The sequence below is a fragment of the Thiobacillus thioparus DSM 505 genome (genome assembly GCF_000373385.1).
Classification (GTDB): Bacteria; Pseudomonadota; Gammaproteobacteria; order Burkholderiales; family Thiobacillaceae; genus Thiobacillus; species Thiobacillus thioparus.
On record NZ_KB891316.1, the window covers coordinates 1 to 57671 of the forward strand.

57 protein-coding genes, 2 tRNA genes and 1 rRNA gene (1 of these 60 running past the window's edge) are annotated in these 57671 nt (G+C 58.5%); 14 read left to right on the top strand and 46 right to left on the bottom strand.

From position 1 onward, the window contains the following. Window positions 1-112: ribosomal RNA gene (locus B058_RS0100005) — 16S ribosomal RNA — on the bottom strand; the annotation flags it as partial. A gap of 265 nt (window positions 113-377) precedes the next feature. Further along, window positions 378-454: transfer RNA gene (locus B058_RS0100010), tRNA-Met, on the bottom strand. Window positions 455-730: 276 nt separating this feature from the next. Between B058_RS0100010 and B058_RS0100015 the strand changes: the two genes are divergently transcribed. The 4 genes from B058_RS0100015 (at window position 731) to B058_RS0100030 (ending at window position 3791) form a co-directional block, all read left to right on the top strand. Beyond that, entirely contained in the window at window positions 731-1918 is a 1188-nt protein-coding gene (locus B058_RS0100015; RefSeq protein WP_026240497.1) for an iron-containing alcohol dehydrogenase, read from the top strand. 64 nt (window positions 1919-1982) lie between these two features. Further along, window positions 1983-2555, top strand: a complete 573-nt coding sequence (locus B058_RS0100020) for a LemA family protein (RefSeq protein ID WP_018506402.1) — start codon at window positions 1983-1985, stop codon at window positions 2553-2555. After that, window positions 2555-3463 carry an EF-hand domain-containing protein gene (locus B058_RS0100025; RefSeq protein ID WP_018506403.1) on the top strand — a complete coding sequence of 303 codons (909 nt, stop codon included), beginning with the start codon at window positions 2555-2557 and terminating at the stop codon, window positions 3461-3463. The genes B058_RS0100020 and B058_RS0100025 overlap by 1 nt, the downstream gene beginning before the upstream one ends. Window positions 3464-3515: 52 nt before the next feature. Beyond that, on the top strand, window positions 3516-3791 hold the full coding sequence (locus B058_RS0100030; RefSeq protein WP_018506404.1) for a hypothetical protein: 276 nt from the start codon (window positions 3516-3518) through the stop codon (window positions 3789-3791). Here the strand turns inward: B058_RS0100030 and B058_RS0100035 are convergent. Both B058_RS0100035 and B058_RS0100040 read right to left on the bottom strand, forming a co-directional pair. Next, a complete protein-coding gene (locus B058_RS0100035) occupies window positions 3773-4222 on the bottom strand; it encodes a hypothetical protein (RefSeq protein WP_018506405.1) in 450 nt (149 codons plus the stop codon). The two genes, B058_RS0100030 and B058_RS0100035, sit on opposite strands and share 19 nt — an antisense overlap. After that, window positions 4223-5683, bottom strand: coding sequence for a 2Fe-2S iron-sulfur cluster-binding protein (locus B058_RS0100040; protein WP_040723028.1), 1461 nt, complete (start codon window positions 5681-5683; stop codon window positions 4223-4225). Window positions 5684-5785: 102 nt separating this feature from the next. On the opposite strand from B058_RS0100040, the gene recJ reads away from it, so the two are divergent. Both recJ and B058_RS0100050 read left to right on the top strand, forming a co-directional pair. Beyond that, window positions 5786-7477 (top strand): single-stranded-DNA-specific exonuclease RecJ, encoded by a 1692-nt coding sequence (gene recJ, locus B058_RS0100045; protein ID WP_018506407.1) that lies wholly within the window; start codon window positions 5786-5788, stop codon window positions 7475-7477. Between the two features lie 9 nt (window positions 7478-7486). After that, window positions 7487-8101, top strand: coding sequence for a rhomboid family intramembrane serine protease (locus B058_RS0100050; protein WP_245539222.1), 615 nt, complete (start codon window positions 7487-7489; stop codon window positions 8099-8101). An 88-nt stretch (window positions 8102-8189) separates the two neighbouring features. Here the strand turns inward: B058_RS0100050 and galE are convergent, their stop codons facing one another. The 32 genes from galE to B058_RS0100210 form a co-directional block, all read right to left on the bottom strand. Beyond that, window positions 8190-9200 (bottom strand): UDP-glucose 4-epimerase GalE, encoded by a 1011-nt coding sequence (galE, locus tag B058_RS0100055; protein WP_018506409.1) that lies wholly within the window; start codon window positions 9198-9200, stop codon window positions 8190-8192. 22 nt (window positions 9201-9222) lie between these two features. Next, on the bottom strand, window positions 9223-10110 hold the full coding sequence (rfbD, locus tag B058_RS0100060; protein ID WP_018506410.1) for a dTDP-4-dehydrorhamnose reductase: 888 nt from the start codon (window positions 10108-10110) through the stop codon (window positions 9223-9225). Beyond that, window positions 10107-10649, bottom strand: a complete 543-nt coding sequence (gene rfbC, locus B058_RS0100065; RefSeq protein WP_026240498.1) for a dTDP-4-dehydrorhamnose 3,5-epimerase — start codon at window positions 10647-10649, stop codon at window positions 10107-10109. Before rfbC ends, rfbD begins: the two co-directional genes overlap by 4 nt. Window positions 10650-10721: 72 nt before the next feature. Next, window positions 10722-11603, bottom strand: coding sequence for a glucose-1-phosphate thymidylyltransferase RfbA (rfbA, locus tag B058_RS0100070; RefSeq protein WP_018506412.1), 882 nt, complete (start codon window positions 11601-11603; stop codon window positions 10722-10724). Beyond that, the gene (rfbB, locus tag B058_RS0100075; RefSeq protein ID WP_018506413.1) at window positions 11600-12667 is read right to left on the bottom strand and encodes a dTDP-glucose 4,6-dehydratase; all 1068 of its coding nucleotides are present in this window, start codon (window positions 12665-12667) and stop codon (window positions 11600-11602) included. The genes rfbA and rfbB overlap by 4 nt, the downstream gene beginning before the upstream one ends. A gap of 20 nt (window positions 12668-12687) precedes the next feature. After that, window positions 12688-13971 (bottom strand): nucleotide sugar dehydrogenase, encoded by a 1284-nt coding sequence (locus tag B058_RS0100080; RefSeq protein ID WP_018506414.1) that lies wholly within the window; start codon window positions 13969-13971, stop codon window positions 12688-12690. Between the two features lie 72 nt (window positions 13972-14043). Next, a complete protein-coding gene (locus tag B058_RS0100085) occupies window positions 14044-14793 on the bottom strand; it encodes a WecB/TagA/CpsF family glycosyltransferase (protein ID WP_018506415.1) in 750 nt (249 codons plus the stop codon). 3 nt (window positions 14794-14796) lie between these two features. Continuing rightward, on the bottom strand, window positions 14797-15894 hold the full coding sequence (gene wecB / locus B058_RS0100090; RefSeq protein WP_018506416.1) for a non-hydrolyzing UDP-N-acetylglucosamine 2-epimerase: 1098 nt from the start codon (window positions 15892-15894) through the stop codon (window positions 14797-14799). Continuing rightward, window positions 15891-16997: a glycosyltransferase family 4 protein gene (locus B058_RS0100095; RefSeq protein WP_169335068.1), complete on the bottom strand. Its 1107-nt coding sequence runs from the start codon at window positions 16995-16997 to the stop codon at window positions 15891-15893. The genes wecB and B058_RS0100095 overlap by 4 nt, the downstream gene beginning before the upstream one ends. Before the next feature lie 25 nt (window positions 16998-17022). Next, a complete protein-coding gene (locus B058_RS0100100; RefSeq protein ID WP_018506418.1) occupies window positions 17023-18201 on the bottom strand; it encodes a glycosyltransferase in 1179 nt (392 codons plus the stop codon). Window positions 18202-18203: 2 nt separating this feature from the next. Further along, window positions 18204-18902, bottom strand: a complete 699-nt coding sequence (locus tag B058_RS0100105; protein ID WP_081616688.1) for a class I SAM-dependent methyltransferase — start codon at window positions 18900-18902, stop codon at window positions 18204-18206. Continuing rightward, window positions 18889-20124, bottom strand: coding sequence for a glycosyltransferase family 4 protein (locus B058_RS17355; protein WP_081616689.1), 1236 nt, complete (start codon window positions 20122-20124; stop codon window positions 18889-18891). Before B058_RS17355 ends, B058_RS0100105 begins: the two co-directional genes overlap by 14 nt. Window positions 20125-20149: 25 nt before the next feature. Then, complete coding sequence (locus B058_RS0100115) at window positions 20150-20779, bottom strand: class I SAM-dependent methyltransferase (protein ID WP_018506421.1); 630 nt, start codon at window positions 20777-20779, stop codon at window positions 20150-20152. A gap of 43 nt (window positions 20780-20822) precedes the next feature. Beyond that, window positions 20823-21932 (bottom strand): glycosyltransferase family 4 protein, encoded by a 1110-nt coding sequence (locus B058_RS0100120; protein ID WP_018506422.1) that lies wholly within the window; start codon window positions 21930-21932, stop codon window positions 20823-20825. A gap of 2 nt (window positions 21933-21934) precedes the next feature. Continuing rightward, the gene (locus B058_RS0100125) at window positions 21935-23269 is read right to left on the bottom strand and encodes a BNR-4 repeat-containing protein (RefSeq protein WP_081616691.1); all 1335 of its coding nucleotides are present in this window, start codon (window positions 23267-23269) and stop codon (window positions 21935-21937) included. Continuing rightward, complete coding sequence (locus B058_RS0100130; RefSeq protein ID WP_018506424.1) at window positions 23266-24630, bottom strand: O-antigen ligase family protein; 1365 nt, start codon at window positions 24628-24630, stop codon at window positions 23266-23268. The genes B058_RS0100125 and B058_RS0100130 overlap by 4 nt, the downstream gene beginning before the upstream one ends. Further along, window positions 24618-25874 (bottom strand): MATE family efflux transporter, encoded by a 1257-nt coding sequence (locus tag B058_RS0100135; RefSeq protein WP_018506425.1) that lies wholly within the window; start codon window positions 25872-25874, stop codon window positions 24618-24620. The genes B058_RS0100130 and B058_RS0100135 overlap by 13 nt, the downstream gene beginning before the upstream one ends. 59 nt (window positions 25875-25933) lie before the next feature. Beyond that, on the bottom strand, window positions 25934-26911 hold the full coding sequence (locus B058_RS0100140) for a GDP-L-fucose synthase family protein (protein ID WP_018506426.1): 978 nt from the start codon (window positions 26909-26911) through the stop codon (window positions 25934-25936). Window positions 26912-26915: 4 nt separating this feature from the next. Beyond that, complete coding sequence (gene gmd / locus B058_RS0100145; protein WP_018506427.1) at window positions 26916-28001, bottom strand: GDP-mannose 4,6-dehydratase; 1086 nt, start codon at window positions 27999-28001, stop codon at window positions 26916-26918. Window positions 28002-28050: 49 nt separating this feature from the next. Further along, on the bottom strand, window positions 28051-28746 hold the full coding sequence (epsI, locus tag B058_RS0100150; RefSeq protein WP_018506428.1) for an exosortase-associated protein EpsI, B-type: 696 nt from the start codon (window positions 28744-28746) through the stop codon (window positions 28051-28053). A gap of 15 nt (window positions 28747-28761) precedes the next feature. Continuing rightward, window positions 28762-29664: an exosortase B gene (gene xrtB / locus B058_RS0100155; protein ID WP_018506429.1), complete on the bottom strand. Its 903-nt coding sequence runs from the start codon at window positions 29662-29664 to the stop codon at window positions 28762-28764. Window positions 29665-29668: 4 nt separating this feature from the next. Continuing rightward, window positions 29669-30559, bottom strand: coding sequence for a chain length determinant protein tyrosine kinase EpsG (gene epsG, locus B058_RS0100160; protein ID WP_018506430.1), 891 nt, complete (start codon window positions 30557-30559; stop codon window positions 29669-29671). Between the two features lie 37 nt (window positions 30560-30596). Beyond that, entirely contained in the window at window positions 30597-31985 is a 1389-nt protein-coding gene (gene epsF, locus B058_RS0100165; protein WP_018506431.1) for a chain length determinant protein EpsF, read from the bottom strand. A 10-nt stretch (window positions 31986-31995) separates the two neighbouring features. Next, window positions 31996-32790 (bottom strand): polysaccharide export protein EpsE, encoded by a 795-nt coding sequence (gene epsE / locus B058_RS0100170; protein ID WP_026240500.1) that lies wholly within the window; start codon window positions 32788-32790, stop codon window positions 31996-31998. A 219-nt stretch (window positions 32791-33009) separates the two neighbouring features. Further along, window positions 33010-34356, bottom strand: coding sequence for an XrtB/PEP-CTERM-associated polysaccharide biosynthesis outer membrane protein EpsL (epsL, locus tag B058_RS0100175; protein ID WP_245539223.1), 1347 nt, complete (start codon window positions 34354-34356; stop codon window positions 33010-33012). Beyond that, complete coding sequence (locus B058_RS0100180; protein WP_018506434.1) at window positions 34272-34931, bottom strand: CAAX prenyl protease-related protein; 660 nt, start codon at window positions 34929-34931, stop codon at window positions 34272-34274. Before B058_RS0100180 ends, epsL begins: the two co-directional genes overlap by 85 nt. A 102-nt stretch (window positions 34932-35033) precedes the next feature. Continuing rightward, window positions 35034-35996, bottom strand: coding sequence for an EpsD family peptidyl-prolyl cis-trans isomerase (locus B058_RS0100185; RefSeq protein ID WP_018506435.1), 963 nt, complete (start codon window positions 35994-35996; stop codon window positions 35034-35036). A gap of 248 nt (window positions 35997-36244) precedes the next feature. Continuing rightward, complete coding sequence (locus tag B058_RS0100190; RefSeq protein ID WP_018506436.1) at window positions 36245-38188, bottom strand: outer membrane protein transport protein; 1944 nt, start codon at window positions 38186-38188, stop codon at window positions 36245-36247. 237 nt (window positions 38189-38425) lie between these two features. Beyond that, window positions 38426-39127: a PEP-CTERM sorting domain-containing protein gene (locus tag B058_RS18075; protein WP_026240502.1), complete on the bottom strand. Its 702-nt coding sequence runs from the start codon at window positions 39125-39127 to the stop codon at window positions 38426-38428. Window positions 39128-39843: 716 nt separating this feature from the next. Further along, a complete protein-coding gene (locus B058_RS0100200) occupies window positions 39844-41226 on the bottom strand; it encodes an undecaprenyl-phosphate glucose phosphotransferase (protein WP_018506438.1) in 1383 nt (460 codons plus the stop codon). A 242-nt stretch (window positions 41227-41468) separates the two neighbouring features. Next, the gene (gene pepA, locus B058_RS0100205) at window positions 41469-42281 is read right to left on the bottom strand and encodes a flocculation-associated PEP-CTERM protein PepA (protein WP_040723319.1); all 813 of its coding nucleotides are present in this window, start codon (window positions 42279-42281) and stop codon (window positions 41469-41471) included. Between the two features lie 343 nt (window positions 42282-42624). Further along, complete coding sequence (locus B058_RS0100210; RefSeq protein ID WP_018506440.1) at window positions 42625-43347, bottom strand: PEP-CTERM sorting domain-containing protein; 723 nt, start codon at window positions 43345-43347, stop codon at window positions 42625-42627. Window positions 43348-43883: 536 nt separating this feature from the next. Between B058_RS0100210 and B058_RS0100215 the strand changes: the two genes are divergently transcribed. Genes B058_RS0100215 through B058_RS0100225 form a run of 3 tightly spaced genes read left to right on the top strand, consistent with a single transcriptional unit; the run spans window position 43884 to window position 47007 of the window. After that, window positions 43884-44108, top strand: coding sequence for a PP0621 family protein (locus B058_RS0100215; RefSeq protein WP_018506441.1), 225 nt, complete (start codon window positions 43884-43886; stop codon window positions 44106-44108). Then, window positions 44105-45685, top strand: coding sequence for a two-component system sensor histidine kinase NtrB (locus tag B058_RS0100220; protein WP_245539224.1), 1581 nt, complete (start codon window positions 44105-44107; stop codon window positions 45683-45685). The genes B058_RS0100215 and B058_RS0100220 overlap by 4 nt, the downstream gene beginning before the upstream one ends. A gap of 2 nt (window positions 45686-45687) precedes the next feature. Further along, entirely contained in the window at window positions 45688-47007 is a 1320-nt protein-coding gene (locus B058_RS0100225; protein ID WP_157265445.1) for a sigma-54-dependent transcriptional regulator, read from the top strand. Between the two features lie 70 nt (window positions 47008-47077). Here B058_RS0100225 and B058_RS0100230 read toward each other — a convergent pair. The 6 genes from B058_RS0100230 to petA all read right to left on the bottom strand — a co-directional run bounded on the left by B058_RS0100230 (window position 47078) and on the right by petA (window position 50894). Then, window positions 47078-47153 (bottom strand) — tRNA-Thr (locus B058_RS0100230). A gap of 39 nt (window positions 47154-47192) precedes the next feature. Next, entirely contained in the window at window positions 47193-47597 is a 405-nt protein-coding gene (locus B058_RS0100235) for a ClpXP protease specificity-enhancing factor (protein WP_018506444.1), read from the bottom strand. A 27-nt stretch (window positions 47598-47624) separates the two neighbouring features. Continuing rightward, on the bottom strand, window positions 47625-48224 hold the full coding sequence (locus tag B058_RS0100240) for a glutathione S-transferase N-terminal domain-containing protein (protein WP_018506445.1): 600 nt from the start codon (window positions 48222-48224) through the stop codon (window positions 47625-47627). A 101-nt stretch (window positions 48225-48325) separates the two neighbouring features. Next, on the bottom strand, window positions 48326-49051 hold the full coding sequence (locus B058_RS0100245; RefSeq protein ID WP_018506446.1) for a cytochrome c1: 726 nt from the start codon (window positions 49049-49051) through the stop codon (window positions 48326-48328). Beyond that, window positions 49052-50284: a cytochrome b gene (locus B058_RS0100250; protein WP_018506447.1), complete on the bottom strand. Its 1233-nt coding sequence runs from the start codon at window positions 50282-50284 to the stop codon at window positions 49052-49054. Between the two features lie 4 nt (window positions 50285-50288). Beyond that, a complete protein-coding gene (petA, locus tag B058_RS0100255) occupies window positions 50289-50894 on the bottom strand; it encodes a ubiquinol-cytochrome c reductase iron-sulfur subunit (RefSeq protein WP_018506448.1) in 606 nt (201 codons plus the stop codon). 155 nt (window positions 50895-51049) lie between these two features. On the opposite strand from petA, the gene B058_RS0100260 reads away from it, so the two are divergent. After that, entirely contained in the window at window positions 51050-52240 is a 1191-nt protein-coding gene (locus tag B058_RS0100260) for a Do family serine endopeptidase (RefSeq protein ID WP_018506449.1), read from the top strand. On the opposite strand, the gene B058_RS0100265 is transcribed toward B058_RS0100260, so the two are convergent. From B058_RS0100265 to B058_RS0100275, 3 genes are read right to left on the bottom strand one after another with little or no spacing between them, the layout of a single operon-like run. Next, the gene (locus tag B058_RS0100265) at window positions 52237-54039 is read right to left on the bottom strand and encodes a thioredoxin domain-containing protein (protein WP_018506450.1); all 1803 of its coding nucleotides are present in this window, start codon (window positions 54037-54039) and stop codon (window positions 52237-52239) included. The two genes, B058_RS0100260 and B058_RS0100265, sit on opposite strands and share 4 nt — an antisense overlap. Further along, window positions 54026-54754: a hypothetical protein gene (locus tag B058_RS0100270; protein ID WP_018506451.1), complete on the bottom strand. Its 729-nt coding sequence runs from the start codon at window positions 54752-54754 to the stop codon at window positions 54026-54028. Before B058_RS0100270 ends, B058_RS0100265 begins: the two co-directional genes overlap by 14 nt. Further along, window positions 54751-55299 carry an RNA polymerase sigma factor gene (locus B058_RS0100275; protein ID WP_051082016.1) on the bottom strand — a complete coding sequence of 183 codons (549 nt, stop codon included), beginning with the start codon at window positions 55297-55299 and terminating at the stop codon, window positions 54751-54753. The genes B058_RS0100270 and B058_RS0100275 overlap by 4 nt, the downstream gene beginning before the upstream one ends. A 145-nt stretch (window positions 55300-55444) precedes the next feature. Here B058_RS0100275 and B058_RS0100280 point away from each other — a divergent pair, with 145 nt between their 5' ends. Next, window positions 55445-55897 (top strand): DsrE family protein, encoded by a 453-nt coding sequence (locus B058_RS0100280; RefSeq protein WP_018506453.1) that lies wholly within the window; start codon window positions 55445-55447, stop codon window positions 55895-55897. 116 nt (window positions 55898-56013) lie between these two features. Here B058_RS0100280 and orn read toward each other — a convergent pair whose 3' ends face one another. Next, entirely contained in the window at window positions 56014-56562 is a 549-nt protein-coding gene (orn, locus tag B058_RS0100285; protein ID WP_018506454.1) for an oligoribonuclease, read from the bottom strand. A 110-nt stretch (window positions 56563-56672) separates the two neighbouring features. Here orn and B058_RS0100290 point away from each other — a divergent pair, with 110 nt between their 5' ends. The 3 genes from B058_RS0100290 to B058_RS0100300 all read left to right on the top strand — a co-directional run. After that, window positions 56673-56981 carry a hypothetical protein gene (locus tag B058_RS0100290; protein ID WP_018506455.1) on the top strand — a complete coding sequence of 103 codons (309 nt, stop codon included), beginning with the start codon at window positions 56673-56675 and terminating at the stop codon, window positions 56979-56981. Window positions 56982-56992: 11 nt separating this feature from the next. Continuing rightward, window positions 56993-57334 carry a 4a-hydroxytetrahydrobiopterin dehydratase gene (locus B058_RS0100295; RefSeq protein ID WP_018506456.1) on the top strand — a complete coding sequence of 114 codons (342 nt, stop codon included), beginning with the start codon at window positions 56993-56995 and terminating at the stop codon, window positions 57332-57334. 221 nt (window positions 57335-57555) lie between these two features. Continuing rightward, window positions 57556-57671 carry the 5' portion of a hypothetical protein gene (locus B058_RS0100300; protein WP_026240504.1) on the top strand. The gene runs 103 nt beyond the window's last position, so 116 of the gene's 219 nt are visible here — the first part of the coding sequence; it begins with the start codon at window positions 57556-57558; its stop codon lies beyond the right edge, outside the window.

Genomic DNA, 57671 nt, shown 5'->3' on the forward strand with positions numbered 1-57671 from the left:
TCACCCGTTCGCCACTCGCCACCAGGAGCAAGCTCCCGTGCTGCCGTTCGACTTGCATGTGTAAAGCATTCCGCCAGCGTTCAATCTGAGCCAGGATCAAACTCTTCAGTTCAATCTCTGCAATTACTACTAATACTTCAGTCGCTCAACTCAAACTCGCGACGCTAAATTAATAACGACGCTTCATTCAAGTGTGAGCATTTATGCTAGTTGTCAGACCAACCAAAGTCAGCCCAACTACCGCAACAACACCCACACCTATCGGCTGTAAATTGTTAAAGATCAATCTCTTACTGACTTCGCTTTCGCTGCGTTGCTGTTTCGAGAGGTGCGCATTCTACGTAGATCACATAAAACGTCAACACTTATTTTCGAAATGGTTGCGGGGGCAGGATTTGAACCTACGACCTTCGGGTTATGAGCCCGACGAGCTGCCAGACTGCTCCACCCCGCGCCTGTCGCAAATGAAACCGCGTCAATCGAGAAGCGGAACTATAGCAAAGCGAGCTTGGCGCCGTCAACACTTGCGGGCTCTATAGCAAAGCTCATCGAACTTCATTAGCAACATCTCCAATGTTTTCAATCGATTGAATGAATCCTGCCATCCCGGCCAAAATGGCGATAACGGCGGACAGCGCGAAACAGCCGGAAATCATGCACACTTATTGAGCAGACAATGCGTCGGGAAACTCGCTACCATTCAACGTCGCTGCCGATAGAAAGTCCGCTTGTGCACATTTCCGCTTTTTCCCTGTCGCGCCTGCCGCGCATCGAGTTCGGTCCCGGCGTGCTCGGCAAGTTGCCGGCCATTGCCCGCACCTACGGCACACGTGCTTTACTGGTGACCGGCGCGGGTTCGCTGAAGAACTCGCCATTCTGGGCAACCGTGACGGACGGGCTAAAGGCACAAGGGGTTTCCTGGTTGCATCTGGCTGTTCCGGGCGAACCTTCTCCGCTGATGGTGGATGAGGCCGTGCGCGCCTTACGCCCGGAATCCATTGACGTGGTCATCGGCCTCGGCGGCGGCAGCGCGCTGGATGCGGCCAAGGCGATTGCCGGTCTGCTCAAGCCCGGCAACTCGGTGATGGACCATCTGGAAGGCGTGGGGCCCGAACTCGCGTACGCCGGTCCGGCCACACCGTTCATTGCCGTACCGACCACCGCTGGCACTGGCTCGGAGGCGACCAAGAACGCCGTATTAAGCGTGCAGGGCGCGGATGGTTTCAAGAAATCCTTCCGCGACGAAAAACTAGTGGCCGAAGTCGCACTGGTCGACCCCGATCTCCTCGCCACCTGCCCTTCCTCCGTGATTGCGGCGAACGGGATGGATGCCTTCACCCAGTTGCTGGAGTCCTATGTTTCCTGCCGCGCCGCGCCCTTGACCGATTCGCTTGCCTGGGGCGGCATGAAGGCCGCCCGCGACGGCTTGCTGGCCTTGTATGCCGATGCCGGCGATGCGGCGGCGCGCAATCGCATGGCCTACGCGGCGCTGGTGTCGGGCATCACGCTGGCGCAGGTCGGCCTCGGCTCGGTGCACGGGCTGGCCGCGCCATTGGGAGCATTCTTTCCGATTCCGCACGGCGTCGCGTGCGGCACACTGGTAGCGCAGGCCACACGCGTCAATATCGACGCGCTGCAGGCACGCGAAGCGGATCACGCTGTACTGGAAAAATATGCACAGGTAGGGCGCCTGCTGGGCAAGCAGGGCCAACTGAACCAGACTGCGTCGCACACCGCCCTGATCGATACGCTCGACGCCTGGACACGCGAACTTCAGCTTCCATCCCTGGCGCAGTACGGAGTGACGCCCGCCGATATTCCGCGCATCGTGGCCAACAGCCGCGGCAGCAGCATGAAAACCAATCCGATTGCGCTCACCGACGCTGAGATCGCGGGCATTCTCGCCGCACGCATCTGACGCCCGCTCAAGTTAAACGGTTGTCGTCCGCTATTTCTGCGACCCCGTCATCTGGAACGCAACCATGCCCGGCCTCCTGCTTTTCTTCATCGTACTCGCACTTCCGGCAGTCTATGGCGTGTTCATCTTCAACCAGCTTGTCACGCTGAAGCATAACGTCGGCAAGGCCTGGTCGAATATCGACATCCTGCTCAAGCAGCGCCATGATGAATTGCCGAAGCTGGTCGAAACCTGCGAGCAATACATGCAATTCGAACAGGAGACGCTTGAAAAAGTGATGCACGCGCGCAGCCAGGTTGCGAGCGCACGGGAATCGCAGAACATCCCCGCATTGGGCCAGGCCGAAGGCGCATTGCGCGTGGGACTCGGCAATCTGTTCGCGGTCGCCGAGGCCTATCCCGATCTGAAGACCAACGAAACCTTCCTGCATCTGCAGGCGCGTATTACCGGGCTGGAAAACGCGATTGCCGACCGCCGCGAGTTCTACAACGATTCAGTCAACGTCAACAACGTGCGGGTGGAGCAGTTTCCCGACACCCTCGTGGCGCGTCTGTTCGCCTTCCGTCAGTTTCCGCTGCTGCGCTTTGCTGCCGAGGAAAAGAAAGACGTCGACCTGAAGCAGCTCTTCGACCGCTGATGCTCCCGGTACGCTGGACGGCCGAATGGCGGCATGACTACGCCAATTTCGCGCTGGGCGGCGGTAATCTGGCCATTCTGCTGCTTGGCTTCCAGCTGCATTCACATCTAGGCTGGCAAATCAGTTTTGCGTTGGTCGGGCTGACCAGTTTCTGGGCGTGGTTTGCCAACCTCAAGCGCTATCGCACCGTGGCGGATACGCCAACCTCGCGCATCGCCTCGGCCCCGCAAGGCTACATCGAACTCGTCGGACGCGGCAGCCAGCCGCCGGGCGACAACCTGATCAGCCCGGTCAACGGCCTGCCCTGCCTGTGGTACCGCTACCGCATCGAGCGCAAAAACGGCGACCGCTGGGAATACGTCGAATCCGCGATATCGCATGACACATTCGGCGTGAACGACGGCAGCGGCAGCATACTGATCGATCCCGACGGCGCGGAAATTCTTACTTCGCGCAAACAGGTCTCGACCTCGGGCGATTATCGCAAAACAGAATGGACGCTGATCGAAGGTGACACCATTTACGTGATCGGCGACCACGTAACCCTGGGCGGCCCCAATGCCGTGCTCGACAAGAAGGCCGATCTCGCTACGCTGCTGGCCGAATGGAAGGCCGACAAGACCGCCTTGCTGGCGCGTTTCGACGCCGACCGCGACGGCGAAATCAGCCTCGACGAGTGGGAGCGTGCGCGCCAGACCGCATCCGACGAAGTCGACCGGGCTCATCTCGATATCCGCTTGAAAGACGGCATTCATCTTGTGCGCAAACCGCCGCATGGCCGCCCCTTCCTGATCGCCAACCGCGAGGTCACCGCGCTGGTGCGGCATTTTCGGCTATGGAGCTGGCTGCACCTGGTGCTGACGATGGCCGCCCTGATCGGCCTGGCACTGCTCGGGCGCGCAGTCTGACGCTTGCCCTGCCCGGCTTCCCGCCCTATAGTCAAGGCACGGAGGACGCATCATGAAACCTGCCATACCCGAGACCCCTGCTGAATACGACCACACCCGCATCATCGAGCGGCCAGATGGGTGCTACTGGATCGATGCCATGACCGGCGAGGAATACGGTCCCTTCGCCAGCCTGCTGGAAGCCATACAGGATATGGAATACAACGCCGACAGCGACTACGAGCCTGGCGAAACGGTAGAAGAGGCCGAAGAAGAGATCGGCATTTCCGACTGGATCGACCCCGACACCGGCGACCCAGGCGAAGCGTCTCACCGCCCCGTCGACTGATTCCCGGCCAGCCGGGATTGCCCCGATACGCCCCGGTCTGCGGCTTCCGCTATCTGCGCCTCGCGCTCGAACGGATTGTCGCGATAGGGGTTGCCGCCGCGCAACCACGCAAGCAACCCTGCCAGCGGATACAGCACCAGCAGCAAAACACCCCAACGTTCAAATTGCCTGACATGCGCACGCTCGTGCACACGCGTCGCAGCCAGGGCACTCGATGACACGCCCAGCACGACGTGTCCCAACGTGATTGCCGCGACCGGTCCGCTGAACGGAAAGCCGCGCCGCAACACCCATGCCGGCCAGCCGCCCGCGGTTTCCAGCACACCCTCCACCTGCCGCATGGCGCCTCCACTACTCCGAGCGGCGAGCGCAATCAGCACGCCCAACAGAGTGACCGGAAACGGCCACAGATAGCGCAGGGAGCGGCGCATTCAGGTATCCAGCACGCCAGAAAACCAACGCGCCTCGTGCAAACCTTCCGCCACGAAATGCCGGTGCGCCTGTTCGAGCTGCGTCGCGGTCCCCGCTGCATACACGTCGAAGCGATGCAGATCCGGGTAATCCGTCACAATGCGTTGCAGCACGGCCTCCAGGTCGTCGGTCGGCGCATGCGGCAGATAGTTGAAATTATCCAGCGCATCGGTCCAGGCGCGGCACAGGTTGTCCTGATAATGCCCGGCCTCGTCGGCCAGCCAGTGCAGATCCATCGACTCGGCCAGTTCCAGCGACATGGCATGCTGGATCAGGCTCTTGATCGGCGCGAAGCCCGCGCCGAAAGCGAGGAAAATCACCGGACGCGGCGAGTCCTCGTCCAGCACGAATTCGCCGAAGGGCCCTTCCACCTTCACCACGTCATTGGCCTTCAAGCTGCCAAACACGCTCTCGACAAACGCATCGTCCGCCCTGCGCGGGATCTGGATCTCGATGTGACGATCCTCGCACGGGCAACTGGCAATGGCATAGCGCCCCTTCACCCCGTCGATCGACACGTCGACGCTCTGGCCGCCGAGATAGCGCAGGCGCTGGCTGCGCGGTGCGAGAATATGCAGCGCGGCCATGTGCGGATTGAACACCTCGATCGACTTCACCTTGGCGGTCAGTTGCTGCACCGGAATATCGCGCGCGCCCGCCACATTGGCTTCGATCACCACATCGTTGACCGGCGCATAGGCGCACAGCAGGATCATTCCGGCATCTTTTTCGGCTTCTCTCAGGACATAGTCGTGCGCATGGACCTTCGTCACCTCGCCCGACAGCACACGCGCCTTGCAGTCGCCGCAATTGCCGTTGCTGCAGCCGTAATTCAGCGACACGCCATTGCGCAGTGCAGCTTCCAACAGGGTATCGTTGCCCTCCACGTCGAATTCGTGGCCGCTGGGCTGGATGGTCACATGGGCTGACATGATTTTGAATATCCTTTCCTGCGCAATCGTCGCCTGCGCCTGCACCGCATCCGGCGGAACCTCGGCCAGATTGCGCAGCAGAAATGCGCGCACGGTATGCAGGGCGTGGCGCGTTTCCGCGCTTTGGTCTTCTTCGATTTCGTCGATTTTCTCGTCGAGCCAGGTCATCACGTTGCCATAATGCAGCAGCAAGGCCTTGGCTGCCGCATAGTCGTTGCCCAGCGCGTTCAGACGCGCCACCAGCACATCCTTGTCGGGCAGCGCACGCTCCAGCACCCGCTTGGCAAACGCCTTGTCCTTGATTTCCTGGACCCGGCGAAATTCGGCATCGTCGTCCCACTTCACCTCGGGAAACACGCGCAGCAACTCGTCGAGCTCGACCATGCCGTCAAAGGTCGCCAGCACACCGCCGCGAATCATCTCCTGCAGCGCATGACGCGGCTGGCCAACCAGCTTGGCCACACGGGAAAGCGGAAGTAAATGGCTCATGGCACGATGGTACTCCGTGTCCGCGGCGGACAGAATCGGCACTTCACCAGATTCTGAATCCCTGATTCGCCCGGCCACCCCGTCTGACAATACAATCCCGTCATGCCTTCCATCACCATCCGTTCGTGTCCCGCCGACGCCCGCGCCGCCCTCGAGCAGGCCGGGCTCGCGCCCGCCTGGGCGCGGTTGTATGCCGCCCGCGGCGTCAACCATCCAGACGAAGTCGCGCACCGCCTGCCGCAGCTGCTGCCGCCGGCCGGCCTGCTGCACATCGACCGCGCGGCTGCGCTGCTGGCCGACGCCATTCGCGACCACAAGCGCCTGCTCATCATCGCCGACTACGACGCCGACGGCGCCACAGCCTGCGCGGTCGGGGTGCGCGGCCTGCGCCTGCTCGGCGCGCAGGTCGATTTCATCGTGCCCAATCGGCTCGAACACGGCTACGGCCTCACCCCTGACATTGTGAAGCTCGCCGCCGCACGACAGCCCGACCTGCTGGTGACGGTGGACAACGGCATTGCCGCGGTCGACGGCGTGGCGGCGGCGAACGCGCTTGGCATCCCGGTGCTGGTCACCGACCATCACCTGCCCGGCGACGCGCTGCCGGACGCCGCCTGCATCGTCAACCCCAACCAGCCGGGCTGCGGCTTCGCGTCGAAGAATCTGGCCGGGGTCGGCGTGATGTTCTACGTGCTGCTGGCGCTGCGTGCCGAACTGCGCCAGCGCGGCGTCTACGTCGACACGCCCGAACCGGATCTGCGCACCCTGCTCGACCTGGTCGCGCTCGGCACGATTGCCGACGTCGTCAAGCTCGACGCCAACAACCGCACCCTGGTCGCCCAGGGGCTCGCGCGGGTGCGCGCGGGCAAGGCCAACGCCGGCGTCAACGCGTTGTTCCGCGCCGCCGGGCGCGAGCCTGCGCGCGCCACCGTGTTCGACCTCGGCTTCATGCTCGGTCCGCGGCTGAACGCCGCCGGCCGCATCGACGACATGGCGCTCGGCATCGAATGCCTGCTGGCCGACGACCCCACCCCCGCGCAGCGGCTGGCGCAGCAGCTCGACACGCTCAACCGCGCGCGGCGCGACGTCGAGGCCGACATGCTGGAGGAGGCGCTCGCCATTCTCGCCACCTTCAATCCCGACGACAGCCACAGCCTCACCGCGTATCAGCCCGACTGGCACGTCGGCGTGATAGGCATCCTGGCGTCGCGCCTGAAGGACAAGTTCCACCGCCCCACCATCGTCTTCGCGTCTAGCGACAGCGGCGAACTCAAGGGCTCGGGCCGCTCCATCCCCGGCCTGCATCTGCGCGACGCGCTCGACCTGGTCTACAAGCGCCACCCCGGCCTGATCGTCAAATTCGGCGGCCACGCCATGGCCGCCGGGCTCAGCATTCCCGCCGGGCGCCACACAGAATTCGGCAAGGCGTTCGAAGCCGTGGTGCGCGAACTGATCGACCCGGCGGATCTGGAAGGCATGATCGAAACCGACGGCGAACTGGACATCGCCGAGCACCGCTACGAGCTCGCCGAACAGTTCGACCATGCGGTCTGGGGGCAAGGCTTCCCCGCGCCGCTGTTCACCGCCACCTTCGATGTCGTGGCGCAGCGCGTCGTCGGCGAGAAACACCTGAAACTCAAGCTGGCGTGCGGGGAGACCTCGTTCGACGCCATGCGGTTCTTCCAGGCCGACCCGCTGCCCGACCGCATCCGCGCCGTCTACGCACTCATGCCGAACGAATTCAATGGCCAGCAGTCATTGCAACTCAAACTGCAACACTGGGAGCCTGTCTGATGATTTCCCTTGCAACTTGAAACTGCGCTCATGCCGCCGATCACACTTGCCCTCATCCTGCTGAATGTTCTCGTCTATGTGCTCGAACTCGTCACCGGGCCCGAGATCATCCGCATCTTCGGCCTGTGGCCGCCGGGTTCGGGCGGCGCGTTCCATCTGTGGCAACTGGTCACCTACAGCTTCCTGCACGGCTCGCTTACGCATCTGGGATTCAACATGTTCGCCGTGTGGATGTTCGGCGCCGAACTGGAAAGGCGCTGGAACGACCTGCGCTACCTGCTGACCTATCTGCTCAGCGTCGTCGTGGCCGCGATGACGCAGATCGCCGTCTCCGGCTACTTCCTGCACAGCAGCAGCCCCGTCATCGGCGCCTCGGGCGGCGTGTTCGGCCTCCTGCTGGCCTATGCGATGTACTTCCCCCGCAACGTCATCACCCTTATTTTCCTGCCCTTCATCCGCATTCCCGCGCGCACGTTCGTGCTGGGCTATGGAATCGTCGAGCTTGTTCTCGGCCTCACCAGCACCGATGCGGGCGTCGCCCACTTCGCCCACCTCGGCGGGTTGTTCGGCGGTTGGCTTGGGGTGCAGTATTTCCGCGGACGCGGGGTGTTCGGCAAGCGCTGATCCGGCTCGAGTTACAAGACTCAAGGCGGCCGTGGCTTGGCGGAAGGCCGCTCACTCCTCTTGAATCTTGCAACTTGCGTCCTGCACCTCAGGCATAGCCCTCGGGATTGCCCGCTTGCCAGCGCCAGGCATCGGCACACATACGCGACAGATCGTATTCGGCCCGCCAGCCCAGCTCGCGCGCCGCGCGGGCCGGATCGGCCCAGCATTGCGCCACGTCACCGGCACGGCGCGCCACGATCCGGTACGGCACCGGTTTGCCGCTGGCCGCCTCGAACGCACGCACCATGTCGAGCACGCTCACCCCGCGACCGGTGCCCAGGTTCCAGGTCTGCACCCCGCCCAGTTGCAGCAATTTGTTCAGCGCCGCCACATGCCCGCGCGCCAGGTCGACCACATGGATATAGTCGCGCACGCCGGTGCCGTCCGGCGTCGGATAGTCGCCACCGAACACGTTGAGATGCGGGCGCCGTCCTACCGCCACCTGCGCAACAAAGGGCATCAGGTTGTTGGGAATGCCGCGCGGGTCTTCGCCGATCAATCCCGATTCATGCGCGCCCACCGGATTGAAATAGCGCAGCAGCGCAACGTTCCAGCCCGGATCACTCAGCGCGATATCGCGCAGCATCTCTTCGATGACCAGCTTGGAGCGGCCGTAGGGGTTGGTCGCCGACAGCGGAAAATCCTCGGTAATCGGCACCGTCGCCGGATCGCCGTACACCGTGGCGGACGACGAGAACACCACCGCCTTCACGCCGGCCGCTGCCATTTCCTCGAACAGCGCGATGCTGCCAGCGATGTTGTTGTCGTAATACAGGAGCGGTTTTTCCACCGACTCGCCCACCGCTTTCAGTCCAGCGAAATGCACCACCGCATCGATGTGGTGCCCGGCGAACAGCGCGCGCAGCGCTGCACGGTCGCGGATGTCGCCCTGCACAAATGTCACCGGCCGGTCGGCGATCTGCGCCACCCGTTCCAGCGATTTCACGCTGCTGTTCGACAGATTGTCGAACACCGTCACCTCATGTCCTGCCGCCAGGCATTCCACTGCGGTATGCGAGCCGATATAGCCCGCACCGCCGGTCAACAACACATTCACACGCGCCTCCCTCGTAGCCTTATCACTTGCTGTCAGCCTCCAGACACAGCGCCAGCGCCGCATGCCAGTCCTGAAGGCTTATACCGAATGTCTGTTTCAGTTTATCGTTGTTCAATCGCGAATTGAGCGGTCGTCTCGCCGGGGTCGGATAGTCGCTACTGGGGATGGGAAGCAAGCGGGCACCCGCGTCATCGTGCGTCTGGATCGCCTTGGCGAACCCGTGCCACGAGGTCTCGCCGGCATTGGTCATGTGATACACCCCCCAGGGGGCTCCTTCATCGAACCTGCTTGCCGGGGCTGCGACCTGACTCAAGACCAAGGCCGTGGCCTCGGCCAGATCGCGGCACCAGGTCGGCGCGCCAATCTGGTCGGCGACGATCTTCAGTTCCGGTCGCTCGCGCATCAGGCGGCGCATGGTCAGCAGAAAGTTGCTGCCACGCGCACCGTACACCCAGGATGTGCGGAAAATGAGATGGCGACAGCCAGTGGCCTGAATGGCGCGTTCGCCTGCCAGCTTGGTCGCGCCATACACATTGAGAGGATCGCAGGCGCCGTCCTCTTTCCAGGGCGTGCTGCCGCTGCCGTTGAACACATAGTCGGTGGAGTAATGCACCAGCAGCGCACCCAGCCTGGCCGCCTCCTCAGCCAAAACGCCCGGCGCAACGGCGTTCACCGCATGCGCTAGTTCCGGCTCGCTCTCGGCCTTGTCCACGGCGGTATAGGCAGCCGGGTTGACGATGATGTTCGGTGCCATTTCGCGTACCGTCTGGCGTACCGCATCGGCATCGGCCAGATTCATGGACCGGGAGTCCAGTGCAACCACCTCGCCCAGGCAACTCAGCGTGCGCCGCAGTTCCCAGCCGACCTGGCCACGAGCCCCTGTCAGCAGGATGCGTCGAACGGTGGTCATGCGTAGACCTCCGCATCCTTGAGCAAAGGTTGAACCCGGTCCTTGGCGGACAGCACAGGCGTCCCTTCGAGCGGCCATGCCACCCCGATCTGTGGATCGTCCCAGCGGATGCCTCGATCCCACTGCGGGGCGTAGTACGTGGTGGTCTTGTAGAGGAAATCTGCGCTATCGGACAACACCAGGAAACCATGTGCGAACCCTGGCGGGATCCACATCATGCGCTGGTTTTCAGCCGAGAGCTCGTAGCCGACCCATTGTCCGAAATGCGGCGAGGATTTGCGCAGATCCACTGCCACGTCGAAGACCGAGCCACTCACCACGCGTACCAGTTTTCCCTGCGGCTCGTTGACCTGGTAATGCAATCCGCGCAATACGCCCCTGGCTGAACGCGAATGGTTGTCCTGCACGAAATCCGCTTCGAGGCCGCATTTCGCAAACGTCTGTTTGTTCCAGCTTTCCAGGAAGAAGCCACGCGCATCGCCGAACACCTTGGGTTCAAGGATAAGGACACCGGGGAGGGAAGTTTCGATTACGTTCATTTTTGGAGGGGGCGGTGAGTGGTGAGTGGTGAGCGATTTCAGCTTACTGCTCACCGCTCCCTACTCACCATTTCAAAAAATCCGTTCATTCAACATATTCAGCAAATATTGCCCATACCCATTCTTCCGCATGGGCGCGGCCAATTTCTCCACTTGCTCGGCCGTGATATATCCCTGTCGATAGGCAATTTCTTCCGGACAGGCGATCTTCAGGCCCTGGCGTTTCTCGATCGTCTCGATGAACAGAGAAGCCTCGAGCATCGATTCGTGGGTGCCCGTATCGAGCCAGGCATGACCACGCCCCATGATCGACACTTCGAGCTCGCCCGCGTCAAGATAGTGCCGGTTGACGTCGGTGATCTCCAGTTCGCCGCGCGGCGAGGGCTTCAGGTTGCGGGCAATGTCGACCACCTGCTTGTCATAGAAATAAAGCCCGGTGACTGCGTAATGCGATTTGGGCCGAGCGGGTTTTTCTTCCAGACTGACCGCTTTTCCTGTGGCATCGAAGTCCACAACGCCATAACGTTCCGGGTCGTGCACGCGATAAGCAAACACCGTAGCGCCGGTTTCCCGCTCGCTCGCCGCGCACAGGTCTTTCGCCATGTCATGGCCATAAAAAATATTGTCGCCCAGTACCAGCGCGCTGGGGCTATTCCCCACAAAATCCGCACCGATGATGAACGCCTGGGCAAGTCCTTCCGGATTAGGCTGTACCGCATACTGCAAATTGACTCCCCACTGGCTGCCGTCGCCCAGCAACTGCTCGAAGCGAGGCGTATCCTGAGGCGTCGAAATGACCAGGATGTCCCGAATCCCTGCCTGCATCAGCGTAGTGAGCGGGTAATAGATCATCGGCTTGTCGTAAATCGGCAGCAGCTGCTTGGACACGGCCAGCGTCGCCGGATACAGACGGGTGCCGGAGCCACCGGCGAGGATGATTCCTTTGCGATTCATTGAGCGCTTCTTTCTGCGTAGTTGGTATCGACCCATTTGCGGTATTCGCCGCTCGCCACATGCTCCACCCACGCCATGTTGTCCAGATACCAGCGTACTGTCTTGCGGATGCCCGTCTCGAAGGTCTCGGCCGGCTTCCAGCCCAGTTCGCGATGGATCTTGCTGGCGTCGATGGCGTAGCGCCGGTCATGGCCGGGGCGGTCCTTCACATAGGTGAGCAGGCGTGAATAGGGCCCGGCCGGGTCGGGACGCATTTCGTCGAGCAGCGCGCACACCGTTTTCACGATCTCGATGTTCGGCATCTCGTTCCAGCCGCCCACGTTGTAGGTCTCGCCCGTCTTGCCTTGCGCCAGCACGGTGCGGATCGCCGAACAGTGGTCGGTGACGTACAGCCAGTCGCGCACATTCATGCCGTCGCCGTAGATCGGCAACGGCTTGCCGTGCGTGGCATTGAGGATCATCAGCGGGATCAGCTTTTCAGGGAACTGATAGGGGCCGTAATTGTTCGAACAATTGGTCGTCAGCACCGGCAAGCCATAGGTGTGGTGATACGCCCGCACCAGATGGTCGGACGACGCCTTGCTGGCCGAATACGGGCTGTTGGGCGCAAACGGCGTCGTCTCGGTGAACGGCGCATCGTCCGGCCCCAGCGAACCGTAGACCTCGTCGGTGGATACGTGCAGGAAGCGGAACGCAACCTTTTCATCTTCCGGCAGCCCCATCCAGTGAGCGCGCGCCTCTTCCAGCAAATGGAAGGTGCCCACCACGTTGGTCTGAATGAAATCCTCCGGCCCGTGGATCGAGCGGTCGACGTGCGACTCGGCAGCGAAGTTGACGATCGCGCGCGGGCGATGGCTGGCAAGCAGTTGGCCGACCAGCGCGCGATCACCGATGTCGCCCTGCACGAAGACATGGCGCGGATCGCCTTTCAGGCTGGCCAGATTCTCTAGATTGCCCGCATACGTGAGCTTGTCGAGATTGACGACCGGCTCATCGTTGACCCGCAGCCAGTCCAGAATGAAGTTCGCACCGATGAAGCCGGCACCGCCTGTAACCAAGATCACATTAATTTCCCAATAACAGTCTACAAACGCCAGACATTAAACCCGGCCGCCTTGATGGCTGCCTGATCATAGGCTGACTTTACATCGGTAAAAATCCCACCCTTGCGCAGCCCGGAAGTCAGATCAGCCAAGGGCATGGCCAAATACTCCGCGTGCGACACTGCGGCAACGATGGCATCGGCATTGCCGGGCAATTGCTCCCAGGGGGTCAGGCGGATGCCATATTCATGCTCGGCCTCCTGCGATTCGGCAATGGGGTCGTGAACGGCAACGTCACAGCCGAAATCCTTTAATTCCTTTACCAGATCGGCCACCTTGGAATTGCGCAGATCGGGACAATTTTCCTTGAAGGTGAGCCCTAGCACGATGACTTTTGCGCCCTTCACCGTGCCGCCGTTGTTGATCATGCCTTTGACGGTCTGCTGCGCCACATAGGCTGCCATGCCATCGTTGATCTTGCGGCCGGCAAGAATCACTTGCGGATGGTAGCCCAGCATCTCGGCCTTGTGGGTCAGGTAATAAGGATCGACGCCGATGCAATGACCTCCGACCAGCCCGGGGCGGAACGGCAGGAAATTCCATTTGGTACCCGCCGCTTGCAGAACCTCCAGGGTATCGATGCCAAGGCGGTCGAAAATCAGCGCAAGCTCGTTCATCAGGGCGATATTGAGGTCGCGCTGGGTATTCTCGATCACCTTGGCAGCCTCGGCGACCTTGATCGAACTGGCGCGATGCACACCGGCGGTAATGACCGAGGCATACAGTTCGGCGACCGCTTGGGAGGTGGGACCGTCATCGCCGGAGACGACCTTCACGATCTTGGTGATGGTGCGTTCCCTGTCGCCCGGATTGACCCGCTCGGGCGAATAGCCGACATGGAAGTCCTGCTTCCATGTCATGCCCGAGTGCTTTTCCAGCAACGGGATGCAGACTTCTTCGGTCGCGCCAGGATAGACCGTGGATTCATAGACCACGGTAGCGCCCTTCTTCATGTGCTTGCCGACCGTTGTGGAAGAGCCGACCAGCGGAGAGAAATCGGGAATGTGGGCTTCGTCGACCGGCGTGGGTACGGCGATGATGATGAAGTCGGCCCTGGAAATCGTGCTGGGGTCGGTGCTGACGCTCAAGTGGGTTGCCGCCTTCAGGTCTTCCGTGCTGACTTCCCCGGTGGGGTCGCAATAGTTCTTGTAGCTGGCGATTTTTGACTCCGACAGATCGAAACCGATCGTCTCGATTTTCTTGCCGAATTCGACCGCCAAAGGCAAGCCGACGTAACCCAGGCCGACAACAGCAACAACCGTCATGATCGCTCCCCAATACAATTGTTAGAACTTGCGTCAGGCTCCCTGTCCCGGCACATGCCCTGAATACTGAACTCACTTCCTCAATAGCTGCTGCGCCGCGCCCAGGATGAACAAGGTATTCGTCACCAGATAACGTTTCCACAATCGCCTCGGCTCCGATACCAGACGGTGCAGCCATTCCAGACCGTTGTCGCGCATCCATGCCGGGGCGCGCTGCACCGTACCGGCATGGAAATCAAAGGCTGCCCCTACCCCGATCATCACCGCATTGACGCGCCCCCGATGCTCGGCCATCCAACGTTCCTGCTTGGGGCAGCCGAGCCCGACGAACACGATGCCTGCGCCGCTGTCATTGATCCGGGCTACTGCTGCGGCATCCTCTTCCGTCGTCAGTGCGCGAAACGGCGGCGATTCCATCGTCATCTGCAAATCGGGAAATGCCGCCGGCAAGCGCCCTTTCAGCAACCCCAACGTTGCCTCGGTGCTGCCGTAGCAATAGATCGGCACGCCTTCATTCGCCGCGCGCTCGCACAATACCCACATCAGATCCGGTCCGCTGATGCGCGACTGCCCGGCAAATCCCTGTTGCCTCAGCATCCACGCCACAGGGGCGCCGTCAGGCGTCGCCATGTCCGATCCGTTGATCACCTCACGGTAGGTCGCATCACGCCATGCGCTCACCACCACATGCACATTGCAGATCGTCACATAGCGACTTTCGCGCGCATGCGCCCAGCCGAGCAGGCGACTAATCGCTACGTCCCACGTCAGCGCGTCAATCTGGGCGCCGAGCACAGAGCCGACAGTTCGCTTGAACAACATTTCTTAAACCTTCGACAGATCAGTTGCGAGGATCGCCACGATCCGCTCGGCCGCCCTGCCGTCCCACAGTTCCGGTCGACGTCCCGTTTTCGCCTCACCGAGGCCCGCAAATGCAGCCAGGATATTCTCGGGCCGCGTGCCTACCAGCACATTGGTCCCTTCTTCGACCGTCACCGGCCGCTCGGTATTTTCGCGCAGGGTGAAGCAAGGCACGCCCAAAGCGGTGGTTTCCTCCTGCAACCCCCCGCTGTCGGTCATCACCACCTCCGCGTCCTTCCACAGATGGAGAAATTCCATATAGGCCAACGGGCCGGTCAGCGTCACGCGGTCGCCCAGGTCAATGCCGAATTTGTCCAGATTGGCACGGGTGCGGGGGTGTACCGGGAAGATCAACGGCAGGGTCTCGCTGATCTCACGTAGCGACTGGCCGATACCAGTGAACGTCTCCGCATGGTCGACATTGGACGGCCGGTGCAAGGTCACTACGCCATAACGCGGCTGTCCCGCCTTGTAGCCTGCCGTAGGAAATACACTCATATCCACCTGCTGAAGCTTGTCATGCTGGTAGAGAAGGTTATCCACCATCACATGGCCCACGAAATGGATCTTCTCCCTGGCCTTGCCTTCGCGCAGTAGGTTGTCCACCCCGGCAGGTTCGGTGACGAAGAACCAGTCCGAGATCGAATCGGTGACGATGCGGTTGATCTCTTCCGGCATCGCCATGTCGCCGCTGCGCAGGCCCGCTTCCACATGCGCCACCGGAATGTGCATCTTCTTCGCCACGATCGAACAGGCGATAGTCGAATTCACATCGCCCACCACCAGCACTGCATCCGGTCGCTCGGCCAGACACAATTGCTCGAAGCCCAGCATGATCTTCGCCGTCTGCTCCGCGTGCGAGCCGCCGCCCGCCCCCATGAACACATCCGGTGCCGGAATACCCAATTCCTCGAAGAACACTTCGTTCATCTCGCGGTCGTAGTGCTGGCCGGTATGGATGATCTTGTATCGCAGGCCGCCGTGGGATTCCAGCGCTCGCACGATCGGCGCGATCTTCATGAAATTGGGTCGTGCACCCGCCACCAGGTAGAGCGTTTTCATTGGGCCAGCCTCGCCAGTTCAGTCACAATGCGGTTGATAAATTCACGGAAGGCGAACTTGCCGGTAATCATTTCGCGCGAGCGTTCGCCCATGCGGGCGGCCAATTCCGGCGAATCCAGAATCGTTGCCATTTTCTCTGCCAGTTCTTCGGGCGTGTCCTCACGCAGACGAAAACCGTTTTCTCCGTCCACCACCAAGTCGTCCGCGCTGCCATCGGCAAACCCCGACACGATCGGCAGGCGATGCGCCATCGCCTCATTGATCCCCAGCCCGCCGGTACCCGGCAGCACATAGAGTTCGGCCGCATCGAAATACGGCCCCACGCCTTCCACAATCGACCCCGTCAGCACCACATCGTCGCGCCCCGCACATAAGTGTCGGATCACAGGCAGATGCTCGCCATCGCCCACCAGCACCAGCACCGCATCCTTGCGCTGCATCCGGTCGAGCGCCTGCAAGATCACCTCGATACGCTTTTCCGCCAGCACCGCGCCCACAAACAAGATGATCTTGCGGTCGCCGATTTCGGGATGCTTGCCGACCACTAATGCGCGTGCCTCGGTCTTGGGCAGGGTTGTAATCTTTTCCTCGTTAATCGTGTTATGCATCACCGTCACCTGATCCGCACGCGCGCCGTGGCTCATGGCGTAATCGCGTGCGTTGGAGTGGTAAGCGAGGTGATAGTCGTAGCGTGGAATAAAACGATCGAGCAAAAAACTTTTCAGTTTGCCGGGGTGGAACTCGTAGCCACACAACCAGGACACCAATTTGAAGCCCAGCTGATCTTTCTGCGCACTAATCTTCCAGTGCGACCAGTTTCCCGAATGGGCTGCATTGATCACAACATCCGGCCTGATCTCGGCAATTTTTTTAACAACATCGAAATAGCGGCGAAAGGTATAGGTGCCAAACCGGTATTCTCGGAAATCGTACTTGGCCTCGTTCAACACCACAGGCTCCTTGATTCCGACCCGCCCCACTGCGCGTCTGGCATCCTGCCCTGACAACAACCAAAGCTCGATGTCCTGTGCCTGCAACTGCTTTTCCAGCGCCTTGTAGGTTTCCTTCTGGTAGTGCATCACCCGATCGGTGATGAAAAGCACCCGCTTCATGTTGCGTCCCTGTTCATTATGCGTTGTCAGGTTCATCTGCCGTCGCTTCTGCCATGGCATCGCGATAAATAGCCCGCAATATTTCCAGGTTCCGCCGTGGCGTGTATTTTGATTCGTATTCCTTGCGCGCTGCCTCGCCCATACCACGAATCGCATCCGGATGCGCCCGCGCCCAGGCCAGTTTTTCTGCCAAGTCGCTCGCATCGCCTGGGTTGAACAACAAGCCGGTTTCACCATCCCGTATCAATGCAGCCATCGCCCCCAGCCGACTGGCAATAACAGGTAGCCCACAGGCAAACGCCTCAACCAGGGTGCGCGGAAAATTCTCATACCACAGACTGGGCATCACCAAAGCCAAGCTGGATTTCATCCGCTCGACAATATAGGGGCCTTGCTGCCAGCCTGCCATTTTTACGTTCGCCAGCGAATCGATCGCCCCCTCTTCAGGACCTGTCCCGATCACCTCACACTGCACGTCAGGCAAAGTGGCCAGCGCAGCGGCCAACGTGGCGATGCCTTTCTCGGCAGACAAGCGCCCGACATATAAAAACCCCGCGCGCGCAGTTGAATCCAAACCCGGGTCCGCTACGAAATTCGGTTTGACGCGCAGGCGGCCGGCAGGCAATCCCCCACGCACGAACACGTCACGGCAAAAATCGTTCAGCGCAATGTAGCACGTCACCTTGCTTGTATAAGTCCCCATCCCGCGATGCAACATAAGCATTGAGGCCAGCGCGGCCGATTGCGGCAACGACCCCCGATAACAGCCCCGCGCCGCACCGCGCCAGGGCACCTTTCCCACGCAGTCCTCGCACACCTTGCCCTCGCGTAAAAGCATCGCCTGCGGACAAAGCAGGCGGAAATTATGCAAGGTCTGCACGACAGGCACATGACGTCTGGCCGCTGCCCAGTAAAGCGAAGGCGAAATCAGCGGAAAAGTATTGTGGCTGTGGACCACATCCGGTCGAAATCGGCTCAGGACGGCCTCGACGTCACGCATGGTTCGTGCAGACCACAAGGTATCCCGTGCCACCGCCAGCTTGCCCATGGATTCGATGTCATGGTTTTCGCGCCGGTACAGTTCCACCTCATATCCGTGGTCGCGCAACAGCTGGATCTCGTCGTCCACCACCGAGTCTTCGCCACCCCGCTGCTGGTAGGCGTTGTGGACAAACAAAATGCGCAACGCTTCCATTCCTACGCGGGCTTCTTCGCCACCCACTGTACTCCGCCACTCGTCAACGAAGGCTTCAGGTTATGGAAAACACCAAAGCGACCAAACCCCATCGGGCGAACCATCTGGAATCCGGCGCGCTCCAGCACCAGGCGCAACGAACGATAAGTGAAATAGTGCAGATGACCGCCATCGAACAGCACATCGCTCCCCAGTCCCTCATTGGGCTGTGACGTGGAAGGAAATCTGCCCAGCGCCAGAACCAGTCGCTTCTTGATGAACGCAATGTTGGGCGTGTTGATGACCAGCCACCCGCCTGGCTTCAAGACGCGAAACATCTCATGCGAGGCGGCATAGACATCTGGGATGTGCTCGATCACATCCGCCGTGATGATGCGATCCACACTGTTGTCAACCAGCTGAGACATGTCTTCAGCCGAGCCTTGCACAGGCGTGAACTTCAACGCTGCCAAGTTTGCCTCGGCCTGGCGCAAACGCTCGGCCGAATACTCCAGGCCAATCAGATGGCTATAGCGGTTGCGGAATTGGTAAAGCAGGCTGCCGTCGCCACAGCCAATATCCATGATTGATTCTCCTGTCCCTTCCACCGCGACTATCGCCTCCACACGATTACGCGGCCACTTCAGGATTGGGTAGTCGTTGATCCTCTGCGCTTGACCATCGGTTCTATAAAATTGATCGTATTTATCAGATAGTGCCACTTGTCACCCCCTTGTTTTCCAGAAGCTGAAAAACCCCCTTCACGCGACCTTCCCAGGTCATGGTTTCGTCGACGCTTGCTAGCGCACGCTGACACATCAAATTTCTACGTCCTTCATTGGCGGCCATTTGTCCAAGAGCGTCCGCAAGTAGATTGACAAGTTCAACCTCATCAAGACCTTGAGTGGGGACAATTATGGCCGTTTCGTCGGACACCAATGTAACCGGTCCACCTATATCAAGACATATCACAGGTAGGCCGTTTGCTTGTGCCTCCAGCACTACGTTTCCACTTGAATCATGTAGGCTTGGAAATAAGAAACAATGCATCTGTCGATATAGAGGAAATAATTCTTTTTGGGGGATGTAGCTCACCCAATGAATTCGATCTAATATTCCGACTACTTTGGCGACACGTTTTAATTCATCCTCGTAAGGACCCCTGCCTACCAGCGTGAAGTCTATAGCCACACCGCGACTCAAAGCTTCGGCGACAGCGCGTATAGCCAAATGGGCCCCCTTCCAACCAAGCAGGCGCCCAACAAACAGAACTCGCAGTGGTTCATCGCCCTGTCGGACAGTCGGAATAATGCCCCGTATAGGATCAATCCCGATTTCTGCGTAGACAATGGCACGTTTGCGAAATGGCCATGGCAAAGCTTGGCGGGTGTCCTCTGTCTTAACCAAAATCAGTGTTGCTTTCGCATAGGCCACCCAAAGAAAAGGGTCTAACAAAACCACTTTGTTAATAAGCGTGCGTAAATATTCCTTCAACTTCTCACGCCCAAGAATTGAGCGCTTAAGCTTAAGTGGAGCATCTTCTCCCCCACCCAGTGGGCCAAAAATGAATGGGATACCGAGATACCCCAAAAAAGAAGGATGGCGAAATACACCGTAAGTTAGATGCATTGCCAAATCAAAATGTTGTGAACGATGTAGATTTCTTGCAAATGGAAGCAAAGCAAACTGCCAAGCAGAGTAGAGTAGTTGCGCAGTAGTTGAATTCAGTGGAATCGAACAGAGCCACCAAGGCCGAAAATAAACGACCCGCAAATTTGGTTGCGGATTTTGTTCCAACTCATCTTCAATCGCACCACGCCTAGTAACATCAGTGACCATCACCACTTCATGTGCGCGGCACAATTCAATTGCCCAGCGCCAGCCTACGCCACCTTCACTGCCTGAGTTGGGTACACAACCAAACGCTGATAACAAAATCTTCATACATTAACCATATCTAGCGCATAGCTCATTTCTTATCCGCAATTGCAAGGTAGCTTCCGTATATGGATAACATCGGAAAGCGCATCCCAAGATAGCGACTGACTTTTCCGCTGCCGTAAATCTTGACATTACTAAATCCACTCATCCTCAGCTTGATTCTCAATGTGTCCGGGAAATGTTGCGAAACATGAGCGCCTCCAAGAATCGAATGCCCGCGCCATTTTCTCTTTAAGTCATACGGATTAGGTGTAGTCAGCATTAAGCGACCACCAATTTTCAGGACTCTAAAAATTTCCCCCAAAGTCTGATCGATATCCGTCTGATAGAGATGTTCGATGAATTCCCCTGCCACCACCGCGTCATAGGTACCGTCCTCGTTCGGGATCTTGGTGGAATAGCCATGCACGCCTTGCTCGTAAACATCTTTAGGCAGGCGATCCAGTCGATCACGGACGGCATCTAAGCCATAAATAAGAAGGTTGTTATCTAGATCCTTAAGCACACTGCCCCCTCTGCCCGTGTTGCAACCGATATCGAGCACGCTGCGTGTACCTGTGGGTAGAAATTTGTAAAACTGGCGGTAGCGATCTTCCGTGAAAGGATCGTGTTCGCTTTCCGGCTGAGTCAGATTCAGCGCCTCGTAATTTTTTTCCATCCCATCTCCCAATCAGTTGGTACCAGCAGGACCGGCCCTGCCGTCAAATTATTTGTTCCATGTAATGCGGTATGAGCGTACGAACTGTTTTTTCCCATGAATATGAGTCCGCGAAATTCCGGATTGCGTCTCGACTGTATTCCAAACGTGACGTATAAAATCTTTCAAGTGCCTCTGCGAGCGCTTCTGGTGACTTTCCAGCCACAAGAAACCCAGCATACGGTGGCAGGTATTCCTTGAACGCACCCACATCGAAAGCAACAACGGGCACACCAAATCGGTATGCCGTGAACAACACACCGCTTTGGTCGATGTGCCTGTATGGAAGTACGACAACATCGGCAGACTCGAAGTAGCCTTGGACATCGTCCTCTGGAACAAAGCCTTGAACCCATTCGACACGGTGAGGCAGGGAAACTTTGTCAATCAAGCCTCTGATTTCTTTTGCGTACTGTGCATTCCTTGATTCACCGACAATCTTGGCGACAATGGGGAAAGCACTGCAGTGGACCAACGCTTTCAGAAAAATGTCGACGCCTTTGTATGGCAATACCCCACCAAATATCAAAACTCTAAGCGCGACTTCGGGCTCGGGGGCGCTGACGATTTTGGGTATCTCGTCTACCCCATGGTGCATGACCACAACTCGCTCGGGCGCCACTTCGTATTCTTCTATGAGCGCGCGTTTCATTTTCTCAGTATGGACAACGAGCTTGTGCGGCACAGCATAGAGTCTTTTCAATTCCGCCTTTTTTTCCTCTGATTCGTTATCGTGCGGAAGAAGATTATGAACGGTTAGGAAAAATTTTCTGGCAACCAGTTTGTAGATATGACACTCTATTAGGGCGGCCCACCCCGTACCCCCAAGCAACATGCCATTGAGGTGCACAACCTGAGCCTTGCTCAATAACAGATGGCGTCCCAGCTTCACCAGGTAGCTCAGAAGATTCTGGACTTTCTTAAGCTTGGATCGGTTTGGGTTTTGGCTGCGGCGCAGGTTGAATACTTTCACCGAGCTATCGATATCCGAAACAGGCGTGCGATCTGAACCAATTAGTTCTACTTCAAGGCCGTTCCGAGCCAAACCATTGGCGAACCCTTTTTCGTAGCTGGGCTGGAAACCGTGCGGCACCAGTAATACCGAGTGTCCCATCGTCAATCCAGCTGGAATCGATACACCACAGCCTGGCTCCGATCGGGGCAGGTTTTGGCGAGGATGTAGAAGCTGTTCTCTGCTTCCGAATATACCGGCCTGGGATCGCATAGCCCCTGACCGATGCGAAAAGGCCGCGACCAATCGCCGCCCGGTATACGTTTGAATATATTCAAACCGGAAGCAAACAGCCATTCGTTACCATCGTGATCCACCAGGATCTTTGAAGCGCTGTTGGGAGTGTCGGCCGGTACGCTCCAACGACCCGTCACATGATCTCTGCGGATGAGTTTGCGGTTTTGGCCCTGCGGTTCCAGGATAGCGAGCACATCGCCATTGGCCGCAATGGCGATGGATTTGGCAGTGTCGAACCGCGTACCGGGAGACCAGCCTGGGATGTGATTGGTGGATGCACTGGCAACTGGAATCGGTCGCGACGTATCGGCAACCTTGCGGTAGCTGGGCAATACATTCACCGCTCCAGTTTGCCCGCTGTGTTTGTCCCACCAGGTCCAAATGGCGTGCATGGCATTGTCGCCGTCAAACGCCAGGGTAACGAGATAAGGCACATAATCCTCGTCATAGGCGAAGGCGGTGGCGACCGAGGCCCCCGGCCCATAAGGCATGACATCGCCACTTTTCAAGCCTACCAACCCGCCTACAGATGCCCAAGTTCGGGTTACGGTATCGTACCGGGCAATGCCTTCGGCTCTGGAACGCGCATCCCAATTCCGAGCCGGGCGTATGGCATAACGATAGCTGACGAACAAATCGCCCGCCCGGTCTTTGAAAAAAGCAGGATAAGTAATCTGGTTACCGGGGATCAGCGCCCGGCCCATGTCGGGATAATGGGTCTTGTTTTCCAGACGCAAGGCGTCGAGTTCGCGTTTGCTCACAGTCTGTCCATGAAACACAAACCCGCCGACACTGTAAGGCTGCTCGGAGATGGCGTATTGCCAAGGCAAATTATGCATGTTGTAGGCTACATGGATGTAGCCATTGCGATCGAAAGCCAGCGAAGGCTGAGTGTGATAGGGGTCGAGCAGCGTGTTGGTATCCAGCGTTGTGCTTTTCCATTGCCAGACGTTATCAATTTTCTTGCCCTCTCTCACCACGGTGTTGAGATAACCTGGGGTGGTTTTGACATCGGCATCGGTCACAAAGGCAACAGCAATCCGACCATTTTGCACGTCGATGGGCGTGGCAAACACGCTCAAATCACCCTGCGAAGAGATGGCAACAGGTTGCATGACGAGTTCAACGTCTCCGCCACGTGCAGCTGAACTAAACACCATACACATGCACACCAGCAGGATCACGGCTCGGCTGAATTTCATGGACGTATTGCGGCTTTCGGATCGACGGTCACAGTGGATTGCTTCGTGACAACTTCCCTCTGCCACAGGTGCACATGCGCGCCAATGATTGAGGTGGTCAGGATGATCCACCACAAATGCGTCGTTCTCATGAAGTTGGTCTCGGACGCGTTCAGCAACAAGGCTGCTACAAGAATGGCCAGATGAAATACCGCCATAAGTCCTTCGCCGCGCTGATTCATCCGGTAGATATTGCGCAGATGTGCTCCCAGCACTATCAACAGGAGTGCCAGGCCCACGTAGCCCATTTCGTTCACGATATCGATATATCCATTGTGGGCCTGCCCCGGACGCCAACTGAACATCCGGACGATGGTAAAAGAGGGGCCTTCAAGGCCCATCCAAAATCCGCCATAGCCCGCCCCCAGCCAGGGATGACGGGCAATTTCGTAGCCCATCATGTGCCACAACTCGGTTCGACCAGTGAGGGTGACGTCCTTGCCCACCGAGCCCAGACTGACTTCCAACAAAGCCTCAAGAGGCAGGTTCCCTTGCAAAAGGAAATAGCCGAACATAGTGGTCACACCCACGATCGAAGTGGCTAGTGCGACTATCTGAAGCTTGTTGCCATAGCGTTTTGAAGCATACCAGAGCAGCACGATGGAAACCGATGCAACGTAGATGCTGATTGTTGTGGCGCTACGAGTAGCAAACAACGAGATGGATGCAAACGCAAACAGCCACCAATTCAGTCGTGGCTTGTTTTTGCTAAGTGCCAGAAACATATAGACCATCGCCATGAGCAGAGCGAACTGGCCCCACACGTTCTTCGTAAAGGTGAAGCCTTTGTAATTGCCATCCGGATCGAAAGATAGGTTGTGTGAAGCAATGGCAAGTACCCCCAGCAACAGGAAAAACAGGCCCGGCCAGGCAAACAAGCCAAAAGCATTACCCTCTCGGCGATGCCGTACTAGTGCAAGCGCAACAAAGAGCACGCCCAAAAGCTGAACTGCACGCTTGGCAGAGACAAGCGGCTCTGCCGACCACATGACTGACACCAGCGCATAAGCCAGCAACAACAGGTAAGGCACCGGCACCCAACTCCACGGTACGGTAAATTTGCCTCGGCTACGCAAGGCAAACAAAAGCGCAACCATAAAAGCCGAGCCCCAACCAATCTGCCTGAACAAGCTCCCTTCAGACGCGCCTGCGAGATCCCCGCCGCCAAATGGAACCAGGTCAAGGAACAACACGGCAAACACCACCAGCCAGCGAGCTGGCTGGGTAACCAACAGCAGAAACGGAATCCCGATACCAAGCGCCAGTGCGACGGCAACATAGGGCCCCAATCCCGCAACATAGGCATAGATTAATTGCAGCATGGCGATATGCCCTCAGCCTGTGGCCTTGCCCAGTATTGTCTGGCTTTGGTGATAACCATCAGTACTTGAAGCAATTCGACGGCACATAGGACACCTACAACCCAAAGCGCGCCATAGTGCGAAAGCAGGATGAAACCTGGCAGCGACAAAGCCAGTGCCAGCCAAGTGATATGGTGAAGAAGCTTGTAGCCGTTTGCATCGACCATGAGCGTGGCCATATAGATATTTCTGGAAAAGCCGATCGCAAAGAAAAGCAGCCACATGAGCACCAATGGCCTCAAGCCCTGATACTGCGCCCCCAAAAAATGCTCAAGCAGTGGGTAGGTGACAAACAGGAAAACGGCCAGCGTCGCCATGAGGACGAACCCGGCAAGTAGACTCTTATAAGTGATGCGTCTGATCGCAGCGATGTCGCCAGCTGCAAACCAACGGCTGATCCTGGGTCGGTACCAATTGGCCCAGGCTGTCATCAGCAGTCCTATCGGCATAAGGAAAAGTCTTGCTGCGCCAATGTCTGCCACCATTGCAAGGCCCAGCGACTTTCCTGCAAAGTAGGGATACGAACTGAGATTGACCCAAGTAACGATAACTGAAGGCAGCGCCCAGCGGCCGCACGACCAAAACTGTCTGAGGGGGGCGACATGGGTCTGCAGGCCCTCGAACTGTGTGAGCTTGGCGAGTAAGGGCACAAGTCCGGCAATGCCGGTCAGCAGCAATACAATGCCTGCGGACAAACTGGAACCTGCCATCGCCAAACCGATGCCTGTCAGAAGAACCACGCCATAGACAAGATCGCCCGCAAAAGCGCGGATTCCCTGCCCTTGTACATAAGCAAAAGAACGCTGTGATTCACGTGCGATAGTCCCAATGATGGCTAGCGTGAAGCCCACCATGAGCAACCCGCTCAGGTGAAAGTGCGTCAGAAACCCATAGGCCAACAAACCCAGAAGTCCCAGCACGCTACACGTCAAGGCCAGATAGATGTGCAACGAGGCTGCCGTCGTCTGAATATTTTTCTTATCAGTTCCAGCCGCAGCAGGTAGGAAAGTAGCCAGCGGGGAGTTGACGATGGCATTCTGGATGCTCTGGACCAGCACCAGGGGCGCAATCAGCAGGATGTAATAGCCATACTCAGTTTTTGTGGAGCCCCAGATGAAGGCCAGCGATATCGAGAAATTGAGCAGACTCAGCCATGCCTGGTCGGCAACAGCGGCGAGGGGATTGAGTCGCTTGAACAGGGACATAACCTATACGTAATGCAGGCGAAAGGGGATGGCCGTCTTGCGCGGACAAGTCATCAGGTTCATGAATATGCATTCGATGCGATGAAATCCTGATACGCAACCGCCAAACCGCTTTTCATGAGGGTGCTGGCCTTCCAGCCCATCGCATTCAGTCGCCCAACATCCATCAGCTTGCGCGGCGTTCCGTCTGGCTTTGTGCTGTCGAATTCGATTGCTCCCTGATACCCCACCACGTTCTTCACCGTTTCAGCCAGTTCGCGAATGGTGAGATCGTGGCCCACGCCAATGTTCATCAATGGCGCCAGGCCGTCGTTGCGGTCCTGCCCCAGCAAGGGAACAAACTGCTCATCCGGCAGGTTCATCAGGTAGACGCAGGCATCGGCCATGTCTTCGCTGTAGAGGAATTCGCGCCTGGGCGTCCCGCTTCCCCACACGGTCACACTCGGTGCATTGGCAAGCTTGGCTTCGTGAAAGCGGCGGATCAGTGCGGGAATGACGTGGGAATTCTCCGGGTGGTAGTTGTCGCCGGGGCCATACAGGTTGGTCGGCATGACGGCCAGATACTGCGTCTTGTACTGGCGGTTGTACGCCCAGCACATCTCGATGCCGGCGATCTTGGCCAGGGCATAAGGGCGATTGGTCGATTCCAGTTCGCTGGTCAGCAGGTGCTCTTCCTTCATCGGCTGCGGGGCCAACTTGGGATAGATGCAACTGGAACCGAGGAACAGCAGGCGCTTGACGTTGTTCTTGTAAGCAGCGTGGATGACGTTGGTCTGGATGGCGAGGTTGTCGCGGATGAATTCGGCGGGATAGGTGTTGTTGGCGTGGATGCCACCGACCTTGGCTGCAGCCAGGAACACGTATTCGGGCTTCTCCGACTCGAAGAAGGCTTCGACTTCAGCCTGGTTGGTGAGGTCGAGTTCGGCGTGCGTCCGGGTCAGGAGGTTCGTATGGCCCTTGTCACGCAGGTTGCGCATCAAGGCTGAACCGACCAGGCCGCGATGCCCTGCCACGTAAATCTTGGCGTTCTTCTCCATGGGCCTATTCGTGGTAATCCATGGCCTTGTAGCCATGCTTCTTCACCAGCTCGTCGCGCTCGGCTGCCTTCAGATCCTCGCGTACCATCTCGGCCACCAGTTCGTCGAAGCTGATCTTCGGCGTCCAGCCGAGCTTGTTCTTGGCCTTGCTGGGGTCGCCCAGCAGGGTTTCGACTTCGGTGGGACGGAAGTAGCGCGGGTCGACGGCAACGACGCATTTGCCGTGGGCGTCATAGCCCTTTTCGTCGACGCCCTGCCCTTCCCAGCGGATGTCCATGCCGAGCTCTTTGGCTGCCGCGTTGACGAAGTCCCGTACCGAGTACTGCACGCCGGTGGCGATGACGAAGTCTTCGGCGTGGTCCTGCTGCAGCATGAGCCACTGCATTTCGACGTAGTCCTTGGCGTGGCCCCAGTCGCGCTTGGCGTCCATGTTGCCGAGGAACAAACATTCCTGAAGCCCGAGCTTGATCCGCGCGAGGGCGCGGGTGATCTTGCGGGTGACGAAGGTTTCGCCACGGATGGGGCTCTCGTGGTTGAACAGGATGCCGTTACAGGCATACATGCCGTAGGCTTCACGGTAGTTGACGGTGATCCAGTAGGCGTAAAGCTTGGCGCAGGCGTAGGGGCTGCGCGGATAGAAAGGCGTGGTTTCCTTCTGCGGGATTTCCTGGACGAGACCGAAGAGTTCGGAGGTGCTGGCCTGGTAGAAGCGGGTTTTCTTTTCCAGGCCGAGGATGCGGATGGCCTCCAAAATACGCAGGGCGCCGAGGGCGTCGGAGTTGGCGGTGTATTCGGGTTCTTCGAAGCTGACGGCCACATGCGACTGCGCGGCGAGGTTGTAGATCTCGTCAGGTTGGACCTGCTGGATGATGCGGATGAGGCTGGAGCTGTCAGTGAGGTCGCCGTGGTGCAGGATGAAGCGGCGACCCTGCTCGTGCGGGTCCTGATACAAATGGTCGATGCGGTCGGTGTTGAACAGCGAGGTGCGGCGCTTGATGCCGTGAACTTCGTAGCCCTTGCCCAGCAGGAATTCAGCGAGGTAGGCGCCGTCCTGGCCGGTGACGCCGGTGATGAGGGCTTTTTTGGTCATGGTGTCGGGTTGTATGAAATGGGCAAAACGGGTTAAACGGGAACGCGAATCAACTGGCTGCGGCCGGATGGCCAATAATGCGCTGCCGGCCGTCGGGCGACATCGCCTTAAGCAGGTCGCGCGTGAATGCGTCCTGAATATGATAAGCCTTGGTATCGTCTGCCTGAATGCTGGAAATCCTGAATAACAGCCCGTCGGGAATTTTCCCTGTGAGGCCATATTTCAATTGCTGGAGTTTCCATTTCAATCCATTCACGGCAACGGTATCGCCCACAGTCGTCCAATAGGTGATCGGTTCGATTCGTCGCCCTTGGGTGGCGACCAGACGCTTGACGGGGATGCTTCCTTCGCCGGTGGCAAATGAACCGATAGTCGGGTTCTTGAGAATCTGAAATCCCTGGGCGGGATAGCAGACTTCCGGCTTGTGCACATCCATGTTGTCGGACTGATCGCCACCATAGGCAATGGACAGCATGATGTGTTCGCCATTTGAATTGACGTACGTGCGCGTCAGCGTCTGGTTGTATATCTCCTTGATCAGCGCTTGCTGCTCGGGATTGGAGATCAGGGGCACGATGGTTTCATCGATTTTCCAGTCGCCGAAGGCTTTGGGAATCAGGGTTTCAAGATCAAGTTTTGGTTCGCCATCCACTATCCTGACGGTCGGTTTAAGCGCGAGCGCCATGCCCGCTGCTGCAAACATGCAGAGACCGATGACGAGATGCCTGAAGCTGATGAGTTTCATTCTGGTCTCCTTGTATCAGCTCTGCGCATAGGCGCGTGGACGGTCGGGGAAGATGAAACCCAATAGCCAATCCAGTACGAACAAAAACAGCAAGCCGATCACGAACAGCATGATGCCCGCAAAGCCATGCAGAAAACCCTGTCCGGCCTCATCGCCAAGATGATAGGTCACTAATACCAGTACCATCACGCGCACCACGTTGGCGGCAAAGGCAATCGGCAGAATGGCGGCCATGATGATGAGGTTGCGTGTGATGCTGGTGCGCTGCATCAGATACAGATACAGCAGCCCCATGGCCGACAGGCTGAACATGGAATGCAGGCCGCCGGAACAGGCATCGGCCACCAGCAGCTGGTAAGGCCCCACGGTAAGCATGACGCCGCTGCGCGCTATCGGATAGCCGGCCGCATACAGCACATGTTCGGCAATCACCGAAATGTATTGCTTGAGTGGACCGGTGGCGGCATCGACGATGAACCCAGGCAACGGGATCATAAAGATCAGGAAGAACAAGGCGAACCACAAGGCGCGCGCAGCACGGGTGCCCAGCGTGATGAGCAGCGCACCCAGGATGACCGGGATCTGCGAACCGACCTCGAACAGCAGGATGTCCTGCGACCGCCCCAGTGCATAGGCAAGCAAACCGATGACAAGCAATGTCCAGCCGGTCGCGACCTCGGCACGGGTGGGCAAAACGCCTGCGTCAGCCGAGAATACCGCGCGACGCTGCCAGATCAGGAACAGGGCAACCACCAGCACGATGGGGCCATGCGCCTGCTCTTCCGAGTTCCACAGCCCATGCGCCAGCATCCAGTAGGTGGGCACGTACAGCACCAACAGGCCGAGCACGACGGGCCACCAGGTTTTGATGGGAGCAAGCGCGCCGAGCACGGACGCACGCGAGGCAAGCGTATTCATCGCATCAATCCAGAACGACAGCGCCTACGACTTGCGCACCGGTGAAGAGGATTTTTTCCTTCAGCTCGGCCAGCGGTGCCAGGCGGCTGACGTTACGGCGAGTGGCGATCAGCATGCCACCGGCGCGTGCGGCAACCAGCTGGAAGTCCGAACTGAGCTGCGACGACGCGGTGTCCAGCAGGATGATGTCGTAACTGGTTTCCAGGCCGGACAGGAGCGCGCCGAAGCTCGGGCGCGCCAGCAATTCGGCCGGATTGGGCGGCGGCGAGCCGGCGGGCAGCACGGCCAGCGTATGGAAGGGTTTGACCGAGTGCACCTGCAGCGAAGGCACGCGCTCGGCCAGAAGGTCGGACAGGCCCATACCGTTGCCCAGATGAAAAATCTCCTGCTGGTGCGGCTGCCGCATGTTGGTATCGATCAGCAACACCTTGCGCCCCATCTGCGCAAACAGGACGGCAAGGTTGGCCGCCAGATAGCTGGCGCCTTCGTCGGCACGCGTACTGCCGACCGCCAGGGTTTTGCGTCCCTCGTTGAACCAGCGCAGCAACAACTCGGAACGGACCGAGCGCAAGGCCTCGGCTTCCTTGCTGTAGGGGGCGGTGGCGGCGGTGAGTTCGGGACTCAGGCTGGCCTCGGCGGCGGGGATATAGGGATACTCGAACTGCTGCGACAACGCCTGCTGGATGTCGGCCTCGGTCACCAGGCCGAGTTTTTGCGCGGCCTCGCCAAAGCGCAGGTTCTGTTCCTGTTGCAGCTTGAGTACACGTTCCATGTCCTGCGGCTTGAGCCTGCCGGCATCCTGCAGCAGTTTGCCGATGTTGGCTTCGGCTCGGATGCTGGTTGCGGCCGCTTCGACGATGCTGCCCTGTTCGCTGGCGCTGGTGAGTGAATTCATATAGACCTCGGCTTATGCGGTGTGAGGGTGACGGCGGTCAGGCCATGGCGGGACGATTGCGTCGGAAGATTCGGCGTAGCGCTTCCAGGCGGCGACCTCTTTTCGTCACTTCGGCCAGTACTGGAATGTCCAATCCCATGGCGATGTCCTGGCCCGAACGCACACGACGATCCAGCAACTCAACCAGGAAGCCCACCCCCACACCCAGCAACGTGCCGAGGAATAACGACAGCAGGATGTTCAGGATCACACGCGGCTTGGACGCTTCGAGAGGCGGTGTGGCCGAATTCAGCACGGCGATGTCGGTCTGCGTGGACTGAGCCTCCATACGGCTCTGGCCATACCGTTGCAGCGCAGCATCGTAGATGCGCTGGGCATTGTCCAAGTCGCGGGCCAACAGAGTCGCTTCTTCACGCTGCTGCTTGAGCGCCAGCACGTTGGCTTTCTGCTTGGCAAAAGCCGAACCCAGTTCGTTATAACGCTGGCGCGTTGCCCCTGCATATGCGCCTACGCCGCGCGTTGCCGTGTTGAGTTCGTTGGCGAGCCTGGCCTTGTAGCTGTTCACCTCGGCCAGGGTGCGCTGATAGTCCGGGTGGTTTACCCCCACGCGCTTGGCCAGGTCGGCCAGCTTGCCTTCCCCTTGCGACACTTGCGCCTTGAGGCCTTGCACGACCGGATTGTTGATCACTTCCGGCATGCTGCCGCTGTCGCGGGTACGCGAGCCGGCATCGAATGCCGCCGATTGCGCAGCCACCATCTGGCTGGCCAGTTCAGCCATACGGCGGGTTTCCACGTCCAGCCGTTCGTCGGATTCGACGATGCCTTTTTCACGTTGATATGCGGTGAGTTTTTGTTGAGCGTCATCAAGGTTCTTGCGCAATTCGATAATCTGCTGATCGAACCAGGCGGCGGTTTGCTTGGCCGGCTCCACACGCAGATCAAGGCTGGTTTCGATGTAGGCCTTGGCAAAAGCGTTGGCGATGACTGCCGAGAATCGTGGATCGGAGCCGGTGAATGCGATGGAAATGATGCTGGATTCACGCGAGGGTTCCACGCTCAATTTCTTCAACAGCAAATCGCCCAACCACTGATTGATGTTTCCCTTGCCTTCGGTCGCCTCCATGAACTGCTCGTGGGTGCCAGGGCTACTTGCCAGTTTCAGTTCGCTCACAACCTTCTGCGCGACATTCGAACTCTGGATAACGTCAACTTGGGTAGCCATGTAACCGGGAAACATCTGGGACGGCATCAACTGACCCGTGAAAGGATCCTTGCTCTTGGAATCGATGATCAGCGTGGTAGTTGCCGTGTATTGCTTGGGTAATAGCAGGCTCACTACGGCCGTAACAGCAACGGTCAACAAAAGAACGCCAAGGATGATCCCCTTGCGTGCATTCAGGATCAGCAGGAATTGGGTAAAGTTCATTGCGGCTTCCTTAGAACAGGCTTTCCTTGACGTAGATCACGTCGTCTTTCTTGACCGGGTCGGCCAGCTGGGCATCCAGTTCCTGCATCGCGCCTTTGTTGTCGCGGCGCAGGATCTTGATGCCGCGCTGGGTGCCGCGCTGGGTGAGCCCGCCGCCCAAGGACAGGGCCTGTACTACGCTCATGTTCTGCTCCAGACGGAAGGCGCCGGGGCGCTGCACTTCGCCGTAGATGTAGAACATCGGCTGGCGTGCCACGTTGATGACGTCGCCATCCTGGATCAGTTCGTTGCTGGCTTCGCCACCCGGTTTGAACAACGCAACGACATCGATATCGTGGTAGCTGGTCTTGCCGTCGCGCGTGCGTACCAGGGTGACAGTGTCGGCGCCGTCAATGATGATGCCGCCGGCCAAGGCCAACGCATCGGTCACCCGGCTGATTTTCTCCAGCGTGTATTGGCCGGGACGGTTGACCCGCCCCAATACTGAGATGTGCTGGCTGCGGTATTGCACCACGTTGAGAGTAACGAAGGGCTTGATGATGAAGCCGCCCTTGCTCAGGCGCTGTGCAATGTCGGCCTCGCCCTGGGCCGGGGTGATGTCCGCCATCTTGACGTCGCCGATCAGCGGAAAGGTGATGGTGCCGGTCTCGCTCACGCGCGCATCGGTGGTGAGATCGGGCTGCCCATACACGGTGATGTGCAGGACATCGCCCGTGCCCATCCGGTAATCGTTATCCGCACTCCATACAGGCGCCGCCAACAGCAACGCGCACAACATCCATACACTACGCCACAACCTGATCATTGCTCTCTCCAATTGACGGCAGCCTATTGGCCAACCGCGCTCCTCATTGATTGTTATCTTTGCGGCATCCACCCTGTGGCTGATTGCCGTACAAACCAGTTTTGCTTGCCGGTCAACGGCAAGCGGTCATTCTAACCGTGTCCATAGTCAGAATTGCTCACCCGGTCCAGCCTGTCTGCCATGCAAAACCCATACCCGCAACCGTTCGACAATCGCCCCCTAGAAATCAGCCCTCACGTTGGCAAACAGCATGTGAAACTGGTAATCCTCGACAGAGATGTTGGAATCCCGCCGTCCCGCGCTGACGCCGACATCCACCGAAACAGCTTCAATCGGCATATAGCTGATCGAGAGCGATTCGCTGATGGTATCGTCGTTGCGTTGCAGTTGTGTTGTGCCGGGGTCGCCCTTGAAATCGCGATTCTCGAAAGTCGCGCCAGCATTCAGGCGCCATTTTTCGCGTATCAGCCACACGCCGTTTATGCTCGCGCCTTTTTTCAGCACCGAACTGGCATTGATGTCCTGCGCGCCCCCCAGTTCCTGATAGGCCGATACGCTCAGCAAGGTTTTACCGGTGGCATACCAGTCTGCGGAGATTCGCCCTGCGAGGCCGTTGAAATCCGGGCGATCCTTGAGTTGTGGCGCGGGACCGCTGAAATCGCCACGCAGGACATTCTTGTATTGGCGATCCACCCAGCCAAGCTGACCGCGCAGCTTCAATTTGCCGGACGCACTCCAGTCGCCAAGCAGGTTGTATTCGGTTTGTTTGTAACTATTGTCCGCCACATCCGTAGGGTTCATGGGAAACGGCGGACAGAAAAACAGAAACGAACACACCGAAGCCAGGATTTGCGGATTCGGGTATTCGGCATCAATCCTACGCACCTGCGCACGCAAGCTGCTGCCCTTGGGCGTGCGATAGGTCAAGACGGCATCCTGCGTCCGTTGCTGGACATCCTGCGAGACCAATGAGGGTGCGCTGTTGGCGTAGTCCGCCGTTTCGACGCCCCCACCTATACGCCAACGCGGGTGAAACTCCCATTCGGCACGACCGAAACGACGTTTGCGTGTCACCTGGTTATTGACCAGGCCCACACTGTCAAAATTGCTCTGACTGAGCGATTGGGTCGCTCCCGCATTGCCGCTCAGCTGGTTGCCCAAACGCCAGTTCCAGGTGGCCTGATAATCATTGCCGTCGGAGTCGTAGATCGTGTTGCGGTTGTACCGCACCCGGGTCTTGGTTGCGCTGGCGACGATTTCCTGGCGGCCGGGCTTCCAGTCCACATTCAGCCCGGCGCTCAGAACGCTGTATCGTTCGCTGCGCGGAGTGCCGGGGCTTTCGTTGTCGGCAAGCCGGAAAAGGTTGCTGTCGAAAAAAGTCCCATAGGATACGAACGGACGAAAGGTATCGCCTTCCTGCGCGTATGCCGGCAGGGCAAGGAATACACCCAGTACCAGCCCCTTCCATGGCCGCGCAGATCTCACCAGAAACTCCAATGATTCGTGGTCACAACATACGCGCCCAGCGCACCGTTGGTGACGCTGTGCGCAATGATCGGCGCCCACAGGTTGCGGGTGCGGATATACAGCCAGCCATACGCCAGCCCGGCAACCAGCCCGGCCAGCCATTGCAGGTGTTCGACGGCAAACAGCGCACTGGCGACAAGCAGCGGCTTGAAACCGATCTGCGCCGGGTCAAGGATCAGAAAATCGGTCTGCTGCACCCAGCGCTGCAGGAACGAGCGCCAGAACAGCTCTTCCATGATCGGCACCACCAAGGCTGCGCCCGCGATGCGGAATGCCACCAGCAGCCAGTCGATGCGGCCGGTTTCATCCGTGGGGTTGTAGCCCTTGCCTGCTTCGCCCATCAGCATCCAGGCGGCGTCGAGATTGACCCATAGCACCAGTACGCCGAGGCCGACTGCTAGCGCCAACAGCAGATGTCTGAACGGGAGGCCATACGACCGGAGTTCGGTGTAATGGTGCCACAGCACCGCCAGCGCAAAAGCAACCAGCCCGGCTTTCACCGGATAGAGCCAGCGCACGTCGAAGCCCGGCGCCCAGTCGGGCAGCAGGCTTTCCAATACGAGCAAAGCGATATACAGCCCGAATGGCAGGCTGCGTACGAAAATGGGAGCCATAGGGAGGCAGGTTCAAGTTACAAGTTGCAAGTCACAAGAAAGGAGCGAGTGGCTTCACCACACTCTGTCTTGCATCTTGCAACTTGAATCTTGTAACTGTTGCTACTTCAGGCCGGACACGCCCTTGCTGATCGCATCGGCGTCAGCAGCAGGTGCAGCCGGGGTTGTAGCCGATTCGGCAGGCGCTGCCGGAGTGGCAGGCGCTGCCGGGGCTTCCTTGCCGGCATCGGCAAACTCACCCACGTATTCGATCTTGGCTTCTGCCTTCACCTTGTCGAGTTCGGCCTTGGCCGCCTTCTGGCGCGCCTCATTTTGCAGCAGGCGCGCGATGGCGGGCTTGGCCTGCTCCTGCGTCACTGGTTGAACCTGCGAATCCGCCAACACAATCACCAGCAGGCCTTCCGGCGTATTCACAATCATCGCCTGGCCATCGGGCATTTCAGCCAGCTTAGGCAGGATCGCTTGCGGCAGTTGCTCGGCAGGCTTCACACCTTGTGATGCCTGCACCGGATATTTTTCGTCTTTCAGCCATGCAACGAAATCACCCAGCGTTTTGGAATCGGTCAGCTGCTTGCGAATCGTCTCCTGCTTCTCTTTGGGCGCCTTGATCGAGAGTTCCTGCAGGCGGTAGATCTTGCGTTTGGTGAACAGCTCAGGATGCTTGTTGAAGTAATCCGACACCTCGGCATCGGTCGGCTCCGCCGGCGTACCCAGCTTACGGGTCATATAGACTTCAGCCATGATCTGGCGGCGCGCCGCATCCAGCGCCTGCACCACGACAGGGTCACGATCCAGCTTTTCCGATTGCGCCTTCTGCGCCAGCACTTCCTGATCGACCAGATTACGGATCACCTGCAGCGAAGCCGCCTTGGACTGGTCCTTATCGAGATTGGGAATGCGCTGCAGCGCGTAGTTCACCTGTGACACCGTCAGTTCGGTGCCATTGACCTTGGCTGCCACCTGGGTGGGCTTGCTCTCCTCCGCCGTCCCATCTTTCTTGTCGCCGCAACCTGCTATCAGGGCAACGATCAGCAACGGGAGATACAGCTTCTTCAAACCATGCATGTTGGTCTTCCTCTTAGTCCGGATTATTGGAAATTATGTGGTACGAATGTTACAGCAACACGTTGCCGGATGGCATAAGGCCAGTAACACTCGAGGCATTTAAAAACGCCAAAAAATTTGAATGCATAGTGCATGCGATTTTATGCAGGTTCACGTCAGACTTAATGATCACTTCGCATTTTCAGACAAATCTGACAAAAAAGCCGGGGACGCATCCCCGGCGCAACCTGCATCAGATTAAGAACGACTTAGAACTTCATAGCGACGCCTGCCGTGATGAGATCAATATTGATATCTTTTAAATCGAAGCGTTCATACTCTGCGCGCAGATTCAAATTATCCAGCAACGCATAATTGACCCCTACACCGTAAACCGGACGATAGCTATCGTCTCCGACAGCCACGCTCGCTGTCGTGCCCGATCCCGACCCAGTAGCCTTGGCTGTGATCTCAGTGAGCACATACGCTGCGCCCACCTTGCCCATCAAAGAAAACTTGTCAGTAATCGGATAAGTCCCTACGGCAGCCAGCGACCAGGCATCGGTTGCCACATTCGTACGGATCGTTCCCGCAGAAGGTGTGGTGATAGTGGTATTGGCATGGGCGTCGTTCAGGTTGGTATAGCCACCTTCCAAAGCCAGATATTTATTGAACTGGTAACCCCCGTAGACTTTCCAGCCTTCGCTAAGGGGGCTGGCCGAAGTCGTAGACGTGGCGCCCACCGAGGCCACGGCCGAATCGATACTTGAAGCCAAGTCGCGATAATGGGATTGTCCGACGCCCAAGCCGGCGTACCAGCCATCGAAGTTGATACCCCCCCAGTCACTATCGCCATATTCATCAAGTTCGCCCGGACCCGGATCAAGCACCCATCCTAGACTCATGGCGAAGACATTTTGATGCATGTCGAATTCAACGCAATTAACAATATTGTTTTTACAGCCACTTTGACTATGGGATGCGGCATACATATAAGTGCCAGTCACCTCAAGATTTTCGTTGGCTTTGTAAGTAAAACCAAGTGAATAATGCTTCTCAACTGTAGCCGGAGCTAAAAGATTAAACGTCAACTGATTATTGGGAATCGGGCTTTTCCCATAATTGTAACCACTGCGAACCTGCAGTCTATTATTGACTCCGTACTGTACGCCGAATTTATAAACAGTCTGATTTGTCCAGCCAAAACCCATACCTTGGTCGTTGCCTAACTCATATTGATTAGGGTTAGTTCCAGTAGCCAATGACGGGACGCCCAGGGTGCCGGCAATATTCGTCATCCCTGGGTTACCAATGGAAGGAACATCCGCATAGTTGATCCTAAGTACGTCGGCGGCGACAATCAGACCTTTGACAGGCTTAACCGCGATCCCAATACCGTAATTTTCCGGGATATCAAAGCCCCCTTGCTCCGCAAACAAGCCCCGGTACTTGTCAAACTTTGTCATATAAGTTTTAGTGGCGTAAGTAAGCCCCAACGTAAGCCGATCATCAAGAAACTCGCCCTGCCAACCTAGCCTAACGCCCGCCCCGTAACTGTAATCGAACCCTTGTCCAGTTAAATGATCTGGATCAGCCGAAATGGCAAACCCTAAGTCCTTATCAAAATTTCTGAATGCCTCCAAGCCATAGGCACGGAAGCGCGTTTCTGCGAGAACCAGAGATGCGCCAATAGAATGATTCTCATTGACTTTATAGGCCGCAGTTATTGGAACAAGCAACTGCATCATGTCCACGCCAATTTTGGCATCTTTAGGCGGATCACCAAAAAACGAAAAGAAATTCTCAGGATAGGTTGTATTCATTCCGCCATTGCCCACAACTGCCAACGCAACATGCCATTTGTCATCCAACGGCATGCTGAAACCCATTTCCGGCAAGATGAAATATTTCGCATCACTTTCAGTATTCCCGCTAAATCCGAAAGCGGTGCCCCCACCAGCTGGCACACCTACGGTAGCATGCCGCTCTGGATTGAATACCCCAAACCCTAAGTCGCCACGCATTCCTGTATTTACTGCATTCGCTGGGTTGGCCGCGGTAGACAAAGAGTCACGGCCATACGCAATCCCTACCCCCCCCATCCCTTGGGATCGGAAACCAAAACCCGGCAGAAAATAGCCATTAGTGGCGTGCGCGGGGTACGCTGCCATGCAGGCAGCGGCCAGCGCTGCGAATTTGAGTATGAAACGCATGTCTCCTCCAGGAATTTTATTGAAATTGAGCGCTAATGGGTTGCGACCTCTCCGCTCCCCAAAAAGCTGGTTGGATATTACCAGCACACATTGAGTGGAAGCGATAACCCAGACCAGAAAAGTTGAATTTGATTCATAAAACCCACGAATACATCAATTAGCAACAAGAAATACGGCGGGATCAACCCGCCGTATTTATACCGCCCTAATTAAATTAGCGCTTTAAGCAGAAGCCAATCAAGCCATCAGCTTGCGGCGACGCACAGCAAAGCCCACCAAGCCCAAGCCAGCCAGCATCATGCCGTATGTGGAAGCCTCGGGAACCGGCGCTGTAGCCATCACACATTCCAAGTGCCAGTCAGCACGTTGAGTTTGAAAGTCAACATCTTCTGCAGCGGTAATGACATGCGACCAATCCATAGTGTAGTAATGGACCCCACCAATCGTCTGGACATTAGTCACCAGCGTGCCAGCGTCCGGGAACAGTGGGTATTGCTTGGCGGTTGCATTCCAAAAACCGCCAAACCCAGACAGATCAACGCTAATGGATCCAGCACCATCGCCCCCGGTCCAACTCGCGGTCACACCGCCGCCCGCAGTATTAGCATAAAAGTTGAAAATTGAAGGGACAGAACCGCCATAGGTGAAAGGGGTTGCGAAAGCTCCGTTACCCTGCGCTACACCGTTGGCAATAATCGCGCCATCTGTCGTGCCCGCACTTACAAACGCCTTTGAGCCGGCAGCGTTAACACCATTCCCCGCCTCAGCGCCGAAGTAAAAAAGACCGCCACCAGTACCTGCTGTAGCAGAAGCCATGCTCATGCCAGCCACGCCACCAATTTCTTGAATAGTGAAAGAGGTTACGCCTACAGCCTGAGCTCCTGTTGCAGCCGCAGCCAGAATCAGACCCGCTGCAATTTTCGTCATTGTGAATTTCATCTTATAAATCTCCTCATGTAGAAAGTATCGATCGATCAAACAACTACATCCTCCTGCCACACGGTGTAATACTCTTCACCGAATAATGCCCTTAGCGGCGACTCACACTTAGCAATGCCCATTCCAGCTTTTTCTCGGATTTACTTATGGACTTAACAATCAAGCATTTAAGATTTGAATTTAGTTGTTTTTGGTAGGCTTCCTGGTAGGTTCGAACCAGATGTGTAAAAAATTCCGACAAATTTCTTAACAAAGAACGAAAGAAAATATCTCATATGACACAAACAGACCAAATCAATTAGAAAAAATAAACTCTTTTGTTTTAAAATCAAATTGTTAATGAAATATAAACGGCCAATTATTATGTGTAAAATTTATCGACAAATACGTATTTATTAGTATTTCTGATATTGCAATAAAAGAAATTTGTACGCTATATCAACCAAACACTATATGCAAGCCAGTCCGAGCGCTCTTTCACAGAACGGAGACAGACTCGATATATCGTTCTCTGTTCTTGGCAAAGGCAATGCGCCACTTCGCTTTCAAGCCGGATACTGCCGGCCATTCCATGAAAGCAGCGCCCCATCCGGGGATTCGTGATTTGACTTTATAAAGACCGCAGGCCGACCAGCCCGAATATCAGCGTGACACAGCCAGGTGCAAGGACGTTCGGATCCGCTAATGGTCCGGGTGCGCGTTCCACCCTGTAATGGCTAATACGCGTTCTGGTCGCGCCAGACGACGGCGAGTGTCTTGCCGATGATCATGAGGTCAAATACTAGCGACCAGTTGCGCATGTAGTCGATGTCGTACTGGACGCGGGCGCGCATCTTGTCGAGGGTTTCGGTTTCGCCGCGCAGGCCGTTGACCTGGGCCCAGCCGGTGATGCCGGGCTTGACCTTGTGGCGGAGCATGTAGCCCTTGATGAGCTTGCGATACTGCTCGTTGTGCGCAACGGCGTGGGGGCGCGGGCCGACGACGCTCATGCGGCCCTGCAGGACGTTGATGAACTGCGGCAGTTCGTCGAGCGAGGTGCGGCGGATGAAGGATCCGAATCGGGTGATGCGGGGGTCGCTGCGGCCGGCCTGCTTGATGGTGTCGCCATCGTCGCAGACGCGCATGGAACGGAATTTGTAGACGAGGATTTCCTGGCCGTCGAGGCCGTAGCGACGCTGCTTGAAGATGATGGGGCCCGGGGACGACAACTTGACGCCGACGGCCAGAATGAGCAGGACGGGCCAGATCACCAGCAGGATCAGGCTAGCGATGGCGACGTCGCTGATGCGTTTGCCGATACCGCTGACGCCCAGCGTGGGCGATTCGGTGAGCGCCACCACGGGCATGCCGTGGATATGATCGACCCGCGCCTGGATCAGGTCGGACACGAAGATGTCCGGCACGAAATAGACCGACGTGGTGGTGTCGCGCAGGGCGTCGAGCAGGTTCAGCGTGCGGGGCTGCGAGGCCATCGGCAAGGTGATGTAGACCAGGTCGATGCCATTGCGGTTGACGTATTCAGGGATGTCGGCCAGCCGCCCGAGCAGTTTGGCTGGGTCGGTCAGTTCGGTACGCTCGAGTGTGCGGTCGTCGAAAAAGCCGACCACATCGACCCCCAGCGCACTGTCATTGGCAAAACGGCCGCGCAGTTCGGTTCCCAGGTGCCCGGCCCCCACGATGAGTGCGCGGCGGCGGCCGCCTTCCAGCAGCAGCAGGCGCGGCAGGATCTTGCGTACGACGCGGTGCGCCCCCCACATGGCGATGGGGGTGACGAGCATCCATGCCATCACCAGGTCGGGCGGAAACCAGTCGAGATAGCCGGTGGAATAACCGAACAGCAGGATCAGGCCGGACAGGAAAAACCACGGCATGACCACTTCGTTCCAGAAGGCCCGCAAGGTCACTTCGGGCCATTTGCCGGGAAAGGTCAGCGTAAAGACGATGAGCGCCAGGATGGGATAAGGCCCATTGAAGGCCTCGCCGAAATAGAGTGCGCAGCCGATCAGCACCAACACGGCCACGAAGGGATCGAGCAGGATTTTGGTCAGCGATACGACGGAAAGCTGCTGCCGGAACAGCCACTGGTTATGGTTTGTCATTACTCCAAATGCTTCGCGTCGATGCGTGTTTCCTGAGGGCAGACAAGCGTGTAATTATCAGTCGGCCCGCCGGTTAATGCCGGGGCAGGCGCATTATCCAACAAAAGTAACGGGCCAATGTTGCCGGAACTTGAAACTGCCCGGACCATTCGCGTCATATGTCACGATATTGCCCGCGCGTAAAGAATCTTCAATGAAAACGGCTTCCTTGCGGAAGCCGCGAGTCAGAAGCAACGCAGCAATCAAACGGACAGGCGTGCGTTGCGCCGGGCCATGAGGCCGACGAGCGCAAGACCGGCCAGCATCATGGCATAGGTTTTGGCTTCGGGGACTGCCAGTGCAATGTACCCGTCCGCCGCGTACTTTAGATCGCCCGAAGCCACGCTGTTGCCCATCACGCTGGTGATCGGGTTCAGGAAGCTGGCGTCATAGGGGTTGTTCATTTGGAGCGTGAAGACCCCACCGCCCGATACGATCGTTGGGGGCTGGTACACGGCGGCATTGAAGCTCGTGACGGCTATCGTGATATTGGTCACCCCCAGCGAGAAGCCAGGGTCGGCAACCCCTGTCCCCCCGATGATGTTGCCGGTCAGAATCGCGTCGCCATCGGTAAATCCGGTATCCGTATTGAAGCTGCGGTTCGGGTTGGTATCCAGATAAATCGCGAAACTGCCACCCGTGACGCTGATCGCGCCGGCGGCCGTCACGCTCTCGGTAAAGCTGGCCACCGCGGTCAATTCATAAGTCGAATTGAGATTGGGCGCTGCCGCTACCGTTCCGGCCAGTTCATGGTTGGTGATGAAGGATTGGTAAAACCCATTGAAGCTTGAAACCAGGCTGGGCCCCGACCCTGTCGTTCCGGTTGATTTCAGGAGCACGACGCCGGACCCCGCGTCATAGGTGTCGAACGGACCGACAACGTCCTCATCCCCACTGCTGCCTGGGGCCTGCGTGTAATCGGCCGTCCCCGCCCAATTGGATGCCGCCTGGGTGGTTTGCATTCCCATCCCGGATACGGCCAATAGTGCAACCGCCAAAACTCTCATGCGCCTCATGACACTCTCCTCCTCCAACATCACGCTGCTAGGCCATTTCATCGCGTACATGAAATGGAATGGGGGCACATTCTATTTATTGTTCATTGTGCCCCCAGCCGTTTACGCAAAATACGTACCATGCATATGAAAGCTTCATACCATACTGTTTACCCGATGTTTTTTATCCGGAATCAACCATCCATTAATTCATTTGGTTTGAAGTGTAAAGAAAACCGACAGTCACGACATACCGATTTCATATAGATGGAATAGCTAGATGGGATTTGATCAGCATTCCGTGGGCCTTCGCATGAAAAAACGGCCTCGCGAGGGAGGCCGTTTACATAAAAGAGTCCAACGCTCAGATCGCGATGCGGCCCTTGCGCCACCCCATGAAGCCAATCAGCGCCAAGCCAGCGATGAACAAGGCATACGCCTGCGGTTCCGGCACGGGCGTCGTCACGATGGCCACACCGGCAAATTTTTTCTCGATGAAGGCTGCGCCACCGACTGACAGGCTGTTGGCCAGAAGGATGTTTTCGAGGGTGACGTTGACGCCGCTGACGATGCCGTCCGTTCCACCCCATCCGGCCGGAATCGCGACGTTTGCGTGCGAGGTCCAGTCGGTGGTCTCGAAATCCGCCAGGTTGGTTATGTCGGTCAGCGGGAGCGACGACTTGATTTTGCTGCTGGCGGCGGGTGCCAGGGGCGACTCCAGATCGCGCACATAGAGCTTGCCGCCGACGGCCACGCTGGAGCCTGCGCCGATGTTGTAGTAGTCGCCATCTTCGGTCAGGTTGACCGCCGATACCCGATAGCCAGGATTGGCATTGACCGTGATGTTGAAGGTCTGGCTGGCCGAGGCAAACCCGGTGCCGTTGAAAGACTGGGCCTTGTAGGTGGTGGGTGTGAAAAACAGCGCATCCCCCGTCGCCGTGGGAACGCCGAACAGCCCGCTGAGCGCGCTGTCAAAGGTGAAGCTGACCGTGGCGCCCATCACGGTGACCGGAACGGCCTGCACAGGCCCGCTCAGCATGGCAGCCGACAATGCCAGTGCGGCTGCGGTGCGTTTAAAGAATTTCATGATGCCTCCTCCAATTCGATTTTCAACATTGCGGTGTATCTCCCTATCGCCCGTCAGCCTGAGCCGAAACAATGCGCTTTTTTTATGTACGTTTTGTGTATGTTTCTTTAAGGGTGCTCGTACCGCTTTTCCTTCTCCAACCACCGAACGGGCTGACACCGGGTGGGGAGGTAAAAAACTGCAAAAAAACATCCGCTTAGTCGAAACGACTAAAGCAATATGCATGCCCATCGATCTTCCACTTACCGCACGCCCTTGTTTGCGTGCCGCTTTTCATGGATGCGGCAGGCACGCCTGCAATGGCACAAGCTCCATTGTAAAAAAGCCCGACAACGTAGCTTGCCTATAGGGATGACTTATCTATCTGCTACTTTTGCGGTATGCCCTTTGGAGTAGACAGTTATGCCGAACCGCTTTACTCAATCAAACGCATTCCCACCTGTCCGACAACGCCGCCAGCCGCCCAGGGGGGCCTTTTCCAGGAACGGGCCGGGGCGCCTCCGTGCTATGCTGAACGCCATTTTGGGGGAGAGGGTGTGTTCAAGATTCTGTTGCTGATTGCGATTGGCTTTGTCGTGCTGGCCTTGTTCCGTGCCTACCAGCGCTCGCTCGGCCAGCCGTCCTCATCCACGCGCGAAAAAACCGTCGAAGACATGGTGAAATGCGCGCATTGTGGCGTGAACCTGCCGCGCAGCGAGGCCATTTATTCCGGCGGCAATTTCTTCTGTACACCCGAACACCGGCAACTCGGCAAGAAATGAACGCAGCGGCAACGTCGATGCCGCGCCCGACCACGCCGGGCTATTTCGCTTCCCATTGGCGCAGTCTCGATTACTTCAACTTGTATCGCCTGACGCTGGCTGCGGCGCTGGTGTTCAGCGGCCTGTTGTTCAGCACGTCGGATCTGTTCCGCCAGAGCGCAAACGGGCGTTTTCAGAGTTACGCCTTTGCCTATCTGATGATCGCGGCATTGTTCGTGCTGGGTATCCGCGCGCGCTGGCCAGGATTCCAGATCCAGCTCACCGCCCACATCACAGCCGATATCGTGCTGTTCATGCTGATGATGTCGACCAGCGAGCAACTGGCAAGCGGATTGGGCCTGCTACTGGCGATTTCCATCGCTTCCGGCGGGCTGGTCGGAAGCGGACGCCTGACCCTGCTCTATGCCGCCATGGCATCGATCGCCGTTCTGCTGCAGCACGGCTTCAGCATTCTGGGCGGCAGCCAGGGGATGGACAGTTTTTTCCAGGTCGGTTTGCTATGCGCAGGATATTTCGCCATCGGCTTGCTGGCGCATGCACTGACCCTGCGCGCACTCCGTTCGGAAAGACTGGCGCAGCAGCAGGCGGGCGAACTGGCACTGCTGAACCGCATCAATGCCCTGGCCATCGAAAACTCGCCCGACGGGCTATTGGCAATACGCGGCGACGGCATCATACGACACGCCAGCCCACGCGCATTGGCACTGCTCGGTATCCCGGCAGCGGCGGTCCCGGGCGTCACCCGCCTGGAAGACTGTTCACCCGAGCTGGCGCGTATGTCGCAGCAGATGCAGCCCGGAACAACCTTCACCCTGAATACCGCGGCCGCGCAGTTGCGGGTGCGCTGCATCCCGCTGGAAACACCGGACGACAGCCGCGTGCTGGTACTGGAAGATCAAAGCCAGGCTGAACAGGCGGCCCAGCGGCTCAAGCTGGCTGCGCTGGGACGACTCACTGCCAACATCGCACACGAAATCCGCAACCCGCTGTCCGCCATCAGCCATGCTGCGCAACTGTTGGGGGAGGAAACGCACGATATCACTCAGGCTCGATTGACCGGGATCATCGAGAACAATGCACGCCGGCTCGATCGTCTGGTGGAAGAAGTGCTGACGCTCAATCGGCGCGATCGGCTTCATCCGGTCAGTTTCGATGCCGCAGCGCTCGGCCTATTGGTCGACGAATTGCGTCAGACTGAAGAAATCCCGGCAGACGCCGTCATAGTCGACATGCCCGACAGCCTGCATTTCCAGTTCGACCCTGACCATCTACGCCAGATCGTGTGGAATCTCATGCGCAACGCCTGGCGTTTCAGCCGCAAGCAGGCGGGCAGCATCCGCATCGGCGCTCAGATGCAGGGGAGTAACATGCAGATCGAGATCGGTGACGATGGACCCGGCGTGGCTTCGGAACACCAGGACAAGCTTTTCGAGCCCTTCTTCACCACGGATGCGCAGGGTACCGGATTGGGCCTGTTCCTGGCGCGCGAACTGGCCGAAGCCAACCATGCGGCGCTGAGCTACGTTCCCGGCAATGGCGGCGCGCGTTTCCGCCTCGCCCTGCGCGGAGGCGGATGATCATGGCAACCTCTCCACGCATTCTGCTGGTTGACGACGAGCCTGATCTGCTCGATCTGATGGAATTGACCTTGGTCAAGATGGGGCTGGAAACCGATCGCGCCGTCAGCGTTGCCGAGGCGCAGGCCCGACTGCGGCAGACACATTACGATCTCTGCCTGACCGATATGCGACTGACCGATGGCGAAGGGCTGGACGTGATTGCCTGCGCCAGCGCACTGGCCCTACCGGTCCCGGTGGCCGTCATCACCGCTTACGGCAATGCCGGCAACGCCGTCGCCGCGCTGAAAGCGGGCGCATTCGATTATCTGGCCAAACCGGTGGCGCTCGACCAGCTGCGTACCCTGGTCAAATCCGCGCTAGCGATTCCCGAATCCACGCAGGCAGACGACCCAACCCGAGAACTGATCGGTCAATCGGTCGTCATGCAGGACATCCGCGCACGCATTGCCAAACTCGCACGGACCCAGGCGCCGGTGCATATCGCAGGCGAATCGGGCAGCGGCAAGGAACTCGCGGCACGCCTGATCCATCGTCTCGGCAACCGGTCCGGCAAGCCCTTCGTCGCGGTCAACTGCGGTGCGATTCCCGAAACACTGATGGAAAGCGAATTTTTCGGCTATCGAAAAGGCGCGTTCACGGGGGCCGTCGCCGACCGCGACGGCTTCTTTCAGGCAGCCAACGGCGGCACCCTGTTTCTCGACGAGGTGGCCGATCTGCCTTTGTCGATGCAGGTGAAGCTGCTGCGCGTGCTGCAGGAAAAGAAAGTACGCAAGGTCGGTGCCACGACCGAGGAGCCCATCGACGTCCGCATCGTGAGCGCCACGCACCAGAATTTGTCCGCGCTCGTGGAAACAGGTCGCTTTCGCCAGGACCTGTATTACCGGCTGAATGTGATCGATCTCGTCATGCCGAGCTTGCGCGACCGCGCCAAAGACATCCCGGAAATGGCGCGTTTTCTGCTCGACAAGCTGGGGGGGGCCGACGTCAAGCTGGATCGCGATGCGGAACAGGCGCTCTGTGCCTATGCCTTCCCTGGCAACGTACGTGAACTGGAAAACACGCTGGAGCGCGCGCTTGCGCTGTGCGAAGGTCAGCACATCAACGCCGCCGACCTCAACCTGACACCGCCCACCCTGCCCGCAACCGGAACCGCGCCCGGCAGCAAATATCCTCTGCAGGACTATCTCGACCAGATGGAACGCACCGCTATTCTCGAAGCACTGGAACAGACACGCTACAACAAGACTGCCGCTGCCCGCCTGCTCGGCGTCACTTTCCGCAGCCTGCGCTACCGGCTCGAACGGCTGGGAATCGAATAGGGCAAGGCAAATCGCTCGCCATCCCGACATACGTTAAAAGACCCGCGCTCGGCGGGTCTTTTAACGTATGTGGTGCCGCTTGTCGGAATCGAACTGACGACCTACCGCTTACAAGGCGGTTGCTCTACCAACTGAGCTAAAGCGGCGACGGGCGACATTATAGCGATGCCGCGCGCCTTGAGCGATTACTTGACGACTTTGAGCGAGGGCTTGCCTCTGGGCGGAGCGGATGATTCGTCCGCTACGGGCGGCGGCGTCTGCTCGGGCGGCCCGGGCGCATCGACCGGCTCGAAATGCAGGCCTTGCCCATTCTCGCGCGCGAAGATGGCCGCGACCCGATCTACCGGAATGGATATTTCATGCGAAACACCGCCGAAGCGCGCGGAAAACTGGATCCAGTCATTCTCCAGCGTGAGATTACGGGTAGCACCGGCGCTGACGTTCAGCACGATCTGGCCATCCTTGACGAAACCAAGCGGTACGCGCGTGCGCGCATCGACCGACACCAGCAGCTGCGGCGTATAGCCCGAGTCCGTGCACCATTCGTACAGTGCGCGGATCAGGTACGGTTTGGTTGAAATCTCAGCCACCTGCGCTGCCCTTAGTCCCTTCTCCGCTTACTTGCGCAACGCCTTTTCGGTGGGCGTCAGCGCATTGATGAAGGCCGGGCGGCTGAACAGGCGTTCGCGGTACTTGAGCACCGGCGCAGCCACCTTTGGCAACTCGATGCCATAGTGCTCGAGGCGCCACAGCAGCGGGGCAATGGCGACGTCCAGCATGGAGAACTCGTCGTTCATCAGGTATTTCTGTTTGGTAAGGATGGGCGTGAGTTGCGACAGGCTGTCGCGGATTTCCTGGCGCGCCTTGTCCGAGGCCTTGCCGAGGCTGTGTTCCAGCGTATTGACGTGGGTGAACAGGTCGTGCTCGAAATTGAACAGCACCAGACGGGCGCGGGCACGCATGACCGGATCCGGCGGCATCAGCTGCGGATGGGGAAAACGCTCGTCGATGTATTCGTTGATGATGTTGGATTCGGTCAGGATCAGGTCGCGTTCGACCAGCACCGGCATCTTGCCGCTCGGGCTGATGCTGGCGATTTCTTCCGGCTTGTTGTGCATGTCCACATCGATGACTTCGAAATCCATGTCCTTTTCGAACAGGACGATGCGGCAGCGATGGCTGTACGGGTCGGTACTGCCGGAATACAGGGTCATCATGGCGGGGGCTCCCTCTCGTGTTGCACGTATTGCGTGTGTTTAAGGCTTAAAACGCCAACAGCCGGACACAGTCCGGCTGTTGGCGAACGGCTAGGCCGGGTTCAGTGAACGTCTTTCCAGAACTCTTTCTTCAGGTAATAGGCCACCACGAAGAAGAATGCCAGGAAGGCCAGGACGAATAGTCCGAGCTGCTTCCGTTCGAGCTGGGCGGGCTCGCCCATCCACGTCAGGTAGTTGACCAGATCGCCGACCATGGCGTCGTATTCGGCCAGAGTCACGCTGCCGGGCTTGGCCAACTCGAGGCGTTCGATAACTTCATGCTCGCCTTCCTTCTTCATGACCGGAACCATCTCACCTTGCAGGCTCCACAGCACGTGCGGCATCGCCACCTTGGGGAACACGACGTTGTTCCAGCCGGTGGGACGGGTATCGTCACGATAGAAGCCGCGCAGATAGGTGTACAACCAGTCGGAGCCGCGTGCGCGGGCGATCACGCTGAGGTCGGGCGGAGCAGAGCCAAACCAGTTTTTGGCCTCTTTCTTGTCCATGCCAACTGTCATGGTCTCGCCGGGCTTCTCGGCCGCGAACATCAGATTTTCTTTGATCTGATCTTCGGTCAGCCCAAGATCCTGCATGCGCGAATAACGCATGGAGACAGCGCTGTGACAGTTGAGGCAATAGTTCACAAACATGCGTGCGCCGCGTTGCAGGGATGCCTGGTCGGACAGGTTGACAGGCGCCTTGTCCAGACGCGGCCCCTCCTCGGAGGCAACAGCGATGACGGGCACCGCCATCAGCAGGAAAAGAAAATTTTTCAAGCGTTTCATTTAGCCAGTCACCCTTTCCGGTTCCGGTTTGGTTTTGTCAATCGAGGTATACCAGGGCATCAACAGGAAAAACAGGAAGTAAATCACTGAGAAGGTCTGGGCAATAATCGTCGCCACCGGAGAGGGCGGCAGCAGGCCAAGGTAGCCGAGGCCCACGAAGGACACGATGAACAGGGCCAGCATGATCTTGTAGATCGGGCCACGGTAGCGAATCGACTTGACCTTGCCGCGGTCCAGCCACGGCAGGAAGAAGATCAGCACGATCGACATGCCCATCGCCACGACGCCGGGGAACTGGGAGCCGAACATCGGCGGCACCGCGCGCAGAATGGCGTAGAACGGCGTGAAGTACCACAGCGGCGCGATGTGCGGCGGCGTTTTCAGCGGATCGGCCGGGATGAAGTTGTTGGCTTCCAGAAAATAGCCGCCCATGGTGGGACCGAAGAACACGATTGCCGAGAAGACCATCAGGAAGACGATCACGCCGACGATGTCCTTCACCGTGTAATACGGGTGGAAGGGAATGCCATCGAGCGGGATGCCGTTGGCGTCCTTCTTCTTCTTGATCTCGATGCCGTCGGGGTTGTTCGAGCCGACTTCATGCAATGCCACCAGGTGCACCGCTACCAGCGCGATCAGCACCAGCGGCAGGGCGATGACGTGGAACGCGAAGAAGCGGTTCAGGGTGGCGTCCGAAATCACGTAGTCGCCGCGAATCCAGATCGACAGGTCGTCGCCGATGAACGGCACCGCAGCGAACAGGTTGACGATCACCTGCGCGCCCCAGTATGACATCTGGCCCCACGGCAACAGGTAGCCGAGGAAGGCTTCGGCCATCAGCGCCAGATAGATCAGCACGCCGAAGATCCAGATCAGTTCGCGCGGCTTGCGGTAGGAACCGTACATCAGGCCGCGGAACATGTGCAGGTAGACGACGACGAAGAACATCGAGGCGCCGGTGGAATGCATGTAGCGGATCAGCCAGCCCCAGTCGACGTCGCGCATGATGTACTCGACGGATGCGAAGGCGAGCATCGAATCCGGCTTGTAGTTCATGGTGAGGAAAATGCCGGTGACGATCTGCATCACCAGCACCAGCAGCGCCAGAGAGCCGAAGAAATACCAGAAGTTGAAGTTTTTGGGCGCGTAGTACTCGGACAGATGCGCCTTGTAGGTGGCGGTGAGAGGGAAGCGGTCATCGACCCAACCCATCATTTTTTGCAGGGCAGACATTCTTTTAGGCTCCTTTTGCGTCCACACCGATCTGTATCTTGCCGGCACTGAGGTATTGATGAGGCGGGATCACCAGATTGGTCGGGGCCGGCACGTTCTTGAACACACGGGCCGCCAGGTCGAAACGCGAACCGTGGCAGGGGCAGAAGAAGCCGCCCGGCCAGTCGGCGCCGAGATCGGCGGCACCGACTTCCTTGCGATAGGTAGGCGAGCAGCCAAGGTGGGTGCAGATGCCCACGGCCACCAGGAATTCCGGCTTGATCGAGCGCGTGGCATTCTTGCAGTAGGGAGGTTGCTGCGGCTGCTCGCTGTTCGGGTCGACCAGCTTGTCGGTGTGCTTGGCCATCAGATCGAGCATTTCCTTGGTGCGATTGACGACCCACACCGGTTTGCCGCGCCATTCAGCCGTCAACAGCATACCAGGCTCAATTTTGCTGATATCCACCTCAACCGGCGCGCCTGCAGCCTTGGCGCGCGCGCTTGGCAGCATGCTCATCACCAGCGGCACAGCCACTCCCGCCACGGCAACCCCTCCAACGGCGCTGGTCGCGGCGATCAGGAATTTTCGTTTACGTGTGTCCACTTTTTGCCCATCGGCTTCCTGGCTCATGTTTCCCTAACCTGAACGTGTTGCGATAAAACCGGCATTCTAACCAAATTGCCACCCTCACCGGAAGCCCGTCGCAGCAAAGACTCAATCGCCACTCACGCTGGGCTATAATCATCCCGCTGAAAAATTACGCCAAGTCTCTGAATTTAATCGAAATGCATATACGAAAATTCTGGTTGCTCTTCGCTCAAACCACTACCGTGGCACTGGGCGTATTGTTCATCATTGCCCTGTTCAAACCTGAACTTCTGCGCTGGCAGACACAAGCGCCGAGCCTGACCATCCAGCAGGCCACGCAACCCGCCAGCCGTACGCTCACGCCCGTCGAATCCTTTGCCCCGGCGGCACAGAAAGTGATCCCGGCGGTGGTTAACGTCTTCACGCAGCAAAAAGTCAGCAGTCCGGCCCACCCTGCCCTGCAGGATCCGATTTTCCGGTACTTCTTTGGCGATCGGCTGGATGCGCGCCCACGCGAAGTATCCAATCTGGGATCGGGCGTGATCATCAGTCCAAACGGCTACATTCTCACCAATCAGCACGTCGTCGAAGCCGCCGACGAAATCCAGGTGGCCTTGGCCAACGGCAAGACCGTACCCGCCCGCGTGGTCGGCTCCGATCCGGAGACCGATCTGGCGGTGCTGAAAATCGATGCCAGCGACCTGCCGGCGATCACCTTTGCCGAACCCGACAGCCTCGAAGTGGGCGACTGGGTGCTGGCAGTCGGCAATCCGTTCGGTGTCGGCCAGACCGTCACTGCCGGCATCGTCAGCGCGCTCGGACGCACCCATCTGGGCATCAACACGTTCGAGAACTTCATCCAGACGGACGCCGCCATCAACCCCGGCAACTCGGGCGGTGCACTGGTCGATGCGTCCGGCAATCTGGTCGGGATCAACAGCGCAATCTATTCGCGTACCGGCGGTTCGCAAGGCATCGGCTTCGCCATTCCGGTCAGCATCGCCCGCAAGGTGATGGAGCAGATCATCAAATCAGGAAGCGTGACGCGTGGCTGGGTCGGCGTCGAGGTACAGGATCTGAGCCCCGAACTGGCTGAATCGTTCAGCCTGAAAAGCGCGGAAGGTGCCTTGATCGCCGGCGTGCTGAAAGGAGGACCGGCCGACGTCGGCGGCATCCGTCCAGGCGACATCCTGCTGGCCGTCAACGGCCGCGCGGTGGTCGACTCCGCATCGCTGCTCAATCTGATTGCCGCGCTGAAACCGGGCGAAGACGCACAACTGACCCTCGCACGCAAACAGCAGACCTTGAATCTGAAAATCCAGGTCGGCCGGCGCCACATGCAGCGCACGGTGGAATCGACGCAGGCGCCCGAGCCCGAGATCAACTAGTCCGGCTGGATACGCGCCAGCACGCGCGTACGCGTAGGATAGGCGTACGGGTCCTGCTCCATGGCCGGCAGGCGCCACCGCGCGGCACGGCGCGCCTGCTGATTCAAAACGGGATCCTGTACGCGCAGGCTGGCCAGGATGAGCACGTCGGAGGGTGAATACAGCGCGCCGTCGTCCAGCACCGGTTCGGCCTGCAAGGTCGCCAGCAAGGGCTGTGCCTCGCGCTTCCAGCCCTCCGCATGCCAGAACAAGCGCCAGGCAGTATGGGCAAGCTGCCGGGCCCGTTCGCGCGATTGTGCGTTGCCCGTGGCATCGGCATGGTCGAGCAGACCCTGCACCACATAGGCGTAATCCTCCAGCTCCGCATCCGGCAGGACCTGGCCATGCGCCATCGCTTTCACCAGCCGGCCGTCCCTGGCCAGCCGCGTCAAGAGGAAATGCTGCAAGCGGTCGGCCTCCCGGCGGTAGCCCGGATCGAGCCGGCTGGCCTGGCTGAACGCCGACAACGCGAGACCGTTCAGCCCGGCGTTCAACTTGTCGTCCTTGGGCAGGCTGCGCATGCGCCTCACGGGATACAGGATATGCGCGGCTTCGGCCAGCAACGAGCGTTCGTCCGCCGTGGGGGGAACATATTCCGCAGGCAGGTAGCCCGCATCGAAACTGCGCGGCGCATCGAGGCGCCACACCCGGTGCGCGGCCGCGTACACCGCTGGCGGCAGGCGCCGTTTCAGCTCATCGGGCGTCCATAGATACGTGGCGCCTTCGCGCCCGGCCGCGTCGACCGCCGACGTGCTGCTGTAGAAGCCGCCACGCGCATCCCGCAATTCATCCTGCATGAACCCGAGCGCACTGCGGGCGACCTCGCGATAACGGGGTTGTTCCAATACCGTCGCGGCGCGCAGATACAGCACGGCCAGTTGCGCATTGTCGTAGAGCATTTTCTCGAAATGCGGCGTGTCCCAGTCGGGATCGACGGTATAGCGGAAAAACCCGCCGCCAATATGGTCCCGCATGCCGCGCGCCGCCATCTGGTCGAATGTCAGACGCAAGAATTCGCCCAGCCTGGCGTCAGGTTGCTGCGCCTGGCGATCCAGCAAGGCGCTCAACTGCGGTGCCATGGGAAATTTGCTGACCTGCCCAAAACCGCCATGCAGACTGTCGGCCTCCTGCCACACACCGGTCATGAAGCGTTCCCAGGCCTGTTCGCTCCGCGCAGCCGTCAGCGGTGCGTCTGCTGGCGGCTGCGCTGGCGGCGGCGCAACCAGCGAAGCCAGCCGACGAATGCCGGCCCGGTCCGATTTCCAGCGTGCCGAAAGCTGGGTCAACAGCGTGCGGAATGCGTCGGGAGGCGCATACAAGACCGTGAACGCCGGATAGCCTTCCGGCGTCACGAAGGCATTCAGAGGCCAGCCCGCCGCGCCCTGAAGACGAGCGGAAAATGTTTGCAGGGCATCGTCGAGTCCGGTGTTGAGCTCACGATCGACCTTGACCGGGATGAAGTCGCGGTTGAGCAAGGCCGCAATCTGCGAGTTCTTGTAGCTCTCGCGCTGCATGACATGGCACCAGTGACAGGCGAAATAGCCGACCGAAACGAACAGCAGCTTGTTTTCCTGTCGCGCACGCGCAATCGTGGCGGCATTCCATTCCTGCCAGGCCACCGGATCGTGTCCATGCAAAGCCAGATAGGGAGACGGATGATCGGCGAGTCGATTGACCAGCGGGGCTGCGCTCGCCTGTGCGGGCAACAGCAGGAACAGCATCAGGACGGCAAGAACGGTTTCGCGCTTAAACCCGAACATAGGTCCAGCCTTGCTGGAGCCGGGAAATGATTTCGCCGATGGCAGTGGGGGCCGTCCGGGTGGCAGGCAGCAACTCCACTTTTTGGCCCTCGCTGGTGAAACGGGCAATCGTCTGGCCGCACGCCACCCACTGCAGGTTTGCGTGGTGCTGCCTCATGCGTGCGATACGTTCTGCGTAGGGACTATGACCGGCGCGCAGAAGCTCGAGGCCATGGCTGTTGGCTATGACCTCGAGCTGCATGGCACGCCCCTGCCGGTCCGCGTCGTCCAGCAGCTGGTCGGCCCGATCCAGCGCCGCGCGCATCTTCTCCGGTGCCGCACTGTCGATATGCAGGATGATGCGATTGGGATCGGCTTCGCGCGCCAGGCTGACCGTCCGATACCCATCCGGAACCGCAGCAGGCTGTGTGACGCCTGCCTGCTGCCACGCCAGTCCACGCAAAGCCCAGCCACTGCTCAAGCCGACGAGCAGAACGAGGCAGCCGAATGCGCAGCGTTGCATCAACTGCCGGCGATGAACGGGCGGCCGAGCGTCGATGACCGGCGGCTCGGCGTACGCCAGCTTGACCATGCTGCGCAGGCTGCGCAACGCACAGACGCGCTGCGCCAACACTGGGTCTTGCTGCATCCGCGCGATCAGCGTTTCGCTCTCGGCCACATCAAGTTCGCCATCGATGAAGGCATGCAGAATCTCATCCGAAACAGCGGATTTCATTTGACCCTCCTCAATTGCGGCTGGGCTGCCGGCTGCCGCATTGCAGGCCCCAGCAGGCTTTTCAGGGATGCGCGCGCACGCGACAGACGGCTCATCACAGTACCGACCGGGATGTCCAGGATCCCGGCCACTTCGGCATAGCTGAACTCTTCCAGATCGACCAGCGTCAGAACCTGACGCTGTCCGAGCGGCAGGCGTTCCACGGCCTTGCGTACGCAGGTGATCACCTGTTCGCGATCGCAACAGGCATCGGGAGTGTCTGCCGTGGATTCGAGTTCGTCCTGCCAGTCCTCGACATCGTCAAAGTCGCGCCGGCTGCGCAAGTGATCGAGCCAGCAGTGGTTCATGATCGACACCATCCATGCCTTCAGGGACGATTCGTCGCGCAACTGGCCGCGCCGCGTCCAGCCCTTGGAAAGGGCTTCCTGAACCAGATCGTCAGCCAGCGCGGCGTCATGGCACCAGGCGAAGGCGATTCGGTAGAGCACCGGGCGCAAGGCTTCGATACCGGGGCGAGGCGGGCCAAAAAGAAGACGACTGAGCATGATCATGTCCGGTTGACGGGAAAGATAGTCCTTTTATTCCAGAAAAAAGCGCGCTCCGGAATGGAATAAGCGTTCCAGTAGGTCCGTCCTATCTACAGGCTTACCCAATAAAGCCGGTTTATTCATATCAACTCAGGAGACCTCTATGACCCGCGTTCTCACCCCGCTGCTTGCCGCCCTGTTTCTGGCTTGCGCTCCGATGGCTCACGCCGCTCCCCAGGCTGAAGCCGCCGCCCCAGCCGCCTCCGACGAGGCAAAAGTCGTCTACCACATCAATGATGCCTCCGTCGCCCGTGCCGCCATGAACAATATCAACAACGAGCTCAACGCCAGCCCGACCGACAAGATCGTCGTGGTGGCTCACGGTAAAGGTATCGATTTCCTGCTCAACGACGCCAAGGATGACAAGGGCGCTTTTGAATCCCAGGTCGCCGCGCTGAAGAATCGCGGCGTTGATTTCCGCGTCTGCAACAACACCCTCATGTCCCGCAAACTGGGCCCGGACGCGGTCATCATGGAAGCCAAGGTGGTACCGTCCGGTGTGGCTGAACTTGCCCGTTTGCAGGCCAAGGAAGGTTACGTCTACATCAAGCCCTGATCCTTGCCCGGAACCGCCGGTTACGGCGGTCCATCCAGGGTGTCAGCCGATTTCGAGAATAATTCCACGAGATTCACGGTTGTCTCCTCCTGCAGCGGCCGGCCGGCCGCTTTTTTTTATTCCGCGCGGATGAAGTGCTCGCGGTAGTACTTCATCTCGTCGATGGATTCGTAGATATCGGCCAGTGCTTCGTGCCTGTTGGATTTCTTGAAGGCTTCGGACAGTCCTGGCCGCCAGCGCTTGGCCAGCTCCTTCAAGGTGCTGACGTCCAGGTTGCGGTAATGGAAGAACGCTTCCAGTTGCGGCATATAGCGCGCCATGAAGCGGCGGTCCTGGCAAATCGAGTTGCCGCACATCGGCGAGGTTCGAGCCGGCACATGCTGCTTCACGAATTCCAGCATCTGCGCCTCGACCTCGGCTTCGTTCAGTTGCGAGGCCTTGACGCGGTCGATCAGCCCGGACTTTCCATGCGTGCCCTTGTTCCAGCTGTCCATGGCATCCATCACCTCGTCGGGCTGGTGCACGACCAGCACCGGACCCTCGGCCACGGTATTGAGGTCGGCATCGGTCACGACGATGGCAAGTTCGATGATGCGGTCGGTATCGGGCAACAGGCCGGTCATTTCCATGTCGAGCCAGAGCAGATGCGTGGGGTTCAGGGCCATATCAACGTTCCTTCGAAAAACAGGCCGCTATTTTCGCACACGATGCATTCCGCGCTGGCGCAATTGCAGGCCAGTGACGATAATGGTCGGATAAGCAAGAGGAGATCCCCATGAAAATCGTGACCGCACTCATCTGTGGCGCCCTGCTGGCCGGCGGCGTCCACGCCGCGCCTTTTGCCAAGGGCGACCCCAAGATCGGCAAGGCCCTGCACGACAAGGCCTGCACCAGCTGCCATGTCAGCATGTACGGCGACGACGGCAGCAAGATCTACACACGCGCCGACCGCAAGGTCAAAACCCCGCAGCAACTCGCCGCCCGCATTTCCGGTTGCAATGCCAACACCGGCGCTGGCTGGTTCCCGGAGGACGAGGCGCACGTCGGCGCCTACCTCAATCAGCAATATTACAAATTCAAGTAAGGATGCCTGTCATGACCACTATTGTCGAAGAACTCGTCCGCAAGAAATGCGCGCCCTGCGAAGGCGGAGTCGCGCCGCTGACCGATGCGCAGATTGCGCCCTTCTTGAAGGGCCTTGCCGGCTGGCAGCGAGACGGTATCAAGATCGCCAAGGAATACACGTTCAAGAATCACTACCATGCCCAGGCTTTCACCAATGCCGTAATGTGGGTATCGCACCGCGAAGATCACCATCCCTACCTGCTCGTCGGCTATAACACCGTCAAGGTCGAATTCTGGACCCATGCCATCGGGGGTCTCTCCGAGAATGATTTCATCTGCGCAGCCAAGGTCGATAGCCTGCTGGAACTGTGAACATCAAGATGTGCGCACTTTCATCCGTTTAGCCTCCAGCTTGTCCAACGGAGTATCGACGCAACCATGAACCGGGTGGAAATCATCGGCGCTCATGCCATGTGGGAACAGCGCTTGGCCGCATTTCTTGCCGGCAGCAGCGCGGAGCCCCTCGACCCTGATGCAATCGCCTGGATGATCGTTGCACCCTCGGACAGGGGATATACGGCGCGGACAAAACCATGTCCGAACTGTCCCGATACGAGGAGGTACGCGGCTTGCATGCCCAGTTCCACCCATACACAGCGGACATGGTGAACCTGCATCCGAACGGGAATGCGACCGAGGCCGAAAAGCG

Bases quoted from the DNA above. Each gene is read 5' to 3' on its own strand.
- B058_RS0100020 (WP_018506402.1), top strand. From the start codon at position 1,983: ATGCCCGGCCTCCTGCTTTTCTTCATCGTACTCGCACTTCCGGCAGTC.
- B058_RS0100025 (WP_018506403.1), top strand. From the start codon at position 2,555: ATGCTCCCGGTACGCTGGACGGCCGAATGGCGGCATGACTACGCCAAT.
- B058_RS0100030 (WP_018506404.1), top strand. From the start codon at position 3,516: ATGAAACCTGCCATACCCGAGACCCCTGCTGAATACGACCACACCCGC.
- B058_RS0100035 (WP_018506405.1), bottom strand. From the start codon at position 4,222: ATGCGCCGCTCCCTGCGCTATCTGTGGCCGTTTCCGGTCACTCTGTTG.
- B058_RS0100040 (WP_040723028.1), bottom strand. From the start codon at position 5,683: ATGAGCCATTTACTTCCGCTTTCCCGTGTGGCCAAGCTGGTTGGCCAG.
- recJ (WP_018506407.1), top strand. From the start codon at position 5,786: ATGCCTTCCATCACCATCCGTTCGTGTCCCGCCGACGCCCGCGCCGCC.
- rfbD (WP_018506410.1), bottom strand. From the start codon at position 10,110: ATGACCACCGTTCGACGCATCCTGCTGACAGGGGCTCGTGGCCAGGTC.
- rfbC (WP_026240498.1), bottom strand. From the start codon at position 10,649: ATGAACGTAATCGAAACTTCCCTCCCCGGTGTCCTTATCCTTGAACCC.
- rfbA (WP_018506412.1), bottom strand. From the start codon at position 11,603: ATGAATCGCAAAGGAATCATCCTCGCCGGTGGCTCCGGCACCCGTCTG.
- B058_RS0100080 (WP_018506414.1), bottom strand. From the start codon at position 13,971: ATGACGGTTGTTGCTGTTGTCGGCCTGGGTTACGTCGGCTTGCCTTTG.
- B058_RS0100085 (WP_018506415.1), bottom strand. From the start codon at position 14,793: ATGTTGTTCAAGCGAACTGTCGGCTCTGTGCTCGGCGCCCAGATTGAC.
- wecB (WP_018506416.1), bottom strand. From the start codon at position 15,894: ATGAAAACGCTCTACCTGGTGGCGGGTGCACGACCCAATTTCATGAAG.
- B058_RS0100100 (WP_018506418.1), bottom strand. From the start codon at position 18,201: ATGGAAGCGTTGCGCATTTTGTTTGTCCACAACGCCTACCAGCAGCGG.
- B058_RS17355 (WP_081616689.1), bottom strand. From the start codon at position 20,124: ATGAAGATTTTGTTATCAGCGTTTGGTTGTGTACCCAACTCAGGCAGT.
- B058_RS0100115 (WP_018506421.1), bottom strand. From the start codon at position 20,779: ATGGAAAAAAATTACGAGGCGCTGAATCTGACTCAGCCGGAAAGCGAA.
- B058_RS0100120 (WP_018506422.1), bottom strand. From the start codon at position 21,932: ATGGGACACTCGGTATTACTGGTGCCGCACGGTTTCCAGCCCAGCTAC.
- B058_RS0100125 (WP_081616691.1), bottom strand. From the start codon at position 23,269: ATGAAATTCAGCCGAGCCGTGATCCTGCTGGTGTGCATGTGTATGGTG.
- B058_RS0100130 (WP_018506424.1), bottom strand. From the start codon at position 24,630: ATGCTGCAATTAATCTATGCCTATGTTGCGGGATTGGGGCCCTATGTT.
- B058_RS0100135 (WP_018506425.1), bottom strand. From the start codon at position 25,874: ATGTCCCTGTTCAAGCGACTCAATCCCCTCGCCGCTGTTGCCGACCAG.
- B058_RS0100140 (WP_018506426.1), bottom strand. From the start codon at position 26,911: ATGGAGAAGAACGCCAAGATTTACGTGGCAGGGCATCGCGGCCTGGTC.
- gmd (WP_018506427.1), bottom strand. From the start codon at position 28,001: ATGACCAAAAAAGCCCTCATCACCGGCGTCACCGGCCAGGACGGCGCC.
- epsI (WP_018506428.1), bottom strand. From the start codon at position 28,746: ATGAAACTCATCAGCTTCAGGCATCTCGTCATCGGTCTCTGCATGTTT.
- xrtB (WP_018506429.1), bottom strand. From the start codon at position 29,664: ATGAATACGCTTGCCTCGCGTGCGTCCGTGCTCGGCGCGCTTGCTCCC.
- epsG (WP_018506430.1), bottom strand. From the start codon at position 30,559: ATGAATTCACTCACCAGCGCCAGCGAACAGGGCAGCATCGTCGAAGCG.
- epsF (WP_018506431.1), bottom strand. From the start codon at position 31,985: ATGAACTTTACCCAATTCCTGCTGATCCTGAATGCACGCAAGGGGATC.
- epsE (WP_026240500.1), bottom strand. From the start codon at position 32,790: ATGATCAGGTTGTGGCGTAGTGTATGGATGTTGTGCGCGTTGCTGTTG.
- B058_RS0100180 (WP_018506434.1), bottom strand. From the start codon at position 34,931: ATGGCTCCCATTTTCGTACGCAGCCTGCCATTCGGGCTGTATATCGCT.
- B058_RS0100185 (WP_018506435.1), bottom strand. From the start codon at position 35,996: ATGCATGGTTTGAAGAAGCTGTATCTCCCGTTGCTGATCGTTGCCCTG.
- B058_RS0100190 (WP_018506436.1), bottom strand. From the start codon at position 38,188: ATGCGTTTCATACTCAAATTCGCAGCGCTGGCCGCTGCCTGCATGGCA.
- B058_RS18075 (WP_026240502.1), bottom strand. From the start codon at position 39,127: ATGAAATTCACAATGACGAAAATTGCAGCGGGTCTGATTCTGGCTGCG.
- B058_RS0100200 (WP_018506438.1), bottom strand. From the start codon at position 41,226: ATGACAAACCATAACCAGTGGCTGTTCCGGCAGCAGCTTTCCGTCGTA.
- pepA (WP_040723319.1), bottom strand. From the start codon at position 42,281: ATGAGGCGCATGAGAGTTTTGGCGGTTGCACTATTGGCCGTATCCGGG.
- B058_RS0100210 (WP_018506440.1), bottom strand. From the start codon at position 43,347: ATGAAATTCTTTAAACGCACCGCAGCCGCACTGGCATTGTCGGCTGCC.
- B058_RS0100220 (WP_245539224.1), top strand. From the start codon at position 44,105: ATGAACGCAGCGGCAACGTCGATGCCGCGCCCGACCACGCCGGGCTAT.
- B058_RS0100225 (WP_157265445.1), top strand. From the start codon at position 45,688: ATGGCAACCTCTCCACGCATTCTGCTGGTTGACGACGAGCCTGATCTG.
- B058_RS0100240 (WP_018506445.1), bottom strand. From the start codon at position 48,224: ATGATGACCCTGTATTCCGGCAGTACCGACCCGTACAGCCATCGCTGC.
- B058_RS0100245 (WP_018506446.1), bottom strand. From the start codon at position 49,051: ATGAAACGCTTGAAAAATTTTCTTTTCCTGCTGATGGCGGTGCCCGTC.
- B058_RS0100250 (WP_018506447.1), bottom strand. From the start codon at position 50,284: ATGTCTGCCCTGCAAAAAATGATGGGTTGGGTCGATGACCGCTTCCCT.
- petA (WP_018506448.1), bottom strand. From the start codon at position 50,894: ATGAGCCAGGAAGCCGATGGGCAAAAAGTGGACACACGTAAACGAAAA.
- B058_RS0100260 (WP_018506449.1), top strand. From the start codon at position 51,050: ATGCATATACGAAAATTCTGGTTGCTCTTCGCTCAAACCACTACCGTG.
- B058_RS0100265 (WP_018506450.1), bottom strand. From the start codon at position 54,039: ATGTTCGGGTTTAAGCGCGAAACCGTTCTTGCCGTCCTGATGCTGTTC.
- B058_RS0100270 (WP_018506451.1), bottom strand. From the start codon at position 54,754: ATGAAATCCGCTGTTTCGGATGAGATTCTGCATGCCTTCATCGATGGC.
- B058_RS0100275 (WP_051082016.1), bottom strand. From the start codon at position 55,299: ATGCTCAGTCGTCTTCTTTTTGGCCCGCCTCGCCCCGGTATCGAAGCC.
- B058_RS0100280 (WP_018506453.1), top strand. From the start codon at position 55,445: ATGACCCGCGTTCTCACCCCGCTGCTTGCCGCCCTGTTTCTGGCTTGC.
- orn (WP_018506454.1), bottom strand. From the start codon at position 56,562: ATGGCCCTGAACCCCACGCATCTGCTCTGGCTCGACATGGAAATGACC.
- B058_RS0100290 (WP_018506455.1), top strand. From the start codon at position 56,673: ATGAAAATCGTGACCGCACTCATCTGTGGCGCCCTGCTGGCCGGCGGC.
- B058_RS0100295 (WP_018506456.1), top strand. From the start codon at position 56,993: ATGACCACTATTGTCGAAGAACTCGTCCGCAAGAAATGCGCGCCCTGC.